Origin of the sequence: Archangium minus, from assembly GCF_044360475.1 — a bacterium.
Classification (GTDB): Bacteria; Myxococcota; Myxococcia; order Myxococcales; family Myxococcaceae; genus Archangium; species Archangium minus.
Genome location: NZ_CP043494.1, coordinates 10,158,413 through 10,213,755, shown reverse-complemented (window position 1 = coordinate 10,213,755; position 55,343 = coordinate 10,158,413). Strand labels below are relative to the sequence as shown.

The 55,343-nt window shown below is 67.4% G+C and carries 54 protein-coding genes (2 of these 54 running past the window's edge); 24 read left to right on the top strand and 30 right to left on the bottom strand.

Going from position 1 to position 55,343, the window contains the following annotated elements; all coding sequences use genetic code 11:
• Positions 1-573, top strand: the 3' end of a protein-coding gene (locus F0U60_RS41785; protein ID WP_395808398.1) for an NAD(P)/FAD-dependent oxidoreductase. 771 nt of this gene lie to the left of the window's left edge; only the last 573 of its 1,344 coding nucleotides appear in the window; the start codon falls outside the window, past its left edge; the stop codon is at positions 571-573.
• Here the strand turns inward: F0U60_RS41785 and F0U60_RS41780 are convergent.
• Positions 521-2,155 (bottom strand): YifB family Mg chelatase-like AAA ATPase, encoded by a 1,635-nt coding sequence (locus F0U60_RS41780; RefSeq protein WP_395808396.1) that lies wholly within the window; start codon positions 2,153-2,155, stop codon positions 521-523. The genes F0U60_RS41785 and F0U60_RS41780 overlap by 53 nt on opposite strands.
• A gap of 283 nt (positions 2,156-2,438) precedes the next feature.
• On the opposite strand from F0U60_RS41780, the gene F0U60_RS41775 reads away from it, so the two are divergent.
• Complete coding sequence (locus tag F0U60_RS41775) at positions 2,439-3,011, top strand: hypothetical protein (RefSeq protein WP_395808394.1); 573 nt, start codon at positions 2,439-2,441, stop codon at positions 3,009-3,011.
• On the opposite strand, the gene F0U60_RS41770 is transcribed toward F0U60_RS41775, so the two are convergent.
• The 5 genes from F0U60_RS41770 to F0U60_RS41750 form a co-directional block, all read right to left on the bottom strand.
• A complete protein-coding gene (locus tag F0U60_RS41770; protein WP_395808392.1) occupies positions 2,912-3,535 on the bottom strand; it encodes a DUF2378 family protein in 624 nt (207 codons plus the stop codon). The two genes, F0U60_RS41775 and F0U60_RS41770, sit on opposite strands and share 100 nt — an antisense overlap.
• 51 nt (positions 3,536-3,586) lie before the next feature.
• Positions 3,587-4,102 (bottom strand): ExbD/TolR family protein, encoded by a 516-nt coding sequence (locus F0U60_RS41765; RefSeq protein ID WP_395808390.1) that lies wholly within the window; start codon positions 4,100-4,102, stop codon positions 3,587-3,589.
• 2 nt (positions 4,103-4,104) lie between these two features.
• Positions 4,105-4,530: an ExbD/TolR family protein gene (locus F0U60_RS41760; protein ID WP_395808387.1), complete on the bottom strand. Its 426-nt coding sequence runs from the start codon at positions 4,528-4,530 to the stop codon at positions 4,105-4,107.
• Positions 4,531-4,632: 102 nt separating this feature from the next.
• Entirely contained in the window at positions 4,633-5,313 is a 681-nt protein-coding gene (locus F0U60_RS41755; RefSeq protein ID WP_395808385.1) for a MotA/TolQ/ExbB proton channel family protein, read from the bottom strand.
• Between the two features lie 68 nt (positions 5,314-5,381).
• A complete protein-coding gene (locus F0U60_RS41750) occupies positions 5,382-6,146 on the bottom strand; it encodes an energy transducer TonB (RefSeq protein WP_395808383.1) in 765 nt (254 codons plus the stop codon).
• A 241-nt stretch (positions 6,147-6,387) separates the two neighbouring features.
• Between F0U60_RS41750 and F0U60_RS41745 the strand changes: the two genes are divergently transcribed.
• The 4 genes from F0U60_RS41745 (at position 6,388) to F0U60_RS41730 (ending at position 12,952) form a co-directional block, all read left to right on the top strand.
• On the top strand, positions 6,388-9,549 hold the full coding sequence (locus F0U60_RS41745) for a TonB-dependent receptor domain-containing protein (RefSeq protein WP_395808381.1): 3,162 nt from the start codon (positions 6,388-6,390) through the stop codon (positions 9,547-9,549).
• 36 nt (positions 9,550-9,585) lie between these two features.
• Positions 9,586-10,263 (top strand): hypothetical protein, encoded by a 678-nt coding sequence (locus F0U60_RS41740; protein WP_395808379.1) that lies wholly within the window; start codon positions 9,586-9,588, stop codon positions 10,261-10,263.
• Positions 10,264-10,406: 143 nt separating this feature from the next.
• The gene (locus F0U60_RS41735) at positions 10,407-11,942 is read left to right on the top strand and encodes a radical SAM protein (RefSeq protein ID WP_395808376.1); all 1,536 of its coding nucleotides are present in this window, start codon (positions 10,407-10,409) and stop codon (positions 11,940-11,942) included.
• Between the two features lie 92 nt (positions 11,943-12,034).
• Positions 12,035-12,952, top strand: coding sequence for a hypothetical protein (locus F0U60_RS41730; protein ID WP_395808374.1), 918 nt, complete (start codon positions 12,035-12,037; stop codon positions 12,950-12,952).
• 95 nt (positions 12,953-13,047) lie between these two features.
• Here F0U60_RS41730 and F0U60_RS41725 read toward each other — a convergent pair whose 3' ends face one another.
• Both F0U60_RS41725 and F0U60_RS41720 read right to left on the bottom strand, forming a co-directional pair.
• A complete protein-coding gene (locus F0U60_RS41725) occupies positions 13,048-13,647 on the bottom strand; it encodes a hypothetical protein (protein ID WP_395808372.1) in 600 nt (199 codons plus the stop codon).
• 3 nt (positions 13,648-13,650) lie between these two features.
• A complete protein-coding gene (locus F0U60_RS41720; RefSeq protein ID WP_395808370.1) occupies positions 13,651-14,223 on the bottom strand; it encodes a DUF4920 domain-containing protein in 573 nt (190 codons plus the stop codon).
• Between the two features lie 66 nt (positions 14,224-14,289).
• Between F0U60_RS41720 and F0U60_RS41715 the strand changes: the two genes are divergently transcribed.
• Together F0U60_RS41715 and plsY are read left to right on the top strand one after the other, a co-directional pair.
• On the top strand, positions 14,290-14,721 hold the full coding sequence (locus F0U60_RS41715) for a DUF2752 domain-containing protein (RefSeq protein WP_395808368.1): 432 nt from the start codon (positions 14,290-14,292) through the stop codon (positions 14,719-14,721).
• An 8-nt stretch (positions 14,722-14,729) separates the two neighbouring features.
• The gene (plsY, locus tag F0U60_RS41710) at positions 14,730-15,311 is read left to right on the top strand and encodes a glycerol-3-phosphate 1-O-acyltransferase PlsY (protein WP_395808366.1); all 582 of its coding nucleotides are present in this window, start codon (positions 14,730-14,732) and stop codon (positions 15,309-15,311) included.
• Here the strand turns inward: plsY and F0U60_RS41705 are convergent.
• The 5 genes from F0U60_RS41705 to F0U60_RS41685 all read right to left on the bottom strand — a co-directional run bounded on the left by F0U60_RS41705 (position 15,228) and on the right by F0U60_RS41685 (position 22,658).
• Positions 15,228-16,475, bottom strand: coding sequence for a class I SAM-dependent RNA methyltransferase (locus tag F0U60_RS41705; protein ID WP_395808364.1), 1,248 nt, complete (start codon positions 16,473-16,475; stop codon positions 15,228-15,230). The two genes, plsY and F0U60_RS41705, sit on opposite strands and share 84 nt — an antisense overlap.
• Positions 16,476-16,545: 70 nt before the next feature.
• A complete protein-coding gene (locus F0U60_RS41700) occupies positions 16,546-16,845 on the bottom strand; it encodes an antibiotic biosynthesis monooxygenase family protein (protein WP_395808362.1) in 300 nt (99 codons plus the stop codon).
• Positions 16,846-16,881: 36 nt separating this feature from the next.
• The gene (locus F0U60_RS41695) at positions 16,882-17,931 is read right to left on the bottom strand and encodes a thrombospondin type 3 repeat-containing protein (protein WP_395808360.1); all 1,050 of its coding nucleotides are present in this window, start codon (positions 17,929-17,931) and stop codon (positions 16,882-16,884) included.
• 9 nt (positions 17,932-17,940) lie between these two features.
• Positions 17,941-19,428, bottom strand: coding sequence for an OmpA family protein (locus F0U60_RS41690; protein WP_395808358.1), 1,488 nt, complete (start codon positions 19,426-19,428; stop codon positions 17,941-17,943).
• 143 nt (positions 19,429-19,571) lie between these two features.
• The gene (locus F0U60_RS41685) at positions 19,572-22,658 is read right to left on the bottom strand and encodes a DNA translocase FtsK (RefSeq protein ID WP_395808356.1); all 3,087 of its coding nucleotides are present in this window, start codon (positions 22,656-22,658) and stop codon (positions 19,572-19,574) included.
• A gap of 182 nt (positions 22,659-22,840) precedes the next feature.
• Between F0U60_RS41685 and F0U60_RS41680 the strand changes: the two genes are divergently transcribed.
• From F0U60_RS41680 to gatB, 4 genes are read left to right on the top strand one after another with little or no spacing between them, the layout of a single operon-like run.
• Positions 22,841-23,170, top strand: a complete 330-nt coding sequence (locus F0U60_RS41680) for a zf-TFIIB domain-containing protein (RefSeq protein ID WP_395808354.1) — start codon at positions 22,841-22,843, stop codon at positions 23,168-23,170.
• Positions 23,171-23,189: 19 nt separating this feature from the next.
• The gene (gene gatC / locus F0U60_RS41675; RefSeq protein WP_395808352.1) at positions 23,190-23,477 is read left to right on the top strand and encodes an Asp-tRNA(Asn)/Glu-tRNA(Gln) amidotransferase subunit GatC; all 288 of its coding nucleotides are present in this window, start codon (positions 23,190-23,192) and stop codon (positions 23,475-23,477) included.
• Between the two features lie 4 nt (positions 23,478-23,481).
• Positions 23,482-24,942 (top strand): Asp-tRNA(Asn)/Glu-tRNA(Gln) amidotransferase subunit GatA, encoded by a 1,461-nt coding sequence (gene gatA, locus F0U60_RS41670; RefSeq protein ID WP_395808350.1) that lies wholly within the window; start codon positions 23,482-23,484, stop codon positions 24,940-24,942.
• 22 nt (positions 24,943-24,964) lie between these two features.
• Complete coding sequence (gene gatB / locus F0U60_RS41665; protein ID WP_395808348.1) at positions 24,965-26,404, top strand: Asp-tRNA(Asn)/Glu-tRNA(Gln) amidotransferase subunit GatB; 1,440 nt, start codon at positions 24,965-24,967, stop codon at positions 26,402-26,404.
• A gap of 10 nt (positions 26,405-26,414) precedes the next feature.
• On the opposite strand, the gene F0U60_RS41660 is transcribed toward gatB, so the two are convergent.
• A complete protein-coding gene (locus tag F0U60_RS41660; protein ID WP_395808346.1) occupies positions 26,415-27,062 on the bottom strand; it encodes a carbonic anhydrase in 648 nt (215 codons plus the stop codon).
• 340 nt (positions 27,063-27,402) lie between these two features.
• Here F0U60_RS41660 and F0U60_RS41655 point away from each other — a divergent pair, with 340 nt between their 5' ends.
• Positions 27,403-27,822 carry a hypothetical protein gene (locus F0U60_RS41655; protein WP_395808344.1) on the top strand — a complete coding sequence of 140 codons (420 nt, stop codon included), beginning with the start codon at positions 27,403-27,405 and terminating at the stop codon, positions 27,820-27,822.
• An 87-nt stretch (positions 27,823-27,909) separates the two neighbouring features.
• On the opposite strand, the gene F0U60_RS41650 is transcribed toward F0U60_RS41655, so the two are convergent.
• From F0U60_RS41650 to F0U60_RS41640, 3 genes are all read right to left on the bottom strand, one after another.
• The gene (locus tag F0U60_RS41650; RefSeq protein ID WP_395808342.1) at positions 27,910-28,872 is read right to left on the bottom strand and encodes an isopenicillin N synthase family dioxygenase; all 963 of its coding nucleotides are present in this window, start codon (positions 28,870-28,872) and stop codon (positions 27,910-27,912) included.
• A 115-nt stretch (positions 28,873-28,987) separates the two neighbouring features.
• On the bottom strand, positions 28,988-29,347 hold the full coding sequence (locus tag F0U60_RS41645) for a hypothetical protein (RefSeq protein ID WP_395808340.1): 360 nt from the start codon (positions 29,345-29,347) through the stop codon (positions 28,988-28,990).
• Positions 29,348-29,487: 140 nt separating this feature from the next.
• Positions 29,488-29,829, bottom strand: a complete 342-nt coding sequence (locus tag F0U60_RS41640; RefSeq protein ID WP_395808338.1) for a hypothetical protein — start codon at positions 29,827-29,829, stop codon at positions 29,488-29,490.
• Between the two features lie 276 nt (positions 29,830-30,105).
• Between F0U60_RS41640 and rplU the strand changes: the two genes are divergently transcribed.
• The 7 genes from rplU to F0U60_RS41605 all read left to right on the top strand — a co-directional run bounded on the left by rplU (position 30,106) and on the right by F0U60_RS41605 (position 36,723).
• The gene (rplU, locus tag F0U60_RS41635; protein WP_203407313.1) at positions 30,106-30,414 is read left to right on the top strand and encodes a 50S ribosomal protein L21; all 309 of its coding nucleotides are present in this window, start codon (positions 30,106-30,108) and stop codon (positions 30,412-30,414) included.
• A 60-nt stretch (positions 30,415-30,474) separates the two neighbouring features.
• Entirely contained in the window at positions 30,475-30,741 is a 267-nt protein-coding gene (gene rpmA, locus F0U60_RS41630) for a 50S ribosomal protein L27 (RefSeq protein ID WP_108073897.1), read from the top strand.
• Positions 30,742-30,874: 133 nt separating this feature from the next.
• Positions 30,875-32,260: a GTPase ObgE gene (gene obgE, locus F0U60_RS41625; RefSeq protein ID WP_395808335.1), complete on the top strand. Its 1,386-nt coding sequence runs from the start codon at positions 30,875-30,877 to the stop codon at positions 32,258-32,260.
• 4 nt (positions 32,261-32,264) lie between these two features.
• The gene (locus F0U60_RS41620) at positions 32,265-32,954 is read left to right on the top strand and encodes a TrmH family RNA methyltransferase (RefSeq protein WP_395808333.1); all 690 of its coding nucleotides are present in this window, start codon (positions 32,265-32,267) and stop codon (positions 32,952-32,954) included.
• 75 nt (positions 32,955-33,029) lie between these two features.
• Positions 33,030-33,794 carry an outer membrane lipoprotein carrier protein LolA gene (locus tag F0U60_RS41615; protein WP_395808331.1) on the top strand — a complete coding sequence of 255 codons (765 nt, stop codon included), beginning with the start codon at positions 33,030-33,032 and terminating at the stop codon, positions 33,792-33,794.
• 3 nt (positions 33,795-33,797) lie between these two features.
• Positions 33,798-35,243: a hypothetical protein gene (locus F0U60_RS41610; protein WP_395808329.1), complete on the top strand. Its 1,446-nt coding sequence runs from the start codon at positions 33,798-33,800 to the stop codon at positions 35,241-35,243.
• 28 nt (positions 35,244-35,271) lie between these two features.
• Positions 35,272-36,723, top strand: coding sequence for a hypothetical protein (locus F0U60_RS41605; protein ID WP_395808327.1), 1,452 nt, complete (start codon positions 35,272-35,274; stop codon positions 36,721-36,723).
• 18 nt (positions 36,724-36,741) lie between these two features.
• Here the strand turns inward: F0U60_RS41605 and rimO are convergent, their stop codons facing one another.
• The 4 genes from rimO to F0U60_RS41585 are packed head-to-tail and all read right to left on the bottom strand — an operon-like array spanning position 36,742 to position 41,442.
• Positions 36,742-38,115 carry a 30S ribosomal protein S12 methylthiotransferase RimO gene (rimO, locus tag F0U60_RS41600; protein WP_395825674.1) on the bottom strand — a complete coding sequence of 458 codons (1,374 nt, stop codon included), beginning with the start codon at positions 38,113-38,115 and terminating at the stop codon, positions 36,742-36,744.
• Positions 38,116-38,156: 41 nt separating this feature from the next.
• Positions 38,157-39,281 (bottom strand): hypothetical protein, encoded by a 1,125-nt coding sequence (locus tag F0U60_RS41595; RefSeq protein WP_395808325.1) that lies wholly within the window; start codon positions 39,279-39,281, stop codon positions 38,157-38,159.
• A gap of 2 nt (positions 39,282-39,283) precedes the next feature.
• Complete coding sequence (locus F0U60_RS41590) at positions 39,284-39,781, bottom strand: YajQ family cyclic di-GMP-binding protein (protein ID WP_395808323.1); 498 nt, start codon at positions 39,779-39,781, stop codon at positions 39,284-39,286.
• 17 nt (positions 39,782-39,798) lie between these two features.
• Positions 39,799-41,442: a ribonuclease J gene (locus F0U60_RS41585; protein WP_395808321.1), complete on the bottom strand. Its 1,644-nt coding sequence runs from the start codon at positions 41,440-41,442 to the stop codon at positions 39,799-39,801.
• Between the two features lie 200 nt (positions 41,443-41,642).
• On the opposite strand from F0U60_RS41585, the gene F0U60_RS41580 reads away from it, so the two are divergent.
• Positions 41,643-42,776, top strand: coding sequence for an epoxide hydrolase family protein (locus F0U60_RS41580; protein WP_395808319.1), 1,134 nt, complete (start codon positions 41,643-41,645; stop codon positions 42,774-42,776).
• Between the two features lie 19 nt (positions 42,777-42,795).
• Here the strand turns inward: F0U60_RS41580 and F0U60_RS41575 are convergent, their stop codons facing one another.
• The 3 genes from F0U60_RS41575 to F0U60_RS41565 are packed head-to-tail and all read right to left on the bottom strand — an operon-like array spanning position 42,796 to position 43,835.
• Entirely contained in the window at positions 42,796-43,281 is a 486-nt protein-coding gene (locus tag F0U60_RS41575; RefSeq protein WP_395808317.1) for a YbaN family protein, read from the bottom strand.
• Positions 43,278-43,478 (bottom strand): hypothetical protein, encoded by a 201-nt coding sequence (locus tag F0U60_RS41570; RefSeq protein WP_395808315.1) that lies wholly within the window; start codon positions 43,476-43,478, stop codon positions 43,278-43,280. The genes F0U60_RS41575 and F0U60_RS41570 overlap by 4 nt, the downstream gene beginning before the upstream one ends.
• A gap of 51 nt (positions 43,479-43,529) precedes the next feature.
• Positions 43,530-43,835: a hypothetical protein gene (locus F0U60_RS41565; protein WP_395808313.1), complete on the bottom strand. Its 306-nt coding sequence runs from the start codon at positions 43,833-43,835 to the stop codon at positions 43,530-43,532.
• A gap of 99 nt (positions 43,836-43,934) precedes the next feature.
• Here F0U60_RS41565 and F0U60_RS41560 point away from each other — a divergent pair, with 99 nt between their 5' ends.
• A complete protein-coding gene (locus tag F0U60_RS41560) occupies positions 43,935-45,641 on the top strand; it encodes a glycoside hydrolase family 15 protein (RefSeq protein WP_395808311.1) in 1,707 nt (568 codons plus the stop codon).
• On the opposite strand, the gene F0U60_RS41555 is transcribed toward F0U60_RS41560, so the two are convergent.
• The gene (locus F0U60_RS41555) at positions 45,634-46,581 is read right to left on the bottom strand and encodes a ribosomal protein L7/L12 (protein WP_395808309.1); all 948 of its coding nucleotides are present in this window, start codon (positions 46,579-46,581) and stop codon (positions 45,634-45,636) included. The two genes, F0U60_RS41560 and F0U60_RS41555, sit on opposite strands and share 8 nt — an antisense overlap.
• Before the next feature lie 118 nt (positions 46,582-46,699).
• On the opposite strand from F0U60_RS41555, the gene F0U60_RS41550 reads away from it, so the two are divergent.
• Complete coding sequence (locus F0U60_RS41550) at positions 46,700-47,521, top strand: SDR family oxidoreductase (protein ID WP_395808307.1); 822 nt, start codon at positions 46,700-46,702, stop codon at positions 47,519-47,521.
• Positions 47,522-47,827: 306 nt separating this feature from the next.
• Positions 47,828-49,366: a hypothetical protein gene (locus F0U60_RS41545; RefSeq protein WP_395808305.1), complete on the top strand. Its 1,539-nt coding sequence runs from the start codon at positions 47,828-47,830 to the stop codon at positions 49,364-49,366.
• On the opposite strand, the gene F0U60_RS41540 is transcribed toward F0U60_RS41545, so the two are convergent.
• From F0U60_RS41540 to F0U60_RS41520, 5 genes are all read right to left on the bottom strand, one after another.
• Positions 49,360-50,073, bottom strand: a complete 714-nt coding sequence (locus F0U60_RS41540) for an alanyl-tRNA editing protein (RefSeq protein WP_395808303.1) — start codon at positions 50,071-50,073, stop codon at positions 49,360-49,362. The genes F0U60_RS41545 and F0U60_RS41540 overlap by 7 nt on opposite strands.
• A 93-nt stretch (positions 50,074-50,166) precedes the next feature.
• A complete protein-coding gene (locus F0U60_RS41535) occupies positions 50,167-51,123 on the bottom strand; it encodes a hypothetical protein (protein ID WP_395808301.1) in 957 nt (318 codons plus the stop codon).
• Between the two features lie 68 nt (positions 51,124-51,191).
• A complete protein-coding gene (gene cglD / locus F0U60_RS41530; protein WP_395808298.1) occupies positions 51,192-54,308 on the bottom strand; it encodes an adventurous gliding motility lipoprotein CglD in 3,117 nt (1,038 codons plus the stop codon).
• A 157-nt stretch (positions 54,309-54,465) separates the two neighbouring features.
• On the bottom strand, positions 54,466-54,879 hold the full coding sequence (locus F0U60_RS41525; RefSeq protein ID WP_395808296.1) for a VOC family protein: 414 nt from the start codon (positions 54,877-54,879) through the stop codon (positions 54,466-54,468).
• 11 nt (positions 54,880-54,890) lie between these two features.
• Positions 54,891-55,343: the 3' end of a formate/nitrite transporter family protein gene (locus tag F0U60_RS41520; RefSeq protein WP_395808294.1), read on the bottom strand. Its footprint extends 1,101 nt past the window's final position; 453 of the gene's 1,554 nt are visible here — the last part of the coding sequence; the start codon falls outside the window, past its right edge; the stop codon is at positions 54,891-54,893.

Here is a 55,343-nt window from a genome sequence, read left to right as displayed (position 1 = left end):
ATCTGGGCGGCGGGGGTCGCCGCTTCACCGGTGGCGGGCTCGTTGGGGGCGGAGCTGGACCGAGCGGGCCGCGTCAAGGTGTCGCCCGAGCTCACGATTCCTGGCCGCCAGGATGTCTTTGTCATCGGGGACCTGGCGCACTTCGTTCAGGACGGCAACCCCATTCCGGGTGTGGCGCCTGCGGCCATTCAGCAGGGCAAGCACGCTGCGCGCAACATCCGCCGCCACCTGGAGGGGAAGGGAATGGAGCCCTTCCGCTACTGGGACCGAGGCACCTACGCGGTCATCGGACGAGGCAAAGCGGTGGGGGTGGCCTTCCAGCGTTTCCAGTCCTCGGGGTTCAGCGCATGGATGGCATGGCTTGGCATCCACATCCTTTTCCTCATCGGATTCCGCAGCAAGCTGGCCGTGCTCCTGGACTGGGCGTACTCGTTCATTGCCTTCAAGCGCTCGGCCCGTCTCATTACGGGTCCGTTGCCCGAGTTGGTGAGGCCCGAGAAGAGGGCAGGGGAGGGCACGCTCAAGGATCGTCCGGGTGCTGGGAGTTCCGCGCGGGGGGTAGCAGCTGGCTGAAGGCGTCCTGGCGGCCGGGTGGACCTCCGTGGGTGTTGGCGTTCAGCCATCCCCGACGGTCGAGCTGCCGGCAGCCGATGGCCAGATTCATATCCACTTCCTCGATGCGGTCATGCCCTTCCAGGTCCGCCCGGGACAGGGCCAGTTTGAGGATGCGGTCATGGGCGCGTGCGGACAAGCCGAACTGGAGCACGGCCTTCTCGAGTTTCTCCGCGGCCCGTGGTGAGGGCTTGCAGTAGCGGTGCAGCAGCCGTACCGGCATCTGGGCGTTGCAATGCACGCCCGGCTCGTCGCGGAAGCGGAACCGTTGGCGCTCGCGCGCGGCCTCCACGCGCTCTCGGTAGTACGCGTTCGTTGGCTCCTCCGTGCCATTCCGGGCGATGTGGTGGTACTCCACCGGGCGTGTCTGCAGGGTGATGTCAATGCGGTCCAGCAGGGGGCCGCTCACCCGGGAGTGGTAGTCGTGGATGCGGTACTCCTTGCAGGTGCAGCGCTGCCCGGGGACGTTGAAGTAGCCACACGGGCAGGGATTCATCGCTGCCACCAGCATCACCCGGCAGGGGTAGGTGACATGGTGGGTGGCGCGCGCCAGGTGGATGGACCCTTCCTCCAGCGGTTGTCGCAGCACCTCCAGCACGTTCTTGCGGAACTCGGGCAACTCATCGAGGAAGAGCACCCCGTGGTGTGCGAGGGAGAGCTCGCCAGGCCTCGTGTTCGGGCCACCGCCCACGAGCCCTGCGTCGGAGATGGTGTGGTGGGGAGCGCGGAAGGGGCGCTCGCGCATCAGCGCCTGTTCGTCTCCCAGCAAGCCGAGCACGGAGTAAATCTTTGTCACCTCCAGGGCCTCATCGAACCCCATGGTGGGGAGGATGCCGGGCAGGCGTCGGGCCAGCATCGTCTTGCCCGAGCCAGGAGGGCCGCACAGCAACACGTTGTGACCTCCAGCGGCAGCGAGCTCCAACGCCGTCTTTAAGTCCGCCTGTCCCCGGACGTCGGACATGTCCAGGGGGGTCTGGCGCACACGTGCGCGGGCAGGGGAGACGTTCTCGCGGGTGAAGGGGAGCAGGGGTTTTTCCCCAGTGAGGTGGTCCACGGCCTCGCGCAGGTGGCTGACGGCCAGCACGTGGATGCCCTCCACCAATGCTGCCTCGGCCGCGTTCGCCGCGGGCACCATCACGCCCTCGTAGCCGCCGTCACGCGCCGCCACCGCCAGAGGCAGCACGCCCTTGATAGGCTTCACCCACCCATCCAGCGACAGCTCTCCGCCGAAGAGGTAGTGCGACAGGGGCTCCTCCTCCATCAGCTTCGCTGCCGCCAGCACCCCCAGCGCGATGGGTAGCTCGAAGGCTGCGCCCTCTTTGCGGATGTCCGCCGGGGCCAGGTTCACGGTGATGCGCTTGGAGGGCAGCTCGAAGCCGCAGTTCTTGAGCGCGGAGACGACGCGCACCTTGGACTCACGCACCGCTCCCTCAGGGAGCCCCACGACGTTGAAGTAGGGGAGCCCTAGGGCCATGTCCACCTCGCACTCCACCACCACCGCGTCGATTCCCATCAACGCGCCCGACCGTACCCGCGCCAACATGTCTTGCCCTCCGAAGGGTTCTCGCCTCGCGGGAGCAATGCGCGTACCGAGCCGGCTCTGAGGAGCAACCTTTCCCTTCTGTCCCTGAGCGCGGATGGCGCGTCCCATGGGTCGAGCACCTGCGTCCGGGAGTTATGCTCGTACCGCAGGGCAGGAAGCGGACAGCCAACGCGGAATTCGGTTAATCTCATGAGCCATGGAACACACCGGCTCAGCCCCTCATACGGAGAGTTCTCACCCTTCTGTCCACGTCCGCCGCGCGGATTTGAAGCGCAACGCGCGGTTGAAGCTGACGTTCGCCATCTTCCGCTTCTGCCTCTACGGGATGGTGGGCCTGTCGTCGGAGATCTTCTTCTACAACCTGGTCCGCATCGCCCGGCATGTCCCGGTGCTTGAGATGCTCTTCCGCTTTCAGTGGCGGGTGGATGACCGGCTGGGTCTCAACGACATCTGGGACACGCCTGTTGTCACGGCCTATGGCCAGTGCTCGCTGTGGATGTTCCTCATCTACGGCGTGGCCTGCTTCTTCTTCATCGAGGCCATCTACCGCCGCACCTTCCGTCAGCACACCCTGCTGCGCGCGGTGCTCTACGGCCACGCCATCCTCTTCTTCGAGGGCATCAGTGGGCTGTTCCTGGAGAAGCTGACGGGCTACCGCATCTGGTACTACGCGGACAGCGGCGCCATCCTCTGGGAGATGACGTCGCTCTACATCCTGCCCATCTGGATGGTGACGGGGTTGATCGCCGAGTTCATCTACAGAGAGCTGATGGATCCGGATCTGGTGGCGGCCCTGGAGTCGCCCTTGCCGGCCACGCCCGAGGAGACGGAGGCCTCGCTCCAGCTGATGCAGTAGGTGCAACCGTGGCCGTCGTAGCCGGTCATGTCGATGCGGATGTTCTCCGCGCCGGCCGTCCGCAGGCCCGCGTGGAGGATGCCGGCCGTGAACGAGGGCAGGGAGCCGACCTCGTTCATCCACAGCTCGAACTGGCGCGGGCTCAGCTCCTTGAGACGTGACTCGGTGTAGTTGTTGCCCGCCCGGAAGTTCTGAGTGGCCCGCATGAGGGCCCGCCGAGGCCCGAGCACTCGCAGCAGCGAGAGCACGGCGCGTCCCAGCATCGTCTCGCGGAAGCCGTCAATGCAGGCCTCGCCCAGCTTGAAGGCGCCCTGTTCCAGGGGCTCGCCGGGGTAGAGCTCCTCGGCCGTGATGCGCAGGAACGTCATCCACGCATCAAAGGCATAGGCAGGGCGGAGCTTCTGATCGAGGTCCAACCCCGCCTGACGCAGTCGCGCTTTGCACGCTGGCGGGAGGCGCCCGTGCAGAGCGCGCACGTAGACCGCTTCGAGGGTCTGCTCAAAAACCAGGAGCTCGTCGGGCATGGGAATTTTCCACTCTAACCGACGAGCCCCTGGATGTGAATCGCACTGCGACTACGGGGCCGGGGCGGGCGCCGGAGCGGCTCCCGGATCCCCCGCCGGAGCAGCTCCCGGCTCTCCTTCCGGAGCGGCGGCACCCGCCGGGATGTCCTCGGTGGCCATGCCCAGCACGAAGGCGCCAGCCTGCTTGGCGCCGTCGAAGGCGGCCACGAGCTTGCCGTAGTTCGCCTTGTCGTCCGCCACGAAGAAGACGATACGGTCCTCCTTCGACTTGGCGGCCAGCATGCGCTTGAGCTTGTTGACGTAGTCGCCCGGAGTCACCGGCTCCGTGTTGATGGAGTAGGTGCCGTCGGCGTCCAGCTTGACGATCAGCTGGCTGTTGTCCTGGGGCATCTGCTCCACGGGCACGTCTTCCGTCTCCGGAATGCGCACCTCGATGTCCTTCTCGAGGAGCGGGGTGACGACCATGAAGATGATGAGGAGCACCAGCACCACGTCCACCAGCGGCGTGACGTTGATCTCCGAGTTCGGGGGGGTCGACGGCTTGACGAACTTGCGGGAGGTAGCCATGGCTAGTTCTTCAGCTCCTCGACACCCAGGAAGATCTTCTTGGCCTTGGCCTTGCGGGTGACCTCCATCACCTGGCGCACATCGCCCACGGAGAGGGAGCTGTCACCCTTGAGGAGGATCTTCTTGTTGGGCAGGTAGGCCAGCGTGTCCTTCAGCTTGGCCTCCAGCGCCGCCGCGTCGTACTCGTCCTGCTCCACGAACATCTTCTTGTCCGTGGTGACGGAGAGGATGATCGGATCCGGGTCGTTCGTACTGCCCTTTTCGTCCTCGACCTTGGCCGCCTTGGGCAGGGTCACGGACTTGCCACGCTGGAGCATGGGCGTGACGACCATGAAGATGATGAGGAGCACCAGCACCACGTCCACCAGTGGCGTGACGTTGATGTCGCTCTTCGGGCCCCCTTGGGGACCACCTACGGACATTCCCATGCGTGCACCTGTTGCTGGAGATGAGAGCGCCCGCCCCACGTGGGGTCTCCCATTTCAGGAGACCCGTCGCACGAGGAGGCGGGCCGGGAACTCTCGGGGTGACTAGGCCTGGGGGGCGTGCGAGCCGCCGCCCAGGTTGCGCGCCACCACGTCGAGGAACTCGTTGGACGACTCGGAGATGTCCACCGAGCGAGCGTCCACCCAACCCGACAGGAAGTTGTAGGCCATAACCGCCGGGATGGCCACCAGCAGACCGAAGGCCGTGGTGATGAGCGCCTCGGCGATACCGGCGGAGATGGTGCCCAGACCACCGGAGCCGGCGGCCGCCATGAGCTGGAAGGCGTTCACGATACCCATCGTGGTGCCGAGCAGACCCACGAACGGGGCCGTGGAGCCCACCGTGGCCAGCACGCCCAGACCGCGCTTGAGGCTCTGCACCTCACGCTGCGCCTGACGCTCCAGCGCGCGCGCCACCGACTCCACCGCCACGTCCTTGTCGGACGGGCTGATGCGGTACGCCGTCAGGCCCGAGCTGATGACGCGGCCCAGGTGGCCGATCTCCTTGCCCATGTTGGTGTTGGCGGCCTGCTGCAGATCGCCCTTGGCCAGGATGGCGCCCATCTTGGCGGCGAAATTGCGCGAGTCCTTACGCGTCTTACGGAAGACGATGATGCGCTCCGCCATCACCACCAGCGACGAAACGGACATGATCGCCAGAGCGAAGATGATGCAGCGGGCGAAGAGGCCCGTGTGGTGCCAGATATCGGTAAGCGTGAATTGCATGGCTGGGGGAAGCGCTCCTCCTCGAGCGCGGTTGGGATACGGCGGTTACGACTGACGGCGGAGCCCTACTAACGGGGCAGGCTCAGACGGATGTTGAAGGTGTAGTCGACCTGGACGGGCCGGCCCTGGAACGTCACCGGCTTGTAGCGCTGGGCATACAGCGAATCCAACACCGCCTGCTCCATGTGGGGCAGCGGCTTGATGATGCGGCACCGCTCGATAGCTCCCTCGGTGGTGATGACGCACTTGACGATCATCAGGCCCTGGACGCGCGCCTCGAGGGCCTCGCGGGTGTACTGAGGCGCAGGACCAGAAAGCTTTTCGGGGCGAGTCATTCCCGCGCCGAACGGAAGCACGTCCGTTCCCGTGCTGCCCACCTGCCCACCGAGCACTCCACCAACCACTCCTCCCACTACGCCGCCGATCACACCGCCGGCCACGCCCCCCTCAACGCCTCCCTCCACCTCTTCCTCACTGGCCTCCTCCTCCTGACCGGCGTTCGGATCAGGCTCCACCTCGGGCGGCTTCTCCTGGGGGATCTCCTTCGGCTGGACGATGACGTCCGGCTTCTTCACCACCGGCTTCTTGGTGGGGTTGCTCTTCTTCTTCGCCGGCGGCGGAGGCGGAGGAGGCGGCGGCGCGGCGGTCATCGCCGGAGGCGCCATCGCCTGCTTGAACGTCACCTCCACCTCCTTCTCCTCCTCTTTCGGAGGACGGGTGGAGAGCCAGACCGCAGCGGCAAACAGGCCGACATGCAGGACGACCGAGATGACGGCGCCCACGCCGAAGCGAGACTTGGGGCCTTGCCCGCGGTCAAGGACAGAGTCGAACATGCGCTACGCTCCTCTACTCCGGTGGACTCCCACCACGTCCTGACCCGGATCGCAAAAGGCGCGCTACATTACAAAAACCGGGGACGGGTGCAAGTGACCCCACCCTGGAGGCCACCTGTGTGATCGCGCAATGCCCCAGTAGTCACCAAAAAGCAACGGCATATTGACAACTGGTAGACCTCGGATATTTTCCCGGACCATTTTAGTTGCAGTGCAAGCCCACCTTGGAGGGGTTCCCAGCATGCAGGTAAAACGGATGCTCCGGGCAACTGGAGTGGTCGTGGTCGCGAGTCTGTCGTACGGGACCGCGGCTTATGCCGACAGCGTGATCGTCGGTACGGTCGTTAGCGCCGAAGACAAGAAGCCGGTCGCGGATGTGGTCGTCACCGCGACGTCGCCCAATCTTCAGGGCGAGCAGGTTGTTGTTACGGACGCTCAGGGTCAATATCGTATTCCCCAGCTGCCGCCGGGTGTCTACACCCTGCGTTTCGACAAGGAGTCGTTCAGGCCGTTCTCGCGTCCGGACATCCAGCTGCGTCTGGACCGTACCATCCGCGTGAACGTGGAGCTGCTGCCTGAGAGCTTCACCGAGACCATCGAGGTGACGGCCCGCCCGCCGACCATCGACGTGGGTTCGACCAACACGGGTGTCAGCGTCGACCAGGAGTTCATCAAGCGCATTGCGGTGAACCGTCCGACGGGCCGCGGTGGTGCGTCGCGCGGCTTCGAGAGCCTTGCTGAGCTGGCCCCTGGCGCGCAGAGCGACCAGTACGGCGTGTCCATCAACGGCGCCACCTCGCCTGAGAACGGCTACGTGGTGGACGGCCTGTCCACGAACGACGCGGCGTTCGGCATCAACGCCAGCCCGCTGAGCGTGGAGTTCGTGCAGGACGTCAACATCATCACCGGCGGCTACATGCCGGAGTACGGCCGCTCCACCGGCGGCGTGGTCAACGCGGTCACCAAGTCGGGCTCCAACGAGTTCCACGGCACGGTGTTCGCGAACTGGACCCCGGGCGCCCTCGAGGGTACCCGCGAGGCCATCAGAAGCAGCGGCTCGGTCATCACCGGCCAGAGCTCGCTGTTGAACCTGGGCGATCTCGGCGCCACCCTCGGTGGTCCGATCCTCAAGGACAAGCTGTGGTTCTTCGCCGGTGTGGCTCCGTCGGCGACCCGGTGGAAGCACCTGCGTACCCTCAATGCCTTCACCGGGGTCGATGCTGAGGGCAACCCCACCACCACCCTGATCCCCGGTTCTGAGCGCACGTTCTTCGCCGACCAGCGCAGCGTCCAGGCGATGGGTAAGTTGACCTACCTCATCAACCAGGATCACAACCTCTCGCTGTCGGTCAACACCTCGCCGACCACGAGCGGTGGCAATGGCCGGTTGACGATCAACCGCCTGACCGGTGGCGTCGCCAGCCGTATCGACGCGAACCCTGCGGCGACGGGTCTGGCGGAGGTGAACACGAACAGCACCGCGACGGGCCTCAAGTACGCCGGCTCCTTCATGGACAAGAAGCTCCTGTTGGACGCCAACCTCGGTTGGTTCCACCAGACGGCTTCCACCCTGCCCATCGACGGCAGCGGTGATCAGCTGGGCACCCCCGAGGGTGACCGGGAGATCCTCTCGGGCAATGGCCTGGCGGGTCGTTCCCGCCTCACGTACCAGTTCCCGCGCTCGCTGCTGACCGTGGAAGACGTGCCGGGTGCGGCCACGCCGGAGTACTGCGGCGTGACGCTGAAGGAGCAGCTGGAGCGCTGCCCGGTGCAGACCTACGACGCCGGCGGCTTCGGCGGCCTCTCCAAGACGCTGATCGACCGTTACCAGGCGAACGTCAAGGCCACCTACCTGGCGAACTTCTTCGGCCAGCACGTGATCAAGGCGGGCGCGGACACCGAGATGCTCGTCTATGATCAGACGAAGGCCATCTCGGGCGGCGTCTCCTTCCAGGAGGTGGAGCTCAACTCGGCCGGTGACATCGGCTGGTCGGACTTCCGCCGCTACGGCTACCAGACGGGCCCGGACTCTCCGGTCAACCTGGCCAGCCTCCACACGAAGAGCTCCAGCATCACCGTTGGTGGCTTCGTGCAGGACAGCTGGTCCATCGCCAACCGGGTGACGATCAACGCCGGTCTGCGCTACGACGTGCAGTCGCTGTACGGCGGTGAGAACCTCGCGTTCGTGCTGGGCAACCAGTGGTCGCCGCGCGTGGGCGTGATCGTGGATCCGCTCGGCAACGGCCAGATGAAGGTCTACGCGAACTACGCGCGGTACTACGAGCAGGTGCCGCTCAACCTCGTGGACCGTCAGTTCCCGGGTGAGTCCCGCTACAACACCAACCGCGTGGCCGCCAACGCGGCCGGCGAGGGCTGCGATCCCAGCACCCTCGAGGGCCAGCGTGGTGGTTGCGCCGATCCGAAGTACATCTACGCGTCCGCTGAGAGCAACCGGAACCCCAGCCGCCTCTACACGGGTGGTAAGCTCGAGAACCTCTCTGTCGACCCGGACATCGTTCCGCAGTCGAACAGCGAGTACCTGGTGGGCGCCGAGTACGAGCTCCTGGCCAACACCCGCCTGGGCGCGATGTACACCCACCGCGCCATGAACTCGGTCATCGAGGACATGAGCCGCGACGACGGCGCCACGTACTTCCTCGGCAACCCGGGCTCGGGCTTCGCCAAGGAGTTCCCGGTTCCGGAGCGTACCTACAACGCGGTGACGGTGATGCTGACCCGCGCCTTCAGCGAGGGCTGGCTGGCTCAGGCGAGCTACACCTGGTCTCGGCTGTACGGTAACTACCCGGGCCTCTTCCGTCCGGAGACCGGTCAGCTCGACCCGAACATCCTGTCCGACTTCGACCTCATCTCGCTGCTGGACAACCGGACGGGTCTGCTGCCGTACGACCGCACCCACTCCGTCAAGGTCTTCGGTGCCAAGGAGTTCAACTTCACCAAGGACTTCTCGGGTAGCCTCGGTCTCTCCTACCGCGGTAGCTCGGGTACGCCCATCAACTACCTGGGCGGCCACGTGGACTACGGTGAGGGCGAGGGCTTCGTGCTGCCGCGCGGTTCCGGTGGCCGTACGCCTTGGGTCAACAACATCGACACCAACATCGGCCTGAACTACCGGGTCACCAAGACCAGCACCGTGTCCTTCACCCTGGACGTGTTCAACCTCTTCAACTTCCAGACGGCCACGCTGGTGGATGAGAACTACACGTACAAGGCGGTGTTGCCGGTGGTGGACGGCACGACGTCGGATGTGCCCGGCAAGGCGGTTGTCGTGACGGACGACGGCGAGCGCCCGATGACCCAGGACGACGTGAACCCGAACTTCAAGAAGGCGACGCAGTATCAGTCGCCGCGTCAGGTTCGCTTCGGCATCCGCTACACCTTCTAAGCAGCCCCAAACGGATTGGAACTCAAGCACATGACCATGAAGCGCGTTTCAACGGTGGTAGCCGTGCTCGGGGCGGGTCTCCTCGTGACGGCTTGCGACATCGAGCAGCCTTCCGCGGGCTGCGTCGTGCAGGACTCGACGAGCTGGATCGCCCGGTATGATGTGAAGGAGGGGCAGCCGACGTGCGCGCAGCCTCCTCCGGCGGGTGAGCTGGTGGGTGTCTTCAAGTACCGGGATCCGAACAAGGAGGACTCCAACGTTCTGGCGATGCGGCCGGCCGGGCTGGCCTCCCGCGGCAGCCGCGACCCCGGGGATCAGAAGCAGCAGACGGCGGTCGGTTCCCTGGGCTCGGAAGTGGACGCCAACGACTTCTGCAAGGCGGCGTCGCTGAGCGAGGCCTCGGTGGCGGCTGCCTCCAGCGCGACGGAAGATGCGACGCAGATCAGCTACAAGTTCTCCAACGTGGAGGTCTACACGGCCCCCCGCGCTCCGGGAACCCAGCTGCGTGCGGATCTCTCCTACACCCGCGATGGCTGCACCACGGAGGTCAAGGTACACGCCATGTGGCCGGCTATCGGCTGCACCCCCGGCGATGCAGATCCGGCGCATAACTGCGGCAAGGGCTCGAAGATCAACCCGGACATGGCGGTCACCTGCCACCCGACCCTGAAGATCTGCGTGCCGGCCAAGGACGTTCCCTCCTTCGTCGACTAGCAAGGAGGCGAGCTCGGCCACGGCCGTAGACGCCTGAAGTGAATCGCGGCCCCGGTTGCTCCTCCCCCACGTGGGAGTGGCAGCCCGGGGCCGCGGTGTTTATGGACGGTTGAACTCCGTTTTGAGACTTGTCGGGAAGGTGCATGGAGGGTCGGTACTCACTCGTTGAACGTGTCGCGGCGCTGCTGGCGGACGAGCAGGGCACGCTCCGCAAGGAGGCGCCCTACCGGGTGGCCCTCTGTTACCCGAGCCCCTACCACGTGGGGATGAGCTCGCTCGGCTACCAGGCCATGTACCGGGAGATTCACTCCCACCCCGGTGCCACCGCCGAGCGCGCCTTCCTGCCCGATGACGTGGAGGCGTACCGACGCACCCGCACGCCCCTCTTCACCTTCGAGTCACAGGCCCCCGTCTCCAGCTTCCACATGCTGGCCTTCTCCGTGGCCTACGAGCTGGAGCTGTCCGGGCTCTTCTCCATGCTCGAGCTGTCCGGCATTCCGCTCCTCAAAGAGGAGCGCGATGAGCGCCACCCCCTCGTGGTGGCTGGCGGTCCGCTCACGTTCTCCAACCCGGATCCGCTCGAGCCCTTCGTGGACGTGCTCGTGCAGGGCGAGGCCGATGATCTCATCCACGTGCTGCTGGAAGCGGCGGCGTCCATGGAGAAGGACGCGCTCCTCACCCACCTGGCGAGTATCCCCGGCTTCCGGGTGGCCGGTCGGGGCGGCCAGCGCTACCACGTCGCGAAAGCCTCGGACGCGCGTCTGCCCGCGCGCTCGGCCATTGTCACCCCGCACACGGAGCTGCGCTCGATGTTCCTCATCGAGCCCGAGCGTGGCTGCTCGCGTGGGTGCCACTACTGCGTCATGCGGCGCACCACCAACGGGGGCATGCGTACCGTGCCGCCCGAGCGCGTGCTGTCTCTCATCCCCGAGCACGCGAAGCGCGTGGGCCTCGTGGGCGCTGCCGTGACGGATCACCCCCGCATCGTCGAGCTGCTGAGGACCCTTGTGGACTCGGGCCGGGAGGTGGGCGTGTCCTCGCTGCGCGCGGATCGCCTCACCCAGGAGTTGGTGGATCAACTGCGGCGCGGAGGCGCCACCAACCTCACCGTGGCCGCAGATGGGGCCTCGCAGCGCATGCGCGACCTGGTCGACCGCAAGCACTCGGAGGAGCAGATCATCCGCGCGGCGAACTTCGCCAAGACGGCGGGGATGCGGCAGCTCAAGGTGTACAACGTCGTCGGCCTGCCCCTGGAGGAAGACGTCGACATCGACGAGCTGGCCCGCTTCACCGTGGAGCTGTCGAAGATTCTCCCCGTGGCGCTGGGGGTGGCCCCCTTCGTGGCCAAGCGCAATACGCCCCTGGATGGGGCACCCTTCGCCGGCATCCGCGAGGTGGAAGGTCGGCTGGAGCGGCTGCGGCGGGGCCTCAAGGGACGTGCCGAGGTGCGGCCCACCTCCGCTCGCTGGGCCTGGGTGGAGTACATGCTGGCCCAGTGTGGCCCTGAAGCTGGCCTCGCCGCCATGGACGCCTGGAAGGCTGGTGGGAGCTTCGCGGCCTTCAAGCGCGCCTTCCAGGAGCGCAACTGTCAGCCCTACCTGGCCCGCCGTGTGGAAGACGGACGGCGCCGGCCCACCGAGTGGCCCCGGGTGGAGAACGTCGCTCCGCACTACGTCTGACACTGGCGCGGCCAACCCTTGCCCTGGGCCGCCTGCTCTCTGTTAGAAGGCCGCGTGCGCCGTTTCCAGGCGCCAGGAGGCTTGCATCCGCAGTGAGCACGGATCGCGTGGATAAGGCGTGGCAGCGCAAGGGGCTGAAGGACTACTCGACGGAGGCCATCATCGGGACGCTCGGACACTACGGCGTCCAGGTGAGCGAGGCGGACTTCCGCCAGCTCGCTGAGAAGAAGTACCCCAGCGGCATCGCCGAGGGATGGATGCCCCAGTGGAAGGGCACCGGGCAGTTCGCTCCCTTCCCCTATGCCGCCGCCGGGGAGCTGTGGAAGCGCTGGTTGTCTGACCGGCTCGCCCCGTACGAGCTCTCCGAGAGCCTCGCCCTGCTCATGGGCGCCCTCGGACAGCTCCTCCAGGGCTCGCAGCAGGCCCCCGTGGACTCCTCCTTTGCCCGCATGAACGAGGTGCGCCAGCGCGTGCCCGTCAATGACAAGGGCGAGCCCGAGCCGGGCTTCATGCAGGAGGCCCTGCGCGTGTTCGACGAGCGCGCCGCCCGCGCCTTCGACGACCTCGCTGAGATGCTCGCCAAGGCTGGCTACGTCCAGCACGCCGAGTCTTTCTCCGACCTGGAGGAGTTCCTGCTGCCCGATCGTCGCGGTGTCTCCAAGCCCATCATCCGCGCCGCCCGGGGCGAGCGGGATGCGGCGCTCGAGGACCTGCAGAAGGTGGCCACGGACGGCTCTCGCGCGCCTATCTCGCGCGTGCTCGCCGTGGATGGGCTGCTGCACCTGGGTGCCAACGACAAGGTCGCCGCCGTGGGCCGCCCCATCCTGGAGGAGGCCGAGCGCAGCCAGGACTGGCACCTCGCGCTGGACATCGTCGCCCGCCTGGAGCACGCCTATAAGCAGCTCGGCGACCGGACCTCGCTCGCGGCGCTCTCCCAGGACCGCGCTCGCGTCGAGAAGGCCCACGACGAGGCCCACCCGGGCCACCGGCGCCACCAGCACCAGCACTGAGTGGTTGTTCTTCCCGTGGTCCCCCTTTGTGGGGCCACGGGTTGAAATCGGGAGTTTCTATACCCTCACCCCGTCCCTCTCCCAGAGGGAGAGGGTTAGTAGGGCACGTCTTCCTCGGGTTTTTCCTGAGGCCCCTGTGGCATGGGCGGTCCTTCCCCCGTGGACTGCGTCTCCTCCGCCGTGCGTCCCCGACGGGGCAGGGGGATGAACTTCACCTCGGGTACCGCCTCCTGCACATCCTTCACTGGTACCACCGCCCCTACCGTCGTGTAGCGGATGGCTCCTGTTTGCGTGAAGGTGTGCCGCAGCTCGTAGGACTTCGCCCTCGGGAGGAACCACTCGCGCACCGCCTTCAGCGGCAGCACGTGCAGCTCTCCCTGCGCCAGGAACACGTACACCAGCAGATCCGCGCCGCTGTAGAGGAAGCAGCCCGGTGTGTCCCGCTCCAGGTTGGAGACCAGCTCGAAGAAGTAGCGCCGCCGGCGCGGCTGGCGGTCTCCCTTGACCTCGATGCCGCGCACCTCTCCCGAGGGCAGCTCCCACAGCAGATCCACCCCGCGGTGCTGGAAGCGCGGGTCCTCCTGCACGTCGTGGACTCGGGAGCCGGGCTCGACCGATAGCAACCAGTTCCGGGCGTATTGCACGGCTCGATCGGCCGCGCCCATCACGCCCCTCATGCTGAAGCCGCGTGCCATCGTTTAACGGCGCAGCTCAACGCCCGTGGCCACCAGCTGCACCTCGCGCGGCTTGCCGTCGCTGCCACGCGGCACCATGGCGCCCTCGGCCTCGTAGTGCTTCGCCATGGCCTCGCTCAGCTCCGTCACCTTCACCATGCCCTCCACCCGCGCCGCCGAGCCCGCCGAGTCCACCGGCACGAAGAAGCCGTAGTCCTTGAACGTCACCCGTACTCCGGCGCCCTTCTGGCCCTCGGCGAGCTCCATCCAGCACCCCTTCTTCTGGCACGCCTTGCGCACCTGGCCCTCCACGCGCACCGTCTTGCCGTCGTGGGCCTGCGGCTTCGCCAGCAGCTCGGCAAGCTTCACCGCGGGCGCTCCCTTCAGCGCCTCGCCGCGCGTCAGCGTCCAGCCCGAGGCCGGCTTCGCATCCGCGGGGGGCGGCGGGTGAGGGCAATCCTCCTGCACCTTCCCAGGCTTCGCGGCGGCCTCGGCGGGCTTCGCGGCGGGCTTCTGCGCGGCCGGGGCAGGAGCCTCGGCGAGCGCCACGAGGGGAAGGGCGAACAGCGTCAGCAGGGCGGAGCGGAAGGTCTTCATCCCTCACCGATAGCCCGAAGCCTTTGTCTGGGCAAGGCGCCCTCCATCCCGGTTACACTACCCAACGTGAAGGTCTCCCTCCCCAAGCCCAACCGCACCTTCGGTCTCGCCGACGTGCTCGGTCTCGTGGGCCTCGTCGGGTTGCTTGTCGCCCGCTACATCCCCGTGGCGAGGCTCATTCCCTTCTGGGGCTGTGCCCTGCGGGAAACCACCGGGTGGCCCTGTCTCGGCTGTGGGCTGACGCGGGTGGCGGACCGGGTGGCCCACTTCAACCTCGCCGGAGCCTGGGACGCCAACCCGCTCGGCACCGTGGCTGCCCTCTTCTTCGCCCTCATGGTCGTGGTGATGCTGCTGCACCTCGTCTTCGCCATGCCCATTCCCCAGCTCGAGCTCTCGCCTAGAGAGTGGCACTGGGTTCGTCTTGGTGCCGCCGTCGTCGTCCTTCTCAACTACGCCTGGGTGGTGGTGAAGGCGAAGTTCCCCTACCTGCTCGCTTAGGGGTCTCCGTGCACGCTGTCGCCCTTCTGCTGTTCGGTTACCTGGCAGGCTCCGTGCCCTTCGGTGTGCTGCTCACCCGCTGGCTGCGCGGTGTGGACGTCCGCCAGAGCGGTAGCGGCAACATCGGCGCCACCAACGTCACCCGCGTGGCCGGCAAGAAGCTGGGTGCGGTGGTGCTGCTGCTGGATGCCCTCAAGGGCGCCCTGGCCGTGGCCCTCGCGCTGTGGCTCATACCCGAGGCGCCTCGGGTTCATGCGGGGGTGGGGCTCGCCGCCTTCCTCGGCCACGTCTACCCCGTGTGGCTCAAGCTGCAGGGCGGCAAGGGCGTGGCCACTGCGCTCGGGGTGCTCGCCGTGCTTGTGCCGCTGGCGGCCATCTCCGGGGCGCTCGTCTACGCGGGGCTGGTGGCGGCCTGGCGCGTGAGCTCTGTCGGCTCCCTGGCGGGGGGCATGACGGCCGTCGCCGTCGCCTCCCTCACCGCGCTCGCCCCCGAGTACGCGTGGCTCTCAGCCCTGCTCTTCGCCCTCATCCTCTGGACGCATCGAAGCAACATCCTGCGTCTGCTCCGGCACACCGAGCGGCGCTTCTGACCTCTCCTCGCCCCCGCGCACCGGCACCGCCGAGTAGCCGAGCAGCGTGCACGCGATGGGACCGTTCCAGAGGTCGCGCCGGCTCCGCGGGCGCGCATGGAAGGCGCTCTCGAAGGCTGGGTTGCCCGAGAGCACCCACACGCGCCAGCCCGGCAGCGAGCGCAGGCTGTCGCCCAGCTTGAAATAGAAGGTCTTCATTCCTTTCTGTCCGCCCGAGCCCAGCCGGTCCCCATACGGGGGGTTGGTGAGGATGAGTCCACCGCTCTCGGGCAGGGGAGGGAGCTTGGTTGCGTCGCCCTCCTCGAGGTGGATCTCCTCCGCCAGCTTCGCCGCCTTCACGTTGCGCCGCGCCGCCTCCAGCGCCTCCGGATCCTTGTCGAAGCCGAGCAGCGGCACCGTCACCTTGCGCTCGTTGCGGCGGGCATCCGCGCGCAGGTCGTCGAGCAGCTCCCGTGCACGTGCGCCCAGGTGGGGCCACTTCTCCACGGCGAAGTCCCGGTTGATGCCAGGGGCGCGTCTCCGGGCGATGAGGCCCCCCTCGATGAGGATCGTCCCCGAGCCGCACATCGGGTCCACCAGCCCCTCCTCGCCCGTGTAGCCCGCCGCGCGCAGCAGGGCCGCAGCCAGCGTCTCCTTCAGCGGGGCCGGCGTCGGACGCACCCGGTATCCCCGGCGGTGCAGGGGCTCGCCACACAGGTCCAACGAGAGCGACAGCCGCTCGCGCACCAGGTGGGCCACCACGCGCACGTCCGGATTCCGGGGGTCCACGTCCGGGCGCGCTCCCCGCTTGTCGCGCATCCGGTCCACCACCGCGTCCTTCACCTTGAGCGCTACGAAGCCCGTGTGGCTGTGCTCGCTGTCCTTGAGCGTCGCCTCCACGGCGAAGGTGGTCTCCGGCGTCAGGTGCTCCTCCCAGGGGACGCTGGCCACGGCCTCGTACAGGCCCTCGGCGCCGCGAGCCTCGAACTCGCCCAGCGGGTAGAGCACGCGCATGGCGATGCGCGACCAGAGACACACCTTCAGCGCCTCGTCGAGCGAGGCCATGAAGCGCACTCCACCCCGGTCCTGACGGATCCGGCGCGCGCCGAGCTCCTTGAGCTCCTCGGCCAGGAGGTCCTCGGTTCCGCGGGCGGTGGTGGCGAAGAGGGCGAGACGTTCAGCCATAGGGGGGCTCGCCTTAACGGATGCTGGCCCGGTTTCAAACGGGAAAGCCGTTCGGCTCTTCAGAAGCTGCTCACTGCGCCACCACCTCGTACATGCTGAAGGTGGCATCCTGCCGGGCGCTGGCCGTCTTGGTCGCCTTGAAGTCCTCCGACTGGAAGTAGGCCTTCAGGCACTCGCGGTCCCTCCAGCGTGTCACCAGCAGGAACTCGGGCTCGGGCTCGAACGAGCGCATCACCTCCAGCCCGAGGAACCCCTCGTACTGGTCCACCTTGCGCGAGCGCTCCCGGAAGGAGGCCTCCAGGCGCTCGGCCTCCTCGGCGGACGTCCGGAAGCGGTTGATGGTGACGATCATCGTGCGGGCAACGGTCATGGGCGGGAGTTGTATCCCGCCTCATGCCCCGGGTGCTCAGGGCGCCCGCTTGCGCCGACGGCTTACACTGAGCAGCAGCACCACCACCCCGAGCGCGCTTCCTCCCAGCACTCCGCCCAGGCCGCTCCCGTCTGTCGAGCAGCCTCCGCCTCCCCTCATGCCCGGGGTGCAGACCGCGCCCAACCCCGGGTAGAGCGAGGACTCTTCCTGGTCGGTGTTGGAGTCCTGCGGGCAGTTGTCGCACGCATCGCCTACGCCATCGCCATCCGCGTCGACCTGAGAGGTGCCGGCCTTGGCGGGACAGACATCGCACGCGTTGCCCAGGCCATCGCCGTCCGTGTCCTCCTGTTGGGGGTTGGGTGCCGACGGACAGAGGTCGCACACATCGCCCACCCCATCATCGTCCACGTCCTGCTGGCCATCGTTTGCATTCGCGGGGCAGACGTCGCACGTATCCCCGCGCCCGTCCCCGTCTCCATCCCGCTGGTCGGGGTTGGCTCGGCCCGAGCAGTTATCACACACATCTCCCAGCCCGTCTCCGTCCGAGTCCCGCTGGTCAGGATTGGCCAGGGCAGGGCAGACGTCACACGCGTCACCGACTCCGTCCCCGTCCGAATCTCGCTGGTCGGGATTGGCCAGGGCAGGGCAGACGTCGCACGCGTCACCGAACCCATCTCCGTCCGAGTCTCGCTGGTCGGGATTGGCCTGGCCAGGGCAGATGTCACAGGCATCTCCGACCCCGTCCCCGTCTCTGTCCTGCTGCTCGGGATTGGCCAGGGAAGGGCAGTTGTCACATGCATCACCGAGCCGATCCGCGTCCCGGTCCACGGCGAGCTGGGGGCTGCAGGTGGCCGCCTGTCCAGGGCCAGGCGCGACATAGTCATCGCAGGCTCGTAAGGGAGGGAGCTCGCCCTCGTCACACGACAAGGCGTTGCGCGAGTAGTCGATGCAGTCTCTCGGCGTAAAGGACGTGGGATCCTTTTCGACCGAACGATCGATGCCGTTGCAGTTGACGTCCTCGAAGGCGAAAGCCGGCGCGGCCGAGGCGACGAGCACCACCAACATCAAGTAGGGGGCATTGCGCATGATTGCTCCTTACTTCCGGGCCTGGGTCGGGGCCGGGGCCTGGGTCGGAACCGGGGCCGGGTTCTGAGTCGGGTTCTTCTGGGCCGGCCGCTCGGGGCACTCGCCGGGGCGAGGGGGGCGGCGCTCGCGATTGGTGAGGATGAAGTCCACCCGCCGGTTGACGGCACGACCCTCCTCGGTCTCATTGGAGAGCAGGGGACACCGCTTGCCGTAGCCCACATGGCTCAGCCGCTCCGCCGGCACGCCCTTCGTGCCCAGGTACTCGCGGATGGCCTTGGCTCGGCGCTGCGACAGCTCCAGGTTGTACTGGTCGCTCCCCACGTCATCCGTGTGGCCGTCGATGCGGATGGGGCCAAGCTCGGGGTGCTTGCGGATGAAGCGGGCCACCTCGTCGAGCAGCGGGAAGCTCACCGGATCAATGGTGTCCTTGGCGAAGGCGAAATACACCGGCTCCCACAGCTGCAGGCGGACGTCCTGCTCGCCCACGGTGATGGTCGGCTGCGACGGAATCACCGGGAGCACGGACGGCGGAACGAGCGGCGGCGGCTTCGGCCGGTACTGCCACGAATAGGACAGGCCCGCCATCACCCGCACCCGGGGCTCTCCGAAGCCAGCGTTGAGCCCCGTGCCCGCACCGAGGAAGAAGCTCCAGTCTCGCACCTGCGCCTTGCCCGCGAGCATCGCCTCGGCGGGGCTGCTCACGCCATCCGCGGCCCCTAGAGCGGCCAGTCCATACACCTCACCGAGCACGGCGATGGGCACGTTCGCGTAGCGCGCCACATCGACCTGCACGCCCGCGCCGTAGAGCAGGCCATTGCCCGAGCGGATGTTGAGCAACGTCTGCTCGGTCGCCGCCCACCGCCAGCCGAGGTTGAGCGCCACCGTCACCTGCTGGAACTTGGCATGGCCGACGAGCCGTGCCGTGCCCGTCACGCTCTCCGAGCCGAGGAAGCTCCCGGAGTTGCCCGTAGGCGCCACCACCTCGGCCACTCCACCCAGGCCGAACTGCTCGTTGCTCCAGAAGCGCCCCTTGAGGCCCAGCCGCAGGTCCTCCAGACCACCGGCAGAGATGCCCGGGAGCGCACGCGGCTCGCGCGTCACCACGTCCGGGTAGGTGATGAGGTCTCCCGCCTGGTGGAGCGTCACCGGCAGGGCCACGCTGAGCTGCACCCTGTCGAGCAGCGAGAAGGCGAAGGACAAATCGGCGGTGATGCGATCTCGCACCAGCTTGCCGGTCACTTCATCGCCGAAGGTGTAGGCGAGCGGCAGGTCCGCGTAGTGCAGCACGAACTGGGACACCACTCCGGGCGAGCGGCCCACGTCGGCGAGGTCGACGGTGAGCAGTCGGCCGGAGCCCGGCGCGGGATGAAAGCGATTGACGTCCAGGCTCGGAGCGCCGTTTTGGGCTTCCGCAGCCGGGGCGAACAGCGCTCCCGTCACAGTGGCGAGCACCACCAGCGCTCGGGAGATAGAACCCGATGGGGTGTAATTTTTCATCACGACTCGCAGGGTAGAGAAAGGACCGGAGCGGGAAAGAGGACACGCCGGGTTTCTTCAAATTCCCGACTCTTCCGGTTCTTTCATGACTGCTACTGGATGAAGCCCTCCGACCCAGGGGATGGGATCGGAGGGCCCAGGGCTCACGCAGCGCCGGGCATCTCTCCCACGGCGCGGATGAGCACCTCACGCGGCTTGGCTCCGTCCGCCGGGCCCACCACGCCGTCGCGCTCCATGCGCTCAATCATTCGCGCGGCGCGGTTGTAGCCGATGCGCATCTTGCGCTGGAGCATCGAGATGGACACCGCGCGCATCTCGCTCACCGTCGCGAGCGCCTGATCGTACAGCTCGTCGGACAGCTCGTCCTCCTCGCCACCGCCGCCCTCGCCCTCCTCGTCGCGCGGCTTGAGGATGGACTCGTCGTAGACGGGCTTGCCCTGCGACTTGAGGTGGTCCACAGCCTTCTTGATTTCGTTCTCCGAGACGAAGGCGCCGTGCACGCGCTGCAGGTGCGCGCTCGTGGGCGGCATGATGAGCATGTCGCCCATGCCCAGCAGGGCCTCGGCGCCCACGGTGCCGAGGATTGTCATCGAGTCCGGCTTGGAGCGCAGCATGAAGCTGATGCGCGTGGGGAAGTTGGCCTTGATGATGCCCGTGACGACGTCCGTGGACGGGCGCTGCGTGGCCACCATCAGGTGGATGCCGGCCGCGCGAGCCATCTGCGCCAGGCGCGCCACGTACGTCTCCACCTCGCGGCTGGCCACCATCATCAGGTCTGCCAGCTCATCGATGATGACCACGATGTAGGGCAGCTTCTTCCACTCCTTCTTCTCCTCGCGAGGAGACTCGGAGCCGGCGGCCTCGAGCGCGGCCTCCACGGCGTCGGACATCCCGTCGTCGTCCTCGTCGGCGGCCTGGACGCTCTCCGGTGCCTCCTCGGGCTCGGGCAGGGCCTCGCGCAGATCCTCCACGTCGTCCCTGGGCGCGGCGACCCCGGGGCCCGAACTGGCGGACGCGGGCTCCTCGATGATGGCGTCCTCGGGAGTGGCCACATCCACCACGACCACCTTCTTGGGCTTCTTCGGCGCGGCCTTCTTCGCGGACTCCTCGGCGGGCTTGGCGTTGGCCTTCTCGGCGTCCTGCGTCTCCACGAACTTGTTGAAGCCGGCGATGTTGCGCACGCCCGCCTCGGAGAGCATCTGGTAGCGCCGCTCCATCTCCTCCACGGCCCAGCGCAGCGCGAGCGCCGCCTTCTTCGGATCCGTCACCACCGGCAGCAGCAGGTGGGGAATGCCCTCGTAGACGGAGAGCTCGAGCATCTTCGGGTCCACCATGATGAAGCGGACCTCCTCCGGCGTGGACTTCAGGAGGATGCTCATGATCATCGAGTTCACCGCCACGGACTTACCGGAGCCGGTGGTACCTGCGATGAGCAGGTGGGGCGCCTTGGCCAGGTCGAAGACGTACGGCATGCCCTCGATGTCCTTGCCCACGCACATGGTGAGCTTGCTGGCCGACTTCTGGAAGACGTCCTGCTCGGCGATCTCCTTGAGGTAGACCGTCTCGCGGTCGCGGTTGGGCACCTCGATACCGACCACGCCCTTGCCGGGGATGGGGGCGACGATACGCACCCGCATGGCCTCCATGGCCATGGCCAGGTCGTCCTGGAGCGCGGCGATCTTGCTCACCTTGATGCCGGGTCCCGGGAGGAACTCGTACATGGTGACCACGGGACCGGGGCGGATCTCCACCACCTCGCCGGAGATGCCGAAGTCGGCGAGCTTCGCGCGCAGCTTCTCCGCCGTGGTGAGGAAGGCCTCCTTGTCCAGCGCGGAGCGCTCCTTCTTCTCGATCTCCAGCACGTCCAGCGGGGGCAGCGAGAAGCTGGTACGGCCGCCCACGAACTGGAACTGCTCCTGGTCCTTCTTCTTGGCGACGACGGCGGTGGGCTTGGGCGGGGCCTTGGGCTCCACGATGAGCGGCGTGCGAGCCGCCAGCGCGGAGGTCGGAGCCGGGACGATGGCCGCGGGTGAGGCGGGGGCCTGGGCCGCCGCCGGAGCAGGCGTTGCGGCCACGGGTGGAGCGGCCACCACGGGCTCAGCCACTGCATCAGCGGACTGCTCGGCGGCAGGGACCGGACCGGTGACGATGTTCGGCGTCTTGCCGCGCTTGCCCTTCGCGGCCTCAGCAGCAGGCGGGTTGGGCACGGCGTTGGCGGCGGGCGAGGGCGCCAGGAAGTTGGCCCACACCGGATCCGCACCCGGCGCGAGCGCGGGGGCGGCAGCCTCGGTGGACTTCTTCTCCCGGGCCTCGCGGCTCGCCTGCTTCGCGGCCTCGCGAGCATCCTTGGCGGCCTGCTTCGCGGCGGCAGCGCGCTCCTTCTCCTCCTGGCGCGCCAGACGTACAGCCTCCTCGGCCATGGCCTCCGCATCGGCGGCTTCGGCCTCGGCGGCCAGACGCTCGGCCTCCTCCAACTCGGCCTCTTCCTCCTCGAGCTGGGCGAGGAAGGCGGCCTCCTCCTCCTTCTCCTGCGCGGCGCGCTCCTGGCGCTCCTTGTAGGCCACCTTCTGCTGCTCCCAGAAGGCAGTGGCATTCTCCTGGATACGCCGGCCGAGCACGCACGCTCCAGCCCACGCCAGCGAGCACAGCTTGAGGAAGGTGTACTGGGTGCCGACGATGAGCGCGGCGGCGCACACGGTCGTCACCAGGATGATGGTGCCGACGGTGGAGAACATCCCCACCAGCATGCCGCCGAGCGTGGCGCCCACGAAGCCGCCGGGCGGGTGGGCCTGGCCGGGCTGGTTGCCGATGAAGAGCTGGGCCAGCACCGCGCCGCTCAGCGTCAGCAGCACGAAGGCGACCATTTGCGGCCAGCGGCGCCGCTCTCGGCTGCCCACGAAGACGACCATGGCGGCATAGACGCCACACAGCGGGAGCAGATAGGCCCACATCCCGAGTGCTCCGCGCAGGCCTTCGGCGATGAGGTGGCCGATGGGGCCCACCGCGTTCTCGAAACCGGGTCCCTTGCGGTCCTTTGCACTGAAGGTGGCGACCGACACGAGCGACAGCACCGATGCGGCCAGCAGGAAGAGGCCCACGAGCGCCCGTTGGCCAGGGCCCGCGTCGCCTCCTCCTCTTTTCGCCTTCTTCTCCGCGAGCGCCTTGCGCCGCGTGGCGATCTCCTGCCGCGAAAGGACCGACTTCTCCGCTCTGGCCTTCCGTTCCGACATGACTTCTCACACTCCCCGTAGCGGGCTGTAGCAGCCGTCCGCGGAGTGTAGGGAGGGAGGGGGGGCGGTCAATTTTCCGGCTGGCCGTCCGGCGGTATACGAGGCGGCCACTTTGCGGCACCGGTCCGTGGCGGAGCATGTATGTTTCCGGCGCCGAGTATCAAGAAAAGGAGACCTACATCATGGCTACCCAGGACAAGCCGTCGTCGACCGAAGAGGAGTACTTCGCGCGCGAGGAGATTGAGAAGAAGCGCAAGCTGGCCCTCCAGCAGTCCCAGTCCCTGGCTGCTCAGCAGCGCGAGGAGCTCAAGAAGCTGCACTTCATGAAGTGCCCCAAGTGCGGCATGGACCTGCATGCGCTGAAGCGGGGCGACATCGAGATCGACACCTGCTTCAACTGCCACGGTGTCTTCCTGGACTCGGGCGAGCTGGTGCGGCTGCAGGAGCAGATGGCGCACGAGAAGGACGGCAGGTGGATGGGCGCGGTCCTCAACCTCTTCAAGGGCAAGTAGTTCATCAGGAGGTCGGTCCATGAAGCTCACCGTCGAGCAGGTCCGCCATGTGGCCACCCTGGCCCGGTTGTCGCTCACGTCCGAGGAGGAGGCGCGTTACGCCGAGCAGCTCTCCGCCATCCTCGACGCGGTGAACCAGCTCCAGGAGCTGGATGTGAGCGGAGTGGAGCCGACCTCGCACGCCACGCTCGCGTCCTCGCTCCTGCGTGAGGACGTGACGAGGCCCTCACTGCCCCCGGAGAAGTCGCTGGCCAACGCGCCGGCCAAGGTGGGCACCAGCTTCGCCGTCCCGAAGATTCTGGAGTGATGCCATGCAGCTGACCGACCTGACCCTGCTGGAGCTGGCGGCGAAGCTGGCCTCGAGGGAGACGAGCTCCGTGGAGGCCACCCAGGCCTGCCTGGCGCGCATTGCCCAGGTGGACGGGAAGGTGAAGGCCTTCCTGCGGCTGGACGAGCACGGAGCGCTGGCGGCCGCCGAAGCCAGTGATGCTCGCCGCAAGGCCGGCAACCCGCTCGGGCCGCTGGATGGCGTGCCGGTGGCCGTCAAGGACATCTTCCTCACCGAGGGCGTGGAGACGACCTGCGCCTCGCGCATCCTCCAGGGCTTCGTTCCGCCGTACGACGCCACCGCGGTGCGGCTGTTGAAGCAGGCGGGCCTGCCGATCATCGGCAAGCTGAACCAAGACGAGTTCGCGATGGGCTCGTCCAACGAGTCGAGCGCCTTTGGCCCCTGCCACAACCCGTGGGACCTGACGCGGACGCCGGGAGGCTCCTCGGGAGGCTCGGCGGCGGCGCTGGCGGCGCGCGAGGTGTTCGGCACGCTGGGCACGGACACGGGCGGCTCCATCCGCCAGCCGGCGGCGCTCACCAACACCGTGGGGCTCAAGCCCACGTACGGGCGCGTGTCGCGCTACGGCGTCATTTCCTACGCCTCGTCGCTGGACGCGCCGGGCCCCATGGCGCGCACGGTGGGGGATGTGGCGGCGCTGCTGCAGGTGCTGGCGCGGCATGATCCGCTGGACTCCACTTCGGCGCCGGCGGACGTGCCGGACTACCTGGCGGACCTGGAGCATGGGGTGGCGGGGCTGAAGCTGGGCGTGCCGCGCGAGTACTTCGTCGAGGGCATGGATCCCGAGGTGGAAGCCTCCGTGCGTGCGGCCCTGAAGGAGTACGAGCGGCTGGGCGCCACGCTGGTGGACCTCTCGCTGCCGCACACGAAGTACGCGCTGGCCACCTACTACCTGATCGCCCCAGCGGAGGCCTCGAGCAACCTGGCCCGCTACGACGGCGTGCGCTACGGCCATCGGGCGCGCGACGCGAAGGGCCTCAAGGACATGTACGGCCTGACGCGCGATCAGGGCTTCGGCCCCGAGGTGAAGCGCCGCATCATGCTGGGCACCTACGCGCTGTCGGCGGGCTACTACGACGCCTACTACCTGAGGGCGCAGAAGGTGCGGACGCTCATCCGCGAGGACTTCACGAAGGCCTTCGCCCAGGTGGACGCGGTGGTGACGCCCACCTCGCCGGTGCCGGCCTTCAAGCTGGGCGAGAAGGTGAATGACCCGCTGTCCATGTACCTCATGGACGTGTGCACGCTGCCGTGCAACCTGGCGGGACTGCCCGGCCTGTCATTGCCGTGCGGCTTCACGAAGGCGGGCCTGCCCATCGGGTTGCAGCTCATGGGCCGCCCGTTCGACGAGGCGAAGCTGTTGCGGATTGCCCGGGCCTTCGAGCGCGAGCACGACTACGTGCGCCGCCAGGCCCCCATCTGAGAGAGGACTTCCGGGAGACGCCATGCCCCTGAGCGATTTCCAGCCGGTCATCGGGCTCGAGGTCCACGCCCAACAGTTGACGAACACGAAGATCTTCTGCGGCTGCTCCACGGAGTTCGGCGCAGCGCCGAACCACAACACCTGTCCGGTGTGCCTGGGCCTGCCCGGAGTGCTGCCGGTGCTCAACGCGCGCGTGGTGGAGTTCGCCATCCGCACGGGACTGGCGCTCGGCTGCACCATCAAGAAGACGAGCGTGTGGAGCCGGAAGAACTACTTCTATCCGGATCTGCCGAAGGGCTATCAGATTACCCAGTTCGACCAGCCCATCTGCGAGTGGGGCCAGCTCTCCATCGACACGCCCGAGGGGGAGAAGGTCATCCGCGTGCGCCGCATCCACATGGAGGAGGACGCGGGCAAGAGCGTGCACGATGCGTCGGCCGCCGAGAGCCTGGTCGACCTGAACCGCGCGGGCGTGCCGCTGCTGGAGATTGTGAGCGAGCCGGACCTGCGGAGCGCGGATGAGGCGGTGGACTACCTCAAGGCACTGCGGGACGTGCTGGTGTACCTCGGGGTGAACGACGGGAACATGGAGGAGGGCTCGTTCCGCTGCGACGCCAACGTGTCGGTGATGCGCAAGGGCGCCACGGCGTATGGCCAGCGGGTGGAGCTCAAGAACATCAACTCGTTCCGGTTCGTGAAGCAGGCCATCGAGTATGAAATCTCCCGGCAGGTGGACGTCATCGAGTCGGGCGGGAAGGTGGACCAGGAGACGCGGCTGTACGACCCGAACAAGGGCGTGACGCGCTCGATGCGCTCGAAGGAGGAGGCGCACGACTACCGCTACTTCCCGGAGCCAGACCTGCCGCCGCTGCACGTGACGGACGCGCAGATCGACGACGTGGCGAAGTCGTTGCCGGAGCTGCCTCGGGCGAAGATGTCGCGCTTCACGAGCCAGTACGGGCTGCCGGCGTATGACGCGAGGATTCTGTGCGCGGAGCGCCCGCTGGCGGACTACTTCGAGGCGGTGGCGCAGCACTTCAAGGACTACAAGCGGCTGTCGAACTGGTTCCTCGGGGAGCTGCTGCGGCTGCTGAAGGACGAGGGCGGGAGCGTCACCACGCTGCGCTTCTCGACGGTGCAGTTCGCCAACCTGCTGACGGCGGTGGAGAAGGGGAGCATCTCGGCGAACGCGGGCAAGGACGTGTTCGGGGAGATGTTCCGGACGGGGAAGGACCCGGAGGCCATCATCGCGGAGAAGGGCCTGTCGCAGGTGAGCGACACGGGCGCCATCGAGGCGGTGGTGGACGAGGTGCTGGCGAAGAACGCGGGCGAGGTGGAGAAGTACAGGGCGGGCAAGAAGCAGATTTACGGCTTCTTCGTGGGCCAGGTGATGAAGGCGATGAAGGGCAAGGGCAACCCGGCCCTGGTGAACGAGCTGCTCAAGAAGAAGCTCGGAGAGTAGCCACCACGCCTCAGCGCCAGACCGTGCCCGTCAGGTCATACACTTCCTGGATGTTTCGCAGCGTCTCCCGGAAGTCGAGGTTCAGGTCCTTGATGAGCCCGTTGCGCAGGTCGAACACCCAGCCGTGCACGATGGGATAGCCGCGGGCGAGGAAGGACTGCTGGACCGCGGCTGTCTTGATGATGTTGGTGTACTGCTCGGTGACGTTGAGCTCCACGAGGCGGTCATAGCGCTGCGCCTCGTCCTTGAGGGCATCGAGCTCGGCCTTGTGCATGCGGTACACGTCGCGGATGTTGCGCAGCCAGGGATTGAGGATGCCCAGATCCTTGGGTTGCATGGCCGCCTTCACGCCTCCGCACCCGTAATGGCCGCACACGATGATGTGCTTCACGTCGAGGTGCCGGACGCCGTAGTTGATGACCGACATCACGTTCAGGTCGACGTTGTTGACCAGGTTGGCGACGTTGCGGTGCACGAACACGTCGCCGGGCGCCAGTCCCATGATCTGATTGGCGGGCACCCGGCTATCGGAGCAGCCGATGTAGAGGAAGTCCGGGCGTTGCTCGCGCGCGAGCCGAGTGAAGAAGTCCGGATCGGCGCGCAACTGCTCCTCCGCCCAGAGGCGGTTGTTTTGGAAGATCTGCTCGTACGGGGTCATGGTCGGAGGGCCCTCTGCGAAGATAGGGTGCGCATGCGGCGGCGCACCCTACTCGTGGGCGGGCGGGGCCGGGAAGGCAGTTGATGCGGAGCAGGTGGCCCTCGGCATTCAGAACAGACGGAAGTCAAGTCCTCCCGGATGAAAGCGCGGGTGGAAGTCCTGGGCCGCGGCCATACCTGGAGTCACCACGAGCCATACGAGCGGGATCAGTTTTCACATCTGTTGGAAAGACAGCGGCTCACTGCCCTTCTGTCTCAAGAGTTTTTCGCGTCCAGCCTGACATCCTCTAGGATTGGCGCCGCAGTCGACGTGTTTCCATTTCAAAAGAGGGGCAGAAGAGATGAAGAAGTTTATGCGGGGCCTGTGTGCGGCGATGGCAGCTTCGATGGTGCTGACGGGCTGCGGTAACTCGGTGTGCGAGGACTTCGTGGACGCCTTCGTGAACATCTCCGAGAAGGGCCAGGCCTGCGGGGATGACTTCGGCACCATCACGGACTCCGAGCGGGACGAGGCCATCGATGAGTGCAAGGAGGAGGAGACGTTCGATGACTGCTCGAGTGATGATCGGAAGGCGATCGCCGACTTCCGTGAGTGCACGAGCGATATGCCCACGTGCAACGCGAACGATCCGGAGGCCTTCCAGGCTGCCTACCTGGGCTGCCTCTTTTCCCTGTCGGCTGCGGTGAGCGATGAGTGCTTCCCGACGACGAGCGAGAGCATCCGGCGCAAGATCGCCAGCATGACCACCTCGCACTACTAATTCGCGTCGTAGGCGTTCAGGAACCCAGCCTCCTTCCCGGGGCTGGGTTTCGCCTTTTGTGGCCCGGGAGGTTCTACGCGGCCCGCGCTACTTGATGAGGCCGATCTCCCGCAGGCGCTGTTCGAGGAAGGCCTCCGCGGTAATGGGCGGCTGACCCGGCTTCTCTGGCGTCACCGTGCTCGCCAGGGGCTCGAGCACGCACTTCGGATAGGGGTGCACGAAGAAGGGCATGGAGTAGCGCGTGTTGTCCTCGGCGGCCGAGGGCGGATTCACCACGCGGTGGGTGGTGGCGGGGATGACGCCGTTGGTGATCCGGCTCATCATGTCGCCCGAGTCCACAACGATCTGCCCGCGCAGCGTGTCCACGGGAAGCCACTCGCCGTCGCGGGTGAGGATCTCCAGGCCCGAGGCGGTGCCCTCGCACAGGAGGGTGAGGAGGTTGATGTCCTCGTGTTCGGCGGCGCGCACTGCGCCGGGGATGAACTTCTCCTTCAGCGGCGGGTAGTGGATGACGCGGAGCACGGAGGTGCCATCCTGCGCCATGTCGCTGAAGGTGTTGCGCTCGATGCCGAAGTACTCGGCCACGGCTTGCAGCATCACCCCCGCGGCCTCGTCGAGCGCGTGGTAGAGGGCGAGCGTGTGGGTCCGGAAGGTCGGCACCTCCTCCGGCCAGACGTTGTAGGAGGCGAGCTTGGGGCGGCGCGGGTGGCCCTCGGGGAGGTCGCGGCCCACGTGCCAGAACTCCTTGAGGTCGCCCACGGTGCGGTTCTTCGCGTGCTCCTTGCCGAAGGGGGTGTAGCCGCGCTGCCCGCCGAACTCGGGGACGTGGTAGCGGTGCTTCACCTGCTCCGGGAGGTGGAAGAAGGACGCCACATCCTCATAGGTGCGGCGGATGAGCCCGTCGTCGATGCCGTGGCCCTCGACGGAGACGAACCCGAACTCCTTGAGGGCATCGCCGAACACCCGCACGAAGCGGGCGCGCTCCTCGGCGTTGCCGGAGCGGTAGTGGGACAGGTTGACGAGGGGAATGCGGCGAGTGGCACGAGACATGGCGCGCGCACTCTAGCGGCATCCCAGGTAGGCCGTGAACCGCCCGAGGGTGAACGCCGTGGACCGGGGCCTGGATTGCCGCCGGTCCACGGTGGGCTCCTGACGCCTCCCGAACTCAGTCGACGCTGCCGCCGCCGATGGCCTCCAAGCAGGGCTCGCTGAGGTTGGCCACGCTCGAGAAGGCACAACCGATGATCGCGGTCTGGAACTTCTCCTCCTCTGCGGGAGCGCACTTCGGCACATCCTTGAGGCAATCGGCGAGCTTGCTGAGGGCCTCTTTGTCCTCGTCCGTGCAGCTCTCCACCTTCTCGCTGCACTGGTCGATGCCGAGCTCTGGCACCTCGTCGCCCGAGTCCTGGCAGGGCTCGTACTTCTCGGTGAGATCGTCGTATGCGCTCTCGAGGTCGTCACAGACGTTGCCACAACCGGTCAGCGCCATGGCCGCGATGGCCACCACTCCGAACATCTTCTTCATTTGCGTGTTGTCCCCGCTTGTTCCTCACGAGTGTCCGTGAGGAGGGCGAGCATCCTAGTGCTTCGCGTGCTGGGAGCGAGTAAACACGCTTACACCGGCGGTGCTGGAGCGGCGGGGCCTATTCGCTGGAGTTGGGCGACCTAGAAGATGGCCGCCTCGCAGGCGTTGCTCAGGGCGTGGCTGTCGCAGAAGGTGATGTCCTGGAGGAAGGACGCCTTCTGCTCCGGGTGGCAGGTGCCGAGCTCCTGGTAGCAGGTGATTTGGGCCTCGAGCTGATCCAGATCCTTCTCGCTGCACGCCTGGAGGTTCTGTTCACACCGGCTCGGGTCGAAGGCGGGCAGGGGAGCGCTCGCCAGGCAGGGCAGGGACTTCTGGGCGACGTCGGCATAGGCCTCGGCGAGCTCCGCACAGGCCGTACTCCGGCACCCGCTGAGGACCGCCACCATCGCCAGGGGCGCGAGCATCCATCCGGACTTCCTCATCGGGGGCGCCTCCTCTATAAGGGAGACCGCTATCCTACCCACCGAGCAGGCGAGCAGGCGATGGGTGGGTTCCCCGTGACTCCAGGAGGGCAGGCACGGGGGAGGGTGTCAGGAGGATGCAGTATGTGCGCCGTCCCTCTGCATCTGCCTTGACTCCCCTGGCCTTCTCCCGTAGATCGGGCGCCCTTTGCATCGTAGGACGGGTTTTCCCGTCCGAAATGCGCGCCGGCCTTTCACGGGTTGAATCAACCCGGAACAAAACTCAGGGGTTCTACGATGTACGCAGTCATTCGCACGGGCGGGAAGCAGTACCGCGTGGCCGAGGGCGACGTGCTCCGGATCGAGAAGGTCGCGGGGAACGTCGGCGCTGAGGTGACCTTCAATGACGTTCTGATGCTCGGTGGGAGCGACAGCCCGAAGGTGGGGCAGCCGACCGTGTCGGGCGCCAGGGTCGTGGGCAAGATTCTCGCCCAGGACAAGCACCGCAAGGTGCTGCACTTCCGCAAGGAGAAGGAGGGCTGGACGCGCCGCCGTGGCCACCGTCAGCCCTACACCGAGGTCAAGGTGACCTCCATCTCCGGCTAGTCCGGGTCACAACTTCCCGGAGCGCCGCGGGGCGCGCCGGCAGCATCAGGAATCGGTGTCATGGCTCATAAAAAGGGACAGGGTTCGTCGCGCAACGGTCGCGATTCCAATCCGCAGTACCGCGGCGTGAAGGTGTTCGCGGGCGAGACCGTGAGCGCGGGGAGCATCCTCGTGCGGCAGCTCGGCACGGTCATCCACCCGGGCGCCAACGTGAAGCTCGGTCGTGACTACACCCTCTATTCCACGGTGGACGGGGTGGTGAAGTACGAGCGGCAGGGTCGGGACCGCAAGAAGGTCTCGGTCTATCCGGCCCAGGCGAGCGCCTAACTTAGGTGTCGTCTGAAAGGGGAGCCTGGCGGTAGCAGGTTCCCCGGATTGCCTCGCGAGCGGGTCGCTCCCGGTCCATACGCCTCTGGCGCTGGACGCGGAGGCGGCCCGTTCCGCATTTCTGGGGTCTGGGATGAAATTCGTTGATGAAGTCCGCATCCACGTGAAGGCCGGAGACGGGGGCAACGGAGCCGTTGCCTTCCGCCGGGAGAAGTACGTCGATCGCGGTGGCCCGAGCGGTGGAGACGGGGGCAACGGTGGCTCGGTCATCTTCGAGGCCGATCCCCAGCTCACCACGCTGCTGGACTACCGCTACCAGCAGCACCACCGGGCGAAGAACGGTGAGGGCGGCATGGGCAGCGACTGCAATGGTCGCTCGTCGGATGACCTGATCCTCAAGGTGCCCGTGGGCACGCTCATCCGCGACGCCGACACCGACGAGGTGCTGGCGGACCTGAACACGGCCGGCGAGCGCGTCGTCGTGTGCAAGGGGGGCCGGGGCGGCCTGGGCAACATGAACTTCGCCACCTCCACCCGGCAGACGCCGCGCTTCGCCCAGGACGGTACTCCGGGCGAGGAGCGCACGTTGCGGCTGGAGCTGAAGCTGCTGGCGGACGTGGGTCTGCTGGGCTATCCGAACGCGGGCAAGAGCACGCTCATCTCCATCGTGAGCCGGGCGCGGCCGAAGATCGCCGACTACCCATTCACCACGCTCGTGCCGAACCTGGGCCTGGTCCAGTACAAGGACGGCCTGTCCTTCGTGATGGCGGACATCCCTGGTCTCATCGAGGGTGCCAGCGAGGGTGTGGGACTGGGGCTCCAGTTCCTGCGGCACGTGGAGCGCTGCAAGGTGCTCATCCACCTGCTGGACATGGGCGCCGAGGGCGAGGGGCGTGATCCGCTGCACGACTTCGACGTGCTCAACGGGGAGCTGCGCAAGTACAGCGAGGAGCTGGCGCGCAAGCCGCAGGTGGTGGCCGCCAACAAGCTGGATCTGCCGCACGCCCAGGAGCGGCTCGCGCCGTTGACGGAGGAGATGCGCAAGCGCGGCATCGCTGTGTTCCCCGTCTCGTGCGCCACGGGTCAGGGCATGCAGCCGCTGCTGGACGCGGTGGCCGAGGTGCTCTTCACCGGGAAGACGGACAAGCTGCACGTGGAGCCGCCGCCGAAGCCCAAGGCAGAGAAGAAGGCGCCTCCCTCCGAGCGCCGGCCCGCCGAGGCCCCCGTGAAGAAGGCCGCGGAGAAGAAGAAGGCACCCGCCAAGAAGGTTGCGGTGAAGCCGGCGGCGAAGAAGGCCCCCGTGAAGAAGGCGGCGGCGAAGAAGGCTCCGGTGCGCAAGGCGGCCGCGAAGAAGGTTCCCGCGAAGAAGGCGGCGGCGAAGAAGGCTCCGGTGCGCAAGGCGGCCGCGAAGAAGGTGGCGGCGAGAAAGGCTCCCGCGAAGAAGGCCCCCGTGAAGAAGGCTCCGGCGCGCAGGGCTCCCGCGAAGAAGGCCGCGCCGAAGCGGGCTCGGAGGTCCTGAGGCAATGTCTGGCGGCGGTCCCCGTTACGAGAAGCTGGAGAAGGCTCCGATTGACCCGGAGTCCCTCCTGCTCGATGTGCGCAAGGAGAAGATCGACAAGGTCATCTCCCATCGCACGCGCACCTTCACCATCGTGCTCGATCGGCTGGAGGACAGCTTCAACATCGCCGCCGTGCTCCGCACCTGCGAGGCCAATGGCCTCCAGGAGGTGCACGTCATCGTCAACCCGGAGGCGCCCTTCATGCCCAACTCGCGGGTGGGGCAGGGGTGCGACAAGTGGCTCGACGTGAAGCTCTACAAGGACTTCGCCTCGTGCCGCGAGCACCTCAAGTCGCGGGGCTTCTCCCTGTACGCCTCGGCCATTCGTGAAGACGCCACCAGCCTCTACTCGATGCGCTTCGACTCGAAGATCGCCCTCATCTTCGGCAACGAGCGCGAGGGCGTGAGCCCGGAGGTGCTGGCGGGCTCGGACGGCACCTTCTGGATTCCCATGCGCGGCTTCAGCCAGAGCCTGAACATCTCCGCCGCGGCCTCCGCGAGCATCACCCGGGCAATCTCCTGGCGCGAGGAGCACCTGGGCCGTGTGGGCGACCTGACGGAGGCCGAGGCCCAGGAACTGCGAGATCGCTTCTATGTGCTCGCCGTGAAACAACGGAAGCGCATCTTCAAGAAGCCGCCCACCCCCAAGCCTTGAATCCCGGGCCAGGGGCCCCGTCTGTAGGTACAGTTGGAACCGCGGGCCGCTCGCCCGCCTGGAGAGAGCTCAACCATGTACCTCGAGAAGCTGCTCGTGACCTTGCTCGCCGCACCGGTGCTTGCTCCGGTGCCCTCCACCGTTGCTCACCAGGTGGTCGCCCAGGCGCCAGCCCAGCAGGCCCCCGCTCCCGTCGCCGCCCCCAAGGCCGCCGAGGCCCCCAAGGCCGCCGAGAAGAAGGTGGCTCCGGAGGTGAAGGACCTGGTGGAGCGGATGCAGTCCTTCTACGAGAAGACACAGGACTTCTCGGCCGACTTCAAGCAGGACTACAAGTACAAGGCCCTGAGGCGCACGCAGAGCTCGACGGGCACGGTCATCTACAAGAAGCCGGGCCTGATGCGTTGGGAGTACGAGAAGCCCTCCAAGCGCACCTTCGTGCTCGCGGGCGAGAAGGTGTACGCGTACGACCCGGAGGCGCAGACGCTGAGCGTGGGCCGCATCGACACCAGCCAGCTGTCGGCCTCGGTGACGTTCCTCTTCGGCCAGGGGAAGCTGGCGGACGAGTTCTCCATCAGCAAGGGCGCGTGCAAGGACTGCAAGGGCACGCTGCTGGTGCTGGATCCGCTCAAGAACGAGCCGCGCTTCCGCCAGGTGCGCCTGGAGGTGGACCCGAAGACGGCGCAGGTGCTGAAGAGCACGGTGGTGGATCCGGACGGCAGCGAGAACACCATCGCCTTCCTCAACCTGAAGACGAACGTGGGCGTTGACGCCGATCGGTTCAAGATCAACCCGCCCGAGGGCACGCGCATCGACGACTTCACCAAGGCGATGCGGAAGTAGCCTGTGCGAAGCGCGCGTCTTGGGGCCCTGCTGCTGCTGCTTGCCGGGTGTCACCGGGAGGCGGGCCCCGCCGCGCCCGTCGCTCCGGGCAGTCTCGTGGGCCAGACGCTGCCGCTGCTGCCCTCGCCCAACCTGCGGCTCGTGGTGGAGGGCCACCTGAATGGACGTCCGGTGCCGGTGGTGCTGGACATCGCCCGTCCACTCTCCGCGGTGTCCTCGGGATGTTGGGATGAGAAGCAGCCTCCTCCGCCTGTCATGGGCTCCGCACGCGTGCCGGACGTCTACGCCGGGCCCGGCGGCCTGAGGGACTGGCCGCTGGTGCGCCTGTCGGGTCTGCGCGTGGGGAGTGTTCCGTTGGGGCCTCGGGGAATGGGGCTCACCGCCGAGCGCGCTTGCGCGGTGACGCTTGGCGCGGATGTGCTGGCCCCCTATGCCTTCACGGTGGACCCGCTGCGCCGCGAGGTGTCCTTCGCGAAGTCCCGTCCCCGCTCGGAGTACCTGGCCGAGGCGGCGGCTCCCGGTGCGGACCCGTCCGAGGAGGTGCACCGGCTCGAGCTCTCGCGCGATCCGGTGGGCGACTGGCCGTTGCTGGCGGCTCGGGTGACGCAAGGCGAGGCGGTCCTCACGGGGCCCTTCGTGCTGGCTTCGCGCGAGCCCTTCTCGCGGGTGGCGCTGGGAGCCGCGGAGGCGCAGGGCTTTCAGCCGCTGGAGACGGGCGCCAATCTGCCGCCGAGGGCCTTCCTGGTGGACGCGGTGGAGGTGGCCTCGGACGTGGGCGTGAGGCCGCTGGTGCTGGAGGCCGGGGTGGGGTGGAGGAATCCGACCACGCTGGGCCGGCTGGGGCCGGATGTCTGGGGACGCTTCCGCACCACGGTGGATGTCCAGGGCGATACGCTGGTGCTGCGCCGGCCACGCGTGCAGATTGTCGAGGACCGCCAGCGCTGCGTACGTCTGGGCACCCAGAATCCGGAGGAGCCTCGCGAGGAGTCCTGCTTCGGGCTGCACGTGCGGCGAGGGACGGACGGGCGGATGGCCGTCACGGGCGCGGTGTTCCGAGACCTGCCGGAGGGTGGGCGGTTGCACCTGGAGCCACTCGGCGAGGACGGCAAGCCGCTGACGTTGGACTGTCAGGTGGGCTTCTCGTTTGCGCCCACGAGCCGGGGCGTGACGACGCAACACCTGGTGCCGTGGCCGAGGCTGGCGCAGGCGATGCCCGAGTGCAGTGAGTCCCTGAAGTCGGTGCGTGGGTACAGCCTGGCCCTCTTCGAGGAAGGGCAGCTCCAGGAGTGTCCGAACGCCTGCGTCTTCGTGCACCAGCCGAGCACCCGGCGCACGATCTGCGAGTGCCAGCCGACACCGCTGGGCGAAGTGGCCGTGCCTCGGCGGAGCAACACGCCGCAGCCGCCGACCCGGAAGGAGCGCGAGAAGGAGCCCGAGGATCCGAAGTAGCGGAACGGCGGTATAAGGCGGACGGAACATGTCCCGAGAGCCGTTGGCCGCACCCATCCCCCTGCGCGAGCCCTGGAACGTCGCCGTCTTGCTGGTGGCCTGGGGGAGCTTCGCCGCCTGGTGCGTGAACGGCATCCCTCCCTCGGTGGATCTGCCCGCCCACGCGGCTCAGATGCAGACGCTCGCGGCGCTCGTCCGGGGCGATCCAGCGGTGTCCGCCGTCTACGAGGCTCACCTCCCGCTCGGCTACGGGCTGCCCATCTGGTTCTTCCTGCCGGTGACGTTGCTCACGAATGGGGCCTTCGCGGCGCGCCTGGCCGCCTGGACGGGGTTGATGTTCTTTCCCCTGTCCCAGCTGGCGCTCGCGCGCGTCCTGCAGCGACCCGCGTGGACGGTGGTGTTCGGGCTCCCGCTCGCCTTCAACATCTCCTACTGGTACGGCTTCCTGCCGAGCTTCTTCTCTCTGCCGCTCGCCCTGTTCTCGCTGGCGCTCTACCTGCACGCGCTGCGGAGTTCCGGGCGCGCGGTGGGGGCGGTGGTGGGCCTCGCGCTCCTGTCCACCGCGACGATGCTCTCGCACCTCGTCGCCTTTGGCGCCTTGTGTGTCGGCATGGCGGCGCTCGCGCTCTTCTCCGACTCGCGGCGGCGGGCGGTGGGGCTCGCGGCGGCGGGTCTCGCGCTTCCCCTGGGCCTGTGCGCGGCGCGCATCGTGGCGCTTGCGTCGAGGGCCTTCGCGCCCGGCAACGCCGCACCCACGGACTACGGCTGGGGCTCCCACTTCAACTGGCTGCTGCGCAACTACCGCCCCGAGGGAAGGCTCGCCGTCGTGGGGCCGCTGCTCATCACGCTCGTCTTCGTGGTCGCGTACCTGCGCGGCCGGCGCGAGGAGCCCCGCGCTCCCTGGGTGCTCTTCCTGTCGCTGGGCGCCTTGTTCTTGATGACCCCCAAGGCGCTCTCAGGCGCCTGGCTCATCCACGTGCGTCTGCCTGTCCTCACGGGCGTCGTCGCCCTCGTGTTGGTGGACCCAGCGCGCATCGCCCGACCCGTACGGGCCCTACTGCTGCTCGTGGTGCTGGCCTCGCTGGCCGAGACGGCTCGCTTCCACTGGCGCTTCAAGCAGGAGGTCGAGGGACTCGAGACGCTGGTGGCAAGCCCTCCGCCGCCCGGCGTGCACGGCTACGTCTCGCTCGTCGGGCACCGGTCCCAGGGGAGCCGGCTCGTCTACCTGGAGCACCTGGGCCAGTGGTGGACGGCCACCCAAGGCGGCGTGGGGCACCACTTCTTCGCCGATGGCGACCACCTGCCGGTGCGCTTCCGCCCGGGCCACTCGCTGCCGCAGTGGCTGGACGGTGGCTCCTCCGAGCAGCTCGCTCCCTTCAGCGCGCTGCTGGTGTACGGAGAGGGACCGCTGCCCGGCACCCTCGCGGAGTTCGAGGAGACCGGACGCGCGGGCGCCTGGCGCCGTCTGGAACGGCGCTGATCAACTACCGGAACGACGTCAGCGCGCCGACGGCACCACGGGCATGGGGAAGGACTCGCGCGGCTTGTGCACGCGGTCCTTCGGGTTCGGCCGCTCGACCACCTTGGCGATCAGGTCGTAGTCGTGCGCCTCCGTCACCTCCACGGTGACGAACTCGCCCGGGTAGGCCAGACCGTCGTTGATGTAGACCAACCCGTCGATCTCCGGCGCCTGGCCCTCGTGGCGACCCACCAGCAGGTGCTCGGACTCCTCGCTGGGGCCCTCCACCAGCACCTCAATGCGCTGCCCCACGAGCTTCTTGTTCTGCTCGCGGTTGATGCGCTTCTGGATGGCCATCACCTCGCGCCAGCGCCGCTCGATGGTCTGCTTCGGCACCTTGTTCTCGTAGTCGTACGCGGCCGTGCCTTCCTCGTCCGAGTACTGGAACACCCCGAGCCGCTCGAAGCGCTGCTCCTTCACGAACTCCTTGAGCATCTCGAAGTCCTCCTCGGTCTCGCCGGGCATGCCGACGATCATCGAGGTGCGCATCACCAGCCCCGGCACCCGGGCGCGCAGCTTCGTGAGCAGCTCCTTGAGGAACTTCGAGTCCCGGCCCCGCTTCATCGACAGCAGCAGCTTGTCGCTCGCGTGCTGCAGCGGCATGTCCAGGTACTTGGCGATCTTCTTCTCCGTCGCCATCAGCTCGATGAGCTCGTCGGTGAAGACGCGCGGGTAGGCGTAGTGCAAGCGGATCCACCGCACGTCCACCTTCACCAGCTCGCGCAGCAGGTCATGCAGCTTGGGCTTGCCCGGCAGGTCATGCCCGTAGGCCGTGAGGTCCTGCGCGACGAGGTTCAGCTCCTGCACGCCCTGCTCGGACAGGCGCTGGGCCTCGGCGACGATGTCAGCGATGGGCCGCGAGCGCTGGCCACCGCGCAGCGTGGGGATGATGCAGAAGGCGCACGCGTTGTCGCAGCCCTCGGAGATCTTCAGGTATGCCGTGTAGGACGGCATCGAGTTCTCGCGCGGCGTCTTCGCGTCGTGGATGTAGTCCGGGTCCGGAATCACCTGACGCGGGCTGGCCTCGGCGGCGAGCAGGTCGCCAATCTGGGCATAGGCACCCGTGCCGAGGAAGTGGTCCACCTCGGGCATCTCCTTGGAGAGCTCGGCGCCGTAGCGCTGCGAGAGGCAGCCGGTGACGACGAGCGTGCTGCACGCCCCCGACTTCTTGAACTCGGCCATCTCCAGGATGGAGTCCACGGACTCCTGCTTGGCGGGCCCGATGAAGGCACAGGTATTGACGACGATGACCTGGGCCGCGGCGGGGTCCTGCACGAGCGAGTAACCCCGCTGCTTCAGGGTGCCGAGCATCACCTCGGAGTCCACCCGGTTCTTCGGGCAGCCGAGGGTCATCATGTAGAGGCTCTTGGTCTCTGGGGGATTCTGCACAGCTCTTACCGCTTTCCGAGTTCGGTCCGCTCGAAGTGGTCGCCACTCCAAGCAAAGTTGATGGTCGGGCCGTTCGAGTAACCGATGCTCAACGCGCCCTCTTCATCGAGCACCACTGAAGTAGCTCGTCCCAGCGCACAGGTAGCAGCCGGCCATTCGAGCACCCGTTGCGCCGTCTTCCCCTTCACCAGGTAGAGGCCGAGGCGCAATTCCTTGTCCGAGTCGCACGTGCCTTGGGCACTGTACGGACTTTCCCCCGACAACACCGTCAGCAGGGGCGTCCCATTCGGCAGCGAGAGCGTGTCGGGCACGTTCACCCCGGCCTTCTCAGCTTCCACCGCCTTGGTCGTCACCAGCTTCTTCAGCAGGTCAGGCGTCAGGGGCGCGTCCGCTTCCACCCAGTCCGGGTAGCGCAGCATGCCGTAGCCCAGCCAGCCCTCGGGGTGGGACTCGAAGGCCACCACGCTCGTGGGGGGCTTCAGCTTGAGGCCCTTGCGGAAGTCGTCAGGCAGCCGGAGCACCTCGCCCAGCATGCCGCCGTCCTTGCAGTTGGACACGGCTGGAGGCTTGGCGCCCGCCGCGTCCACGTCCTCATAAGTGAGGCACAGGTCGAGCGCGAGCGGCTCCTCCGCGGGGAAGCGCGGGAAGGCCCGGGCGGGAATGGCCACCTCGAGCGACAGGGCGTTGTCCTTGCGCTGCACACCCACGTCCACCCGCTTCTGGGCGAACTCGGGCGTGCCGCTCTCCGCCGGTGAGGCGCGCTTGCCATCGAAGCCGAAGCGGAACACGTAGCCGGTGGCGGTGGGCCCGGCGTCGGGGAAGAAGAGTGAGAGGGTGATCAAGTCTCCCGCTTGGAGTTGATCATCCGTGGCCTCCACTCCCACGTAGAGGGTGTCCTTGCGCCAGCCAACGCGGCCGGTGAAGGAGGCGCTCGCGTCCGCCGAGGCCGGGGGCTTGAGGGTGAGCGTGGCGGGCAGGTCCTTGAGGTTCCCATCCAGCTTCGGCTCGCGGCCGAGCGAGGGGACGTTCTTCACCGGACGGGGCTTGGCGGGGGCCGGGTCCTGCTCCTGCGCGGAAGCCGACCCCGAGGCGAGCGCCGCGAGGACGGCGGAAACGACGAGTGAGCGCACGGCTAGTCCCGGAAGTTGGTGAACTGCATGTCGAGCTGCAGCCGATCCGCTTCCTTGCGGAAGAGGGCCATGGCGGCCTGGAGGTCGTCCTTGTTCTTGCCCGTCACGCGCAGCTGGTCGCCCTGGATGGAGCCCTGGACCTTCATCTTGGAGTCCTTGAGCAGCTTCACCAGCTCCTTGGACTTCTCCACGGGAATGCCCTGCTGCAGCTTGATGAGCTGCTTCACGTTGGACAGGCCCGTCTTCTCGATGGGCTCATACTCCAGCGCCAGCAGCGAGATGCCGCGCTTGGCCAGCTTGCTGAGCAGGACCTCCTTGGCGGCCTGGACCTTCTCCTCACTGTTGGCCTTCACGGTGATGGAGGTCTTGTCCGGGGCGAGCACCACATCCCCATTGACCCCCTGGAAGTCATAGCGGGTGGAGATCTCCTTCTTGGTCTGGTTGACCGCGTTGTCCAGCTCGGCAATGTCGATTTTCGAGACGACGTCGAAGGAAGGCATGGCAGTTCGCGCCCTTATCACACCTTGATGACCATCGGCACCACGACGGGCCGCTTGGATGTATACAGCTTGAAGGCCCGGCGCACGGCTCGGGCGAGCTCCTCCCTTGCCCGGGCGTCATCCCCCCGGAGCTGGGGGGACATCTCCAGGAAGAAAGCGCGGGCATCGTCCGCCACCCGGGGCAGCAGCACCTGCTCGTCCAGGTTCAGGCCCTGCCCGGAGAGCTGCGGCCCCGCCAGGACGGACAGGCTGGCCCGGTCGATGACGAGCACGGCCACGATGAGGCCCGTCTCGGCCAGCCGGGTGCGCTCCTGGAGGATATCGGGCGTCACCACCCCATTGCCGAAGCGGTCGCGGTAGATGCGGCCGGTAGGAACACTGCCTCCGAAGCGGCCCTGGCCTTCCTCGAAGACGAGCAGATCCCCATCCTGGGCGAGTAGGAGCTGCTCGGGGGCGAGCCCAGACTCCTTCGCGGTGGCGAGGTGTCGGTGCAGGTGGTGAAACTCGCCGTGGATGGGGACGAAGTTCTTGGGGCGTACCAGGTCCAACACCCGCCGCTGCTGGGGCTGGCTGGCATGGCCGGACACGTGCACGCCGGGCTCCACGTCCGGGTAGACGACGCGGGCCCCGCGCCACAGGAGTTGGTCGATGAGGCCGGTCACGGCGCGCTCGTTGCCGGGGATGGCCCGGGCGCTGAGAACGACCAGGTCCCCAGGGCCCAGGCGCAAGGGGCCGTCCCCCGCGGCGAGCTGGGAGAGGCCCGCGCGGGGCTCGGCCTGGGAGCCAGTGGCGAGCACCAGCAGACGCTCGGGGGGGAGCGAGGCGGCAGCGTCGAGTGGGACGAAGAGGCCGTCGGTGACGCTCGGCAGGTAGCCAAGCTGGCGGGCCATCTCGATGTTGCGCGCCATGCTGCGCCCCATCGTCACCACCTTGCGCTCCAGCTTTCGGGCCAGGTCCAGCACGTGGTGGATGCGGTGCAGGTGGGAGGCGAACATGCTCACCACGATGCGGCCGGGGACGTCCTGGAAGAGCCGCTCGAAGGTCTGCTCCACCAGACGCTCGCTGCCCGTCTCGTGGGTGCGCTCGGAGTTGGTGGAGTCAGACAGGAGGCAGAGCACGCCCTCGTCGCCGAGCTCGCCCCAGCGCTCCAGGTCGGTACGCAGGCCGTCGATGGGGTCCGGGTCCAGCTTGAAGTCCCCGGTGTGGATGATGGGGCCCTCGGGTGTGCGGACGATGTACCCCACGGCGTCCGGCACCGTGTGGGTGACGCGGCAGGCCTCGACGGTGAAGTGGGCGCCCACGGGGAAGGGGTGGCGGGGCTCTATCTCCCGCAGGTCCGCCTTGACGCCCAGCTCCTCGAGTCGGCCTCGCACCATGCCCAGGGTGAAGCGGGTGCCGTAGACGGGGACGGGCACCTCGTTGAGGAGAAAGGGCAAGGCGCCGACGTGGTCCTCGTGGCCATGGGTGAGGACGATGCCCTTGAGCAGGGAGGCGTTCTGCCGCAGGTAGGTGAAGTCCGGGACGATGACGTCCACACCCAGTGTGCCCATGGGCGGGAACATCAGCCCGCAGTCGATGAGCAGCAGCTCCCCCCGGCAGGCGATGACCATGGCGTTGAGGCCAATCTCGCCGAGTCCTCCGAGGGGAATGACGTGGAGCATGGTCCTACATATATGGGCACTGGTAGGCAGGCGACCTCAAGAATCGCACGGCCTCCGGCTTGCCTTGAGAGGGCGCCACCGCTCACGGGGACTTGTGCCTACGAGGAGAGCGCCGCCTGTTTGACACCCCTTCGGTGTCTGTTCCGCAACTCGCGCATGAGCGATGCACGCCCTCGTGGCGCTCGTTAGCCTGCGCCGCCATGTCCCCTCGTCCCTACCGTATTGACGTCTCAGACGCTGTTCTCACGGATCTCCACCGACGCCTCGATGCGACGCGCTTTCCGGAGCCGCTCCCCGGCGGCTGGGAGCGCGGTGCCGATGTCTCCTATGTGCGCGAGCTCTGCACGTACTGGCGTCACCAGTACGACTGGCGCAAGCACGAGGCCGAGCTGAACCGCCATCCGCAGTTCCTCTGCGAGGTGGATGGAGTCGACATCCATTTCTGGCATGTCCGGGGAAAGGGGCCCGCCCCCGTCCCCCTGCTGCTCATCCACGGTTGGCCGGGGTCCATCTACGAGTTCCACCACCTCATCGGCCCTTTGACGGATCCGGCTGCACACGGCGGAAATCCGGCGGATGCGTTCGACGTCGTCATCCCCGCGCTGCCCGGCTACGGGTTCAGCGGCAAGCCTCGCGAGCCCGGGTGGAATCCCGCTCGCATCGCCGCGGCCTTCGATCGGCTCATGCGCAAGGAGCTCGGCTACTCCCGCTACGGCGCGCAGGGCGGCGATTGGGGCAGCATCGTCACCATGGCGCTTGGAACGAAGCACGCCGAGCACCTGCTGGGCATCCATCTCAACATGCCCCTGGCCGCGCCTCCTCCTGGGGTGGAACAGAGTGAGGAGGCCAAGAGCTTCGGCCAGAAGGCCGCGGCCTGGCAGGCGGCCGAGGCGGGCTACAGCCACGTGCAGGGAACCAAGCCGATGTCGCTCGCTATCGCGCAGGCCGACTCGCCGGCAGGGCTCGCCGCGTGGATCGTCGAGAAGTTCCGCACCTGGAGCGACTGTGGCGGAGACGTGGAGCGCGCCTTCTCCAAGGACTGGCTGCTGACGAACCTGATGTTCTACTGGGCGCCCAACAGCATCGCGAGTGCGGCCAACCTCTACTTCGAGACCATGGCCCTGCGACAGGTGGACCTGACCACGCCCATTCGCGCTCCCACAGGGGTGGCGGCGTTCCCCCGGGAGATCCTCACCTCGCCTCGGGGCTGGCTGGAGGCGCGGTTCAATCTGCGGCGGTACACGGAGATGCCACGCGGCGGTCACTTCGCGGCCGTCGAGGCGCCGGAGCTGTTCCTCGAGGACGTGCGCGCGTTCTTCCGCTCGCTGCGTTAGCGCCAGGCGCCAGAGCGCGCTACTTGGGGAGCCGGCTGGGGCGGCTGAGCACGTACACCGCCCCAATGAGCATCACCGAGCCGGACATGGCGAGCACGTGCCACTTCACGCGCATGACGAACGCCATGAACAGGAAGCTCGCCGTCATCGCGGAGAGGGAGGTGAGCTTCACCTTCACCGGCACGATGCCGTGCTGGTGCCACTCCTGGAGTCGGGGTCCGAAGCGCGGGTGCGTGTACAGCCAGTGGTGAAAGCGGCGCGAGCTGCGCGAGAACGCCCACAGCGCCACGAGCATGAAGGGCGTCGTCGGGAGCAGCGGCAGGAATGCGCCGAGCATGCCGAGCCCGACACAGATGAACCCGAGCGCCAAGAAGAAGAACCGGAAGCGAGGGTTCCAATCCTCATTGACGCTCGGGGGGCTCTGCTCCAGCTGCGGTTCGGTGGACACCCCGCATGTATACAGCACTCCCGACGCGAAGCGCTCCCACGCGTGCTGCTCGCTCATTTCGGGGGCAGGTGCTCCTGCCGAAGGACCTCGGCCGGCAGGTTACGACGGAGTGGCTCCAGGATGATCACCACCCAGGCCGTCACAGGCGCGGGCAGGGCCACCAGTGCGAGGATGAACAGAAGGCGAATCACACGAAAGACGAAGTGCAGGCTCGCGCGCACGAAGGTGCGCACGGCCTTGGGAAGAAAGGTCATGGCGTACTCCTCCAGCTGAAAGACTTTCCAGGGACCGGACCTCGGAAAGGCTCAGTGGAGGAGCGCGCGATGCAGGAGGAAGAGGCGGCGCGGCGGACCCGCGGTGCGCGCCTCGTGAACAGGGCCCGGGCGTGCCGCCTGTGCGTGGACCCGCGTGGGAGCCGTGGCCTCACGCACCCGGGATGCGGGGGCCTCGACTGCCGGACGTGGCCTCGAGGGCTCGTACCGCTCGACCCAGACCGCCACAATGGACTCGGCGGTCGGCAGCGCGTGCGCCGGCGCGCTGGCCCCGGCGACCGTGAGGAACGCCAGCACCAGCCTCAGCCAGCGAGCGACGCGATGCAGGGGGCCGGGCATGAGCCTCAATCTGGCCATGAACGTGCCCGTGTCAAACTGTCGCCGGCTCGACGGGCCGGGCTACACTCGGGTCCACCTCGAAGCCCGCGGAGCCTGCCCATGCCCCTGCCGCTCGAAGACTACGCCCTCATTGGTGACACCCAGAGTGCCGCGTTGGTGGGAAAGGATGGTTCCATCGACTGGCTGTGCTGGCCGCGCTTCGACTCGGATGCATGCTTCGCCGCGCTGCTCGGGGATGCCTCTCACGGACGGTGGCTGCTCGCACCCGTGGGGAACATCCGCAAGGTGACACGTCGCTACCGCCCGGGCTCGCTCGTGCTGGAGACGGACTTCGAGACGGATTACGGCTCGGTACGCGTGGTGGACTGCATGCCCCCTCGCGGCGCCGAGCCCGATCTCGTCCGCGTGGTGCAAGGCCTTTCGGGCACTGTCCCCATGCGCATGGAGTTGGCCGTCCGCTTTGGCTACGGCGACCGGACCCCCTGGCTGCGCTTCGGTGACAACCAGGTTGTCGCCAAGGCTGGCCCGGATGGCGTGGCCTTGAACACCTCCGTTGCATTGAGGCGCAGCCAGGGGGTCCTGACCGCGGACTTCCCCGTCAACCCGAGGGAGCGCGTTCCCTTCGTGCTCTCCTGGTTCCCCTCGCACCAGACCGTGCCGCGCGCCATTGACGGACTGTCTGCCGCCGACGATGCGGAGGCGTGGTGGAAGGCATGGTCCTCGCGCCTCCCCGCCACCACACCCTGGGCCGAGCACGTCCAACGCTCGCTCATCACCCTCAAGGCCCTCACGTACTCGCCCACCGGCGGCATCGTGGCGGCCCCCACCACCTCACTGCCCGGAGGTGCCGGGGGAGATGCGCGCTACTGCTGGCTGCGTGACGCGACCCTGGCACTCCAGGCCTTGTTGGACGCGGGCTACCTGGACGAAGCCCGCGCCTGGCGCGACTGGCTGGTGCTGGCCGTGGCGGGCGAGCCCGAGGAAGTGCAGACGGTGTATGGGGTGGCCGGCGAGCGTCGCCTTCCGGTACAGGAACTCCTCTGGCTTCCTGGCTACGAGGGCAACGCGCCGGTGCGCATCGGCCAGCGGGCCGAGCGTACGCTTCAGCTCGAGACACTCGGCGAGGTGATGGACTGCTTCCACGAGGCCGAGCGCCTGGGGCTGCCTCCGAGCGGTGACATGTGGTCTCTCCAGCGGGCGCTGCTCGAGCACCTGGAAGGTGCCTGGAAGCGCGCACCCGAGAGCCCTCCCTCCACGCTCTCCGGGGTGATGGCCTGGGTGGCGGTGGACCGGACGCTGGCGAGCGCGGCGCGCTTCGGCCTGGACGCGCCGGTGGAGCGCTGGAAGCAGCTGCGCGCGGACATCCATGCCGAGGTGTGCCGCGAGGGCTTCGATGCGAACCGCAACACCTTTGTCCAAGAGTACAAGGGCGGGAACAGAGGGCTCGACGCGCAGTTGCTGCGCATCCCCCTGGAGGGCTTCCTGCCTCCGGAGGACGCGCGTGTGCGTGGCACCGTGGAGGCCATTGAGCGGGAGCTGAGTGAAGGAGACTTCGTGCGCCGGAGCTCCGCGCGCGACAGCGGCATCTCGCTCCCGTGCAGCTTCTGGCTGGCGGACTGCCTGCAACGCAGCGGCAGGCGCGAGGAGGCCCAGGCGCTCTTCGAGCGGTTGTTGCTCGTGCGCAACGACGTGGGGCTGCTCCCCGAGGCGTACAACCTTCACCGCCGACGCGGCCTGGGCGCCTTCCCTCACACCTCCAGCCACGTGGCGCTCATTCACACCGCCCTGAGCTTCGGCGCTAGGTAATCCAGCCACCCGTCATGTTGAGCGTCTGCTGACCGCCGCATCCCGGGCAGGGATTCACGTCTGCGGGCAGCTTCGAGACGAGTGCTCCTTGTGCATGGCAGCGGGCGCATTGTTGGAGTTGCAGCTCCATCCGGCCGGCTGGCCCCTGCCGTTCTCCGAGCACCTGACAGGGCTGCCATTCCATGCCTCCGTCAGGCGTTGGGATGCCCACGGACAGCTCGTCCTGCGCCTGGGGGATGTACGGGCCAATGTGGTCGCGGGCCTCCGGGGGCTCGGGTGGGGGAGGGTCGGTCAGGTGGGCCTTGGCGCCGACTGTCTCCAACTCGAGCACGAGCTGGGCCGCCTGCTCCCCTTCGAGCACATACCCGAGCTGGACCGGAGCCTCACGGACCAGGGCCTGGGCCCGCTCATGACCGCACCGGGTCACCTTGTGGATGATGTACATGACCTGTGTCCGGTTCGGCCCGACCTCGGACAGGTGGACATCGCTCATGGGGAGCGGCCTGGGGACCGGACGGTACCGCTCGATGACGTCCTGCATCGGCTCGCTCAGCAAGCTGACCCGGGCGCCGGCCGTCTCCAGCCGCTTCTTGAGCTGGTTCGCTTGGTCTTCCCAGAGCCTCTCCCCGATCTTCACGGGGAGCGAGCGCACCAGGGCCATCGCCTCATGGAGCCCGCATTTGAGCGCATGGTGGAGCGCATGCATGACCTTGACCCGGTGCTCGCCCGCATCGGTGAGGACGACGTCCCAGAACACCCGGGGTCGCATCATCGAGGCGCGTGCCTCCGGACCGATCGCGATCCGGATCGAATGCTGCGCGCCGCATTGCACGCACATCAGCAGGGTGGACCCCCCGTAGCCATCCGAGACGTCGTGGGAATGGAACGAGCCCAGCGTGACCTTCAGGGTGCAGGCGCTGCATGTGTACTCGGTGGGCATGCGCCCGGCATCAAACCACGGCTTGACCCTGTCCGTGGCGCTGGCGCTCCCCGGCGGGACGAAGTACGCAGGGGTATGGCCCGCGGCTCCGACAGGGCCCCGGGAGAAAGGACCCACTGTGAACACGCTGAAGGGGAAGACCCTGTTCATCACCGGCGCGAGCCGGGGCATCGGCCTGGCCATCGCGAAGCGCGCGGCGCGAGACGGCGCCAACGTTGTCATCGCCGCCAAGACGGCCGAGCCCCACCCGAAGCTGCCCGGCACCATCTACTCGGCCGCCGAGGAGATTGAGAAGGAGGGCGGCAAGGCGCTGCCCCTGACGGTGGACATCCGTTTCGAGGACCAGCTCCAGGCTGCGGTGAAGCAGGCGGTGGAGCGCTTTGGCGGCATCGACATCCTCGTGAACAACGCCAGCGCCATCAGCCTGACGGGCACGCTGGAGACGCCGATGAAGAAGTTCGACCTGATGTTTGGCGTCAACGTGCGAGGCACCTACGCCACGACCCAGGCGTGCCTCCCGGAGCTCCTGAAGGCGAAGAACCCGCACGTCCTCACGCTCTCGCCCCCGCTCAACATGAAGGCGAAGTGGTTCCAGAACCACGTGGCCTACACCATGGCCAAGTACGGCATGAGCATGTGCGTGCTCGGGATGGCCGAGGAGTTCCGTGACCGGGGAGTGGCCTTCAACGCGCTCTGGCCGCGCACCGTCATTGCGACGGCGGCCATCAACATGATCGGCGGCGAGGAGATGATGCAGGCCAGCCGCACCCCGGAGATCATGGCGGATGCAGCCCACGCCATCCTCACCCGCGACAGCCGCACCTGCACCGGCAACTTCTTCATCGACGAGGACCTGCTGCGTGAGGCCGGAGTGACGGACTTCGCGAAGTACCTGGTGAAGCCTGGTACGGAGCCGCTACCGGACTTCTTCCTCGACTGAGACAAGGGAAGGGGAGGGGAGGGGAGGAGTTCGAACGCTGGGCAGTCCCGTGCGCGCTGTGCTAGTGGGGTCCGTGGATGTCCCCTCTCCCTCTGGGAGAGGGCTAGGGTGAGGGTATAGGGGCGATCCTCGAAGGCTCCGTCACCGCGGAGCATGCGCAACCCGACCCTGTCGAAAGATTCATCGGACGCTTCACTCGCGGCGCGCGCAACCGTCATGTCGACTTCTCCCTCCCGCCTTCCTGCCTCTCCCTCTCTTCTGAGCTCCCCGCTGCTCTGGGGGTTCGTAGGCTGGGCGTTGGCGCTGATGCTGGCGCACCATGCGGTGTTGCTGTCGGGCCTGCGGGTCACCCACGGGGACGAGGGCGATGCGCGCTTCGTGCATTACGTCCTCGAGCATGGCTTCCGCTACCTGAGAGGTGACGCCGCTCACGCGCGCTTCTGGGACGCGCCCATGTTCCACCCGGCCGCCAACACGACTGCCTACTCGGATCCGCTGCAGGGCGTGTTGCCGCTGTATGCCGTCTGGCGTGCCGTGGGCATGTCACCGGACAGGGCCTTCCAGTTCTGGGCATTCACCGTCACCTCACTGAACTTCCTGTCGGCGCTGTGGCTCTTGCGCAAGGGGGTGGGAGCGTCCTCGGGCGCGGCGATGGTGGGCGCGGTGCTCTTCGCCGCGGGGTCCTCGCGCATCAACCAGGCCAACCACCCCCAGCTGCTGCCGCAGTTCTACAGCGTGCTCGCGGTGGGAGCGCTCCTCGCCCTGGCTCGCCCGGAGACCTCACGCCGGGCTGGAGCCGGATGGGCCGCGCTGCTGGTGGCCGCCTGTGTGGCGCAGCTGTACGCCGGTTTCTATTGGGGATGGTTCCTGGGCTTCTTCCTCGCCCTGACGGCACTCGTCGCGCTCGGCTTCCCCGACACACGTGCGAAGTTGTTCCAGGGCCTGCGTACTCACGGACCGGCGCTTCTCCTCTGGGGAGTGGTGGGGGTCATGGCCCTGCTGCCGCTCGTCCAGCACAGCCTGGCCGCGGCGCGGGAGGTGGGGCTGCGCTCCTTCGGCGAAGCCGAGGGCATGGTGCCCCGCTTCGCCACCTGGTTCCACATGGGTGACACCAACTGGCTCTACGGGTGGACGGGCCGGCTGAAGACTTTCGCGCGCATTCCCGTGGAAGGGGAGCACCGGATGGGGTTGGGCGTGCTGACGCTGGTGCTCGCGGGGGCGGGGTTGTGGCACGCCCGGCAGCGTCCGGTCGCCCGGCTGTTGATGGGGGTGGTGCTCGTCACCGTCCTGATCGCCACGCGCTACCGTGGGGGCCTGATGCCCTGGTGGCTGGTGTTCCACGGCGTCCCGGGCGCCAACGCGGTGCGAGCCGTTTGTCGGATGGGGGTCTGGATGTTGCTCCCCGCCTCCGTGGGACTGGCCCTCTTCCTGTCGCGCCAGGCACGAGAGGGAAAGGCCTGGGTGGCGGCGCTGCTGGGGAGTGTGTGTCTGCTCGAGCAGGGCCAGAGCGGGAGCACCTTTGACGTGGCGGCCGCGCGCGCGGACGTCCAGTGGGTGGCGGGACAGGTGGGGTCCGGCTGCCAGAGCTTCCTCTACAGCCCGGCCGGAGGGAACGAACCCTCCTGGAAGTACCAGATCGACGCGATGTGGGCCTCCTTCGAGCGGGGAGTGCCCACCCTCAACGGCTACTCCGGCAACGCGCCGCCAGGCTGGGCGTTGGAGCCGGTGATTCGCGCCGATGCTGCGAGCGCGGCCCGGCTCGACGAGGCGGTGCGGGCCTGGGCACGTGCGCGAGGGCTGGACGTGTCGAGCATCTGCCGCATCGAAACCCCGCCACCTCACTGAGCCGTCAGCGTCCAATAGAAGCGCTTGTTGTCCTTGCCCTTGTTGTCGAACTTCCTGATGCGCGCCTGGCCAATCTCGCGCATCGAGTGCACGTGCGTTCCGCCGCAGGCCTGTGCATCGAACCCTGCGATCTCAACGATCCGCACCTTCCCCTCCACGATCGGTGGGAGGACATTCAGGGTGCGGATGAGCTCGGGCCGGCTGCGGAACTCCTCCTCGCTGATGACCGAGGAGGTGACGGTGTGGCTGTTCTGGAGCACGTCATTGACGCGGCTCTCCAGGTCGGGAATCTGTTCACGCGTGAAGCCGGTCAGCTTGAAGTCGATGCGTGACTCCTCGGGGCCGAGCTGCACGCCCGTGATGACGCCGCCGAAGTGTTGGCGCGCGACCGTATTGACGACGTGCATCAGGCCATGATGACGCATCAGGGCGTGTCTGTAGGACCAGTCGAGGGTTCCTCGTACGGCCTGGCCCGCCGCGAGCTCCCGCTCGGTGCGGTGCCATATGCGGCCCGCGTCGTCCTCTCGGACTTCGGAGACCGCGACGGTGTCTCCCTCCAGGCTCAAGTGGCCGCGATCACAGGGTTGCCCGCCGCCACCTGGGTAGAAGGCCGTTCGTGACAGGACACACCATCCATCTGCGCTCTCGAGCACCTCCGCGTTGAACTCACGTTGGTACGAGTCCTCGAGATAGAGCCTGACCGTCATGAGGGGACGTCTCCTTGTTGGCGTCAAGGATGGCTGCTGGGGTCTTCGTCCGCGCCTAGACGATGACCTGCCTGATTTCCTGACAGCTGCGCGTTATGCCACCGGGCGTTCCTCGGGATGGAGTGACCGCAACAGGCTTGTCAGGAACCGCACCGAGAGGACCAGCAGGAGCCCGATGGATGCGCCGGCGGCGAGAGCGGCCTCGGTCACGTCCCGCCCGTTCGGACATTGCACGCCCTCACTGTGGTACTGGAGCCCCTCGATGCCGCAGACATGCTGGGACACCACGTCATTGAGCGGGCCGATGGTGGCGGGGGCGAGCCACGAGAAGAACGCCAGGAAGAACGCGGCAATGACGATGACCCCGATCGTGTTCCGGTTGATGGCCGCGGGCTGAGGAGGGAGCGACACTTCGTCAGGCACGGGGGTCGGCACCCCGCGCCCACTCTGCCGCTTGCGCAGCGCGAGGGCGAAGGCGAGCAGCGGCACCGCCTCGCCCGGCATGCGCGGCTCGAAGGCCGCCTCGAACTGGTCGTCGTTCCACCGCAGCCAGCGCAGCCGGTGGGTCAGCAGGAAGGCGCGGTCCATGGCAGAGGGGAAGAGCTCGCCGCCCGGCCACTGCGGGAGGGTGCCATTCTGAGCGAACGTCGCGAGCGCCTCGTCGAACCGTGCATCCTCCGTGCGAACGCGCGGCACGGGAGGCATCGGTCCCAGGAGCTTCTCGACGATATCGGGGGGGATCATCAGCAGTCCGCCGCCCGGCAGCGGCATCTTCAACCGCGTGCTCGTCTTCGATTCGATCTTCTCGGAGTCCGCCCCGGGTGGCAGGGCGAGCTCGTCGTAGCCTTCAACCACGATGTCCGGGGCGGCGTCTGATGTCGCGACCCAGTGGTACTTGCCGTCGTCCGAGAGCGTGACACGGTGCTTGGCGAGCACCGGCTCGATGTCGCGCAGCCAGGCGTGCCACCTTCGCCGCTGAATCACGCTCACGAGCGCGACCGCGGCGAAGAGGATGACACACAGGACCCGCACGATTTCGACCGCGTTCATATTCGCTCCCAAGACCGGGGCGGCATTGTAGCGCCCCGGTCCGCGATCCAGCGCACCTGTTGAACGGATTACGGCGTGCAGGCGCAGAGCGTCATGTCACACCGGGTACCCGCGCCGCAGGTCCCACCACAATCGGGCTTACAGACGCACTGGGTGCCCGAGGCCCCGCACTCCAGCCTGGGGCCTTCACAGTGGTCCGGCTCGGTCGGGCTGTAGTTCGGGTCGTTCTCGCAGGGAATGACGCCGTTGGGTGCCTTTACCGAGTCCACCCAGTGCCGGTACGACACCGCCACCTGGGTCGTATCGCTCGCGGGACGGCAGGCGCCGAAGAAGGAGAGGGTGCGCGCGTTGCCGTCGAAGTCGAAGCCGTTGACCGTGCTGCGCGGAATGTTGTTGCTCGCCGTGCAGACCGCCGGGTCGAGCACGTTGCCCATGGCCACCTTGATGGACGCGCCAATGGGCGGCTCGAGGGTCTTGTAGCCCGCGTTACCGATGGCATCGGCGATGATCGCTTCCATGGAGGCCTTGATGGAGGCGGTATCGAGGATGGAGCCGAGCACGCCACCCGAGGCGTTGACCACCACTGCGTGGCGCTGCCTGGACATGCCGCCCACGGGCTGCGGGTTGAACTCACGGCTGCTGTTGGACAGGTCGCAGCTTCCCGTGGCGCAGCCGCAGGCCTGGCCGGATGGGCACACGATGCCGTGCACGGTGATCTGCTTGCCCGTCTTGTTGGTAGGCGGTACCAGCGAGTTGTCTCCGAAGAACCTCACGAAGTTCGCGACGCTCTCGCAGGAACTGCCGGCCATGTCCGGGTTACCCCCTGAACCGCAGTTGGTGGCGACCGAGGTGTAGCCAGTGGTCTGATCATCCGCGTCTCCGAGCAGCACGACCACGAGGGTGGCATCCTGGCGCGCCTTGAGACTGGACTCGGGGGCTCCCGGGGCGGTGCCCGGCGTCAGGTCGTCGATGGCCTTGCGAGCCGCGCCGAGCACTCCCTCCGAGCCATTACCGCCGATGCCAACCCAGCAGCCGCCGTTGGTACCCTCGGAGGTGCTGCCGGGGCAGGTTGCGGGCTCGGGCGTCGTGGGGACCACGCTGCACGTTCCCCCGAGGGTGCTCGAGCACGTGCTGTTCTCCGTGAGCCAGGCCTTCACCTTGTTCACGTTGCGGGTGAATTGCCGCAACTTGCCCATGTTGCCTGTGCTCGAGGAGACCGTGTGGTAGCTCGAGGTGACGAGCGCCATGCGCCAGTCCAGCGACGAGGCATTGAGCGCGTTCACCGCGGACTGGGCGGTGGCGGCCAGCGACATCTGTGAGGTCATCATCGAGCCGCTGTCGTCCACGACGAAGAGGAAGTCCACCTTGGACGTCGGGAGGGTGAAGCGTTCGCACCGTACCGCCGTGGGCTCGCCGAACTGGGCGAGCGCGGAGCCATCCGAGAGATCCTTCGCGGAGAAGGCCGCGGGCGTACCGCGGTTGTCACCCGTCACGCTCGCCAGGGGCGCCACCGCGATGAGCACCACGAGGCTCTGGGCCGAGCGGTGCACGAAGAGCGTCTGGAGGCGGAAGTTGCCCGTGATCCCCGCCGCCGTACTGCTGAGGCGGCCCGTGCTGCCCGGCACCAGGGCGTCCACCAACTGATCCGTGCGGCGCTTGAGGTCCGTGGTCGTGCCGTCCTGATCATAGAAGGCCTGCACGGCGTCGAAGCCCTCCCAGGTCTTGAACAGCTGGGCGGTGCGGTTGCTCAGGGCGCCCTTGGACGCGATGGCGGGCCGCAGTGCCTCCTCGTCTCCGAGCGGATCCATGGCGCCCGCGGGCGGGGTGGTGCGGAAGGCCAGGAAGGCGATCTTCGACGTGCTGTCGTAGCCGACCAGACCTTTCACCTCGGCGCCCGACTTGATCTGGGTGACCTCCGTGAAGGTGGGCGGCAGTGCCAGCTTGATATCCGGCCCGCTCTCGGAGCGGAAGGTCACGGGGCGCAGGTTGTCGGCGGTGCATACCTGAGCGACCGGACCCGTCACGTCGCCGCCGTTGTTGGGGTCCAACTCACCCGGATCCACCCTGCCGTTCTGATTGCTGTCCTCGACTCCGTCGCTCACCCCGTCCCCATCGGTGTCCGGCTGGGTCGCATCCGTGGTCGTGCCGGGGTCCATGTCTGGGAGGAAGTGGGTGCACTTCGCCGCGTCCGGGTGGGTGGTGACGCCCCGCTCCACTCCGTCCACGATGCCGTCACCATCGGTGTCCGCCTGGCGCGGATCGGTCTCGCTGGCCTCCCGGCTTCCATTGGCGTTCTGGTCCTCGCCCTTCACGCTTCCGGAGTTAGGGCCATCGACCAGTCCGTCACAATCGGTGTCCTTGAGCAGCGGGTGGGTCTCGGTGCCCTCCACCTTGCCGTTCTTGTTCGCGTCCTCCACGCCGTCCCACAGACCGTCGCCATCCGTGTCCGCGTTGACCGGGTTCGTCTTCAGTGCGGTATCGGCGTCCTTCGGCAGGGTGCAGTGGGTTCCCGTCACCGGCTGGTCGATGCCCAGCTCGAGCCCATCCTGGAGTCCATCCCCATCGGTATCCGCCAGGCCGGGGTCGGTGTGCTTGCCACTGCCCCGATCCGTCTCGAACTCGACCTTGTCGCTCAGACCATCGCAGTCCGTGTCCTTGGTGGCGTTGTTCGGATCGCTGGGATCGGGAGGCCGAGGCCCCGAGCCGCCGTCCGGAACATCCGAGCCGCCGTCCGGAACATCCGAGCCGCCGTCCGGAACATCCGAGCCGCCGTCCGGAACATCCGAGCCGCCGTCCGGAACATCCGAGCCGCCGTCCGGAACATCCGAGCCGCCGTCACCGGGATTGTTCCGGACGCACCGGAACTCCTGGCAGACGTATCCTTCCGCGCAGTCCACCGTCTGGATGCACTCGGCGCGACACACGCCCTGCAGGCACAGGTGCGGCTCGGTACAGTCTGAGTTGTAGATGCAGCCCTGGACTCCCGCATCGTGCCCGGCGTCACCGGTATCCTGGTGGACGCAGCGCTGGTCGGTGCAGGCGTAACCCTCTTCGCAGTCGACGTTGCTCTTGCACTCCGGGACGCACGTGCCACTCCTGCACACGTTCGAGCCCTCGCAATCCGAGTTGTAGACGCACTCGGGTTTCGGAGCCGGACAACCCACGGCCGTCGTCAAGATGGCCACGAGCAAAGGCAGCCCGAGGCGCAGTGGTCCTCGGGATAGCTGGGATGCACGAATGGAAGACACGGAAGGACTACCCCCTCTTGCACAGCACCACTGAGGGTCAGTCCTCAGCCTCGTGCTGGCGGGGGAGCACTAAGCAACCGGGCACGGGGACACGTCAAGGGGTCGTGTTACCCCTTACGTCCTCGTAGAGCTCCAGCGGCAGGTCATCCGGGTCCCTGAAGAAGGTGAAGCGCTGGCCGGTGTGCGGATCGACGCGGACCTCCTCCGTTTCAATTCCGTGAGCCTTCAGGTGTGCGATGACCGGGTCGATGTCCGCGACCGTGAAAGCCAGATGGCGCAGACCGCAGGCCTCGGGTCGGGTGGGACGAGGCGGCGGATTCGGAAAGGAGAACAGCTCGAGCTGAATCCCCGGACCCAACTGCAGGTCCAGCTTGAAGGAGTTCCGCTCGGCACGATGCACCTCCCGGATGATCGGAAGGCCCAGGAGCTCTGTGTAGAAGGCCTTGGAGCGCGCATAGTCCGAGCAGATGAGCGCGACATGGTGGACCGAGCGGAACAGCGGTTTCATCCTGTGACACCTCAGTGTTGCGTCCCACGACGGCGGAGGACGTCATGCATCCGCCTTTCGCTGCGCCGCAGCGAGTGCGCCTGAACGTAGCCGAGCAGCGTCACGAAGACGAGGCCGCCCACGAGGTTGCCCAGCAGCGCGGGCAGGAAGTTCATCCACGCCCACTGCCGCACCGACACGGGCGCGCCCAGGCCCATGGCCATGAAGACCTCGGCCGCCGAGATGACGACGTGGTTGAAGTGTCCGGCCGCGATGAGGAAGCCCATCATCCAGATGATGAACAGCCGCGAGCCCTGCCCGCGTGCCGCGAGCAACAGCCACGTGAGTACTGTCATCAGCCACCCAGCGAAGACAGCCTTCATGAAGGCCGTGGACCAGGGCACGAAGACCTTGTCGTGCGCGAGCTGCACGAGGAAGTGTTTCGCGCCGTCCGCAATGACGCCCGGACGTGAGACGAGGAACGC

Excerpts from the sequence above, each read along its gene's own strand:
- F0U60_RS41780 (WP_395808396.1), bottom strand. The coding sequence starts at position 2,155 with ATGTTGGCGCGGGTACGGTCGGGCGCGTTGATGGGAATCGACGCGGTG.
- F0U60_RS41770 (WP_395808392.1), bottom strand. The coding sequence starts at position 3,535 with ATGCCCGACGAGCTCCTGGTTTTTGAGCAGACCCTCGAAGCGGTCTAC.
- F0U60_RS41765 (WP_395808390.1), bottom strand. The coding sequence starts at position 4,102 with ATGGCTACCTCCCGCAAGTTCGTCAAGCCGTCGACCCCCCCGAACTCG.
- F0U60_RS41760 (WP_395808387.1), bottom strand. The coding sequence starts at position 4,530 with ATGGGAATGTCCGTAGGTGGTCCCCAAGGGGGCCCGAAGAGCGACATC.
- F0U60_RS41755 (WP_395808385.1), bottom strand. The coding sequence starts at position 5,313 with ATGCAATTCACGCTTACCGATATCTGGCACCACACGGGCCTCTTCGCC.
- F0U60_RS41750 (WP_395808383.1), bottom strand. The coding sequence starts at position 6,146 with ATGTTCGACTCTGTCCTTGACCGCGGGCAAGGCCCCAAGTCTCGCTTC.
- F0U60_RS41745 (WP_395808381.1), top strand. The coding sequence starts at position 6,388 with ATGCAGGTAAAACGGATGCTCCGGGCAACTGGAGTGGTCGTGGTCGCG.
- F0U60_RS41740 (WP_395808379.1), top strand. The coding sequence starts at position 9,586 with ATGAAGCGCGTTTCAACGGTGGTAGCCGTGCTCGGGGCGGGTCTCCTC.
- F0U60_RS41735 (WP_395808376.1), top strand. The coding sequence starts at position 10,407 with ATGGAGGGTCGGTACTCACTCGTTGAACGTGTCGCGGCGCTGCTGGCG.
- F0U60_RS41725 (WP_395808372.1), bottom strand. The coding sequence starts at position 13,647 with ATGGCACGCGGCTTCAGCATGAGGGGCGTGATGGGCGCGGCCGATCGA.
- F0U60_RS41720 (WP_395808370.1), bottom strand. The coding sequence starts at position 14,223 with ATGAAGACCTTCCGCTCCGCCCTGCTGACGCTGTTCGCCCTTCCCCTC.
- F0U60_RS41705 (WP_395808364.1), bottom strand. The coding sequence starts at position 16,475 with ATGGCTGAACGTCTCGCCCTCTTCGCCACCACCGCCCGCGGAACCGAG.
- F0U60_RS41700 (WP_395808362.1), bottom strand. The coding sequence starts at position 16,845 with ATGACCGTTGCCCGCACGATGATCGTCACCATCAACCGCTTCCGGACG.
- F0U60_RS41695 (WP_395808360.1), bottom strand. The coding sequence starts at position 17,931 with ATGCGCAATGCCCCCTACTTGATGTTGGTGGTGCTCGTCGCCTCGGCC.
- F0U60_RS41690 (WP_395808358.1), bottom strand. The coding sequence starts at position 19,428 with ATGAAAAATTACACCCCATCGGGTTCTATCTCCCGAGCGCTGGTGGTG.
- F0U60_RS41685 (WP_395808356.1), bottom strand. The coding sequence starts at position 22,658 with ATGTCGGAACGGAAGGCCAGAGCGGAGAAGTCGGTCCTTTCGCGGCAG.
- F0U60_RS41680 (WP_395808354.1), top strand. The coding sequence starts at position 22,841 with ATGGCTACCCAGGACAAGCCGTCGTCGACCGAAGAGGAGTACTTCGCG.
- gatC (WP_395808352.1), top strand. The coding sequence starts at position 23,190 with ATGAAGCTCACCGTCGAGCAGGTCCGCCATGTGGCCACCCTGGCCCGG.
- gatA (WP_395808350.1), top strand. The coding sequence starts at position 23,482 with ATGCAGCTGACCGACCTGACCCTGCTGGAGCTGGCGGCGAAGCTGGCC.
- gatB (WP_395808348.1), top strand. The coding sequence starts at position 24,965 with ATGCCCCTGAGCGATTTCCAGCCGGTCATCGGGCTCGAGGTCCACGCC.
- F0U60_RS41660 (WP_395808346.1), bottom strand. The coding sequence starts at position 27,062 with ATGACCCCGTACGAGCAGATCTTCCAAAACAACCGCCTCTGGGCGGAG.
- F0U60_RS41655 (WP_395808344.1), top strand. The coding sequence starts at position 27,403 with ATGAAGAAGTTTATGCGGGGCCTGTGTGCGGCGATGGCAGCTTCGATG.
- F0U60_RS41650 (WP_395808342.1), bottom strand. The coding sequence starts at position 28,872 with ATGTCTCGTGCCACTCGCCGCATTCCCCTCGTCAACCTGTCCCACTAC.
- F0U60_RS41645 (WP_395808340.1), bottom strand. The coding sequence starts at position 29,347 with ATGAAGAAGATGTTCGGAGTGGTGGCCATCGCGGCCATGGCGCTGACC.
- F0U60_RS41640 (WP_395808338.1), bottom strand. The coding sequence starts at position 29,829 with ATGAGGAAGTCCGGATGGATGCTCGCGCCCCTGGCGATGGTGGCGGTC.
- rplU (WP_203407313.1), top strand. The coding sequence starts at position 30,106 with ATGTACGCAGTCATTCGCACGGGCGGGAAGCAGTACCGCGTGGCCGAG.
- rpmA (WP_108073897.1), top strand. The coding sequence starts at position 30,475 with ATGGCTCATAAAAAGGGACAGGGTTCGTCGCGCAACGGTCGCGATTCC.
- obgE (WP_395808335.1), top strand. The coding sequence starts at position 30,875 with ATGAAATTCGTTGATGAAGTCCGCATCCACGTGAAGGCCGGAGACGGG.
- F0U60_RS41620 (WP_395808333.1), top strand. The coding sequence starts at position 32,265 with ATGTCTGGCGGCGGTCCCCGTTACGAGAAGCTGGAGAAGGCTCCGATT.
- F0U60_RS41615 (WP_395808331.1), top strand. The coding sequence starts at position 33,030 with ATGTACCTCGAGAAGCTGCTCGTGACCTTGCTCGCCGCACCGGTGCTT.
- F0U60_RS41605 (WP_395808327.1), top strand. The coding sequence starts at position 35,272 with ATGTCCCGAGAGCCGTTGGCCGCACCCATCCCCCTGCGCGAGCCCTGG.
- rimO (WP_395825674.1), bottom strand. The coding sequence starts at position 38,115 with ATGACCCTCGGCTGCCCGAAGAACCGGGTGGACTCCGAGGTGATGCTC.
- F0U60_RS41590 (WP_395808323.1), bottom strand. The coding sequence starts at position 39,781 with ATGCCTTCCTTCGACGTCGTCTCGAAAATCGACATTGCCGAGCTGGAC.
- F0U60_RS41585 (WP_395808321.1), bottom strand. The coding sequence starts at position 41,442 with ATGCTCCACGTCATTCCCCTCGGAGGACTCGGCGAGATTGGCCTCAAC.
- F0U60_RS41580 (WP_395808319.1), top strand. The coding sequence starts at position 41,643 with ATGTCCCCTCGTCCCTACCGTATTGACGTCTCAGACGCTGTTCTCACG.
- F0U60_RS41575 (WP_395808317.1), bottom strand. The coding sequence starts at position 43,281 with ATGAGCGAGCAGCACGCGTGGGAGCGCTTCGCGTCGGGAGTGCTGTAT.
- F0U60_RS41570 (WP_395808315.1), bottom strand. The coding sequence starts at position 43,478 with ATGACCTTTCTTCCCAAGGCCGTGCGCACCTTCGTGCGCGCGAGCCTG.
- F0U60_RS41565 (WP_395808313.1), bottom strand. The coding sequence starts at position 43,835 with ATGCCCGGCCCCCTGCATCGCGTCGCTCGCTGGCTGAGGCTGGTGCTG.
- F0U60_RS41560 (WP_395808311.1), top strand. The coding sequence starts at position 43,935 with ATGCCCCTGCCGCTCGAAGACTACGCCCTCATTGGTGACACCCAGAGT.
- F0U60_RS41555 (WP_395808309.1), bottom strand. The coding sequence starts at position 46,581 with ATGCCCACCGAGTACACATGCAGCGCCTGCACCCTGAAGGTCACGCTG.
- F0U60_RS41545 (WP_395808305.1), top strand. The coding sequence starts at position 47,828 with ATGCTGGCGCACCATGCGGTGTTGCTGTCGGGCCTGCGGGTCACCCAC.
- F0U60_RS41540 (WP_395808303.1), bottom strand. The coding sequence starts at position 50,073 with ATGACGGTCAGGCTCTATCTCGAGGACTCGTACCAACGTGAGTTCAAC.
- F0U60_RS41535 (WP_395808301.1), bottom strand. The coding sequence starts at position 51,123 with ATGAACGCGGTCGAAATCGTGCGGGTCCTGTGTGTCATCCTCTTCGCC.
- F0U60_RS41525 (WP_395808296.1), bottom strand. The coding sequence starts at position 54,879 with ATGAAACCGCTGTTCCGCTCGGTCCACCATGTCGCGCTCATCTGCTCG.